Origin of the sequence: Streptomyces sp. NPDC102274 (genome assembly GCF_044766385.1) — a bacterium.
Lineage (GTDB): Bacteria > Actinomycetota > Actinomycetes > Streptomycetales > Streptomycetaceae > Streptomyces.
Genome location: NZ_JBIWLW010000005.1, coordinates 343,914 through 401,584, shown reverse-complemented (window position 1 = coordinate 401,584; position 57,671 = coordinate 343,914). Strand labels below are relative to the sequence as shown.

Here is a 57,671-nt window from a genome sequence, read left to right as displayed (position 1 = left end):
CCGCCTTCCGGCAGGTATTCGTTCTGGTACACGTCGACGGAGAACTGCGGCACGTTCGACTTGGAGAAGTTCGCCATCTGTATCGGCTCCTTGACGCTCCACACAGCAGAGACAAGTCAGTGAAAGGGGCAGTAAAAGGTCTTCAATTGATCAATAATCAGTCAGTTCAGGGGCATGTGTGATCGAGAGTGGGCAGAGCGGGACTCACGCCGAGTTGTAGGCGGATCCTGCCCCTTGGGGTGGCAGGGCGAACGGCAGCACCGCCACTGTTACGTTGTCGTGGCCCCCACCGTCGAGCGCGTGTCCGACCAGTACCTGGGCGGCGTGCAGCGGCCGTCGCGCCGCGTCGGCCGGCAGGGCCCTGGCCATCTCGTCGGCGCCCTCCGCGTAGTTCCACAGACCGTCCGTGCAGACCACCACCACACCGGGGCGGTCCGGCTTGAACGAGGCGGTGTGCGGCTCCAGTTCGTACGCGTCGGCGCCGAGCCAGCCGGTGATGGCGTGGGCGCGGGCGTCCGCGTACGCCTCCGTCTCGTTCATCAGACCCGCCGCGACCATCTGCGCGGCCCAGGAGTCGTCCTCGGTGAGCCGGGCGGGCGGGCCGCCGCGGTCGTCCGGGATCCAGTACGCCCGGCTGTCGCCGATCCAGCCGACGACCAGCAGACCGTTCGCGACCACCGCGCCGACGATGGTGCACGCGGGGGCGTTCTGATGGCGGTGCGGGTCGTGCTCCATGCCGCCGCCCGGGGACGTGGCGAGGGCGTTGACCGCCTCGGCCGCCGCCACGATCGCCTCGTGCATCGACTGCTGCGGATGCGTACCGCGCTCCAGCGCGGCCAGCAGGGACTCGTTCGCAGCCGCGGCCGCCGCGGCCGAGGCCTCGTCGGGGCGGGTCGCGGACGACACACCGTCGCAGACGACCGCGACGACGGCGGGGGAGCCGTCCGGCAGGGCGGCCGACGACACGGCGAACGCGTCCTCGTTGCGGTGATGACGCAGCCCGCGGTCGCTGACGGCCGCAACCGCGCCCAACTCCTGCTCCACATGGTCGCGTTCGCGCGGCTGGGCGTGTCCGCAGTTCTCGCAGTAGCCGTCCGTGTCGACCCGTCCGGCCCGGCAGGCGACACAGAGCTTGCCGCCGGACGGGAGCGCGGCGCCGGGGTCCGCGGTGCGCGGATCGGCGGCGTCCCGGTTCGGGCTCTCCTGACCGACGCTCTCCGGGCCGACGCTCTCCTGGCCCGTGCTCCCCGGATCCCGGCTCTCCCGGCCCGTGCTCTCCTGGTTCGCGTAGTCGCGCGCCGAGCTGTCCCGGACCACGGCCCCGGGCGCGGGCAGCTCGAAATCACCGGGATGGGCGGGCATCCGCGAGCCGCTCGACTCCAGGCCGAGCAGTTCTTCCGGCAGATGCAGCGGCGCCGGTGTACCCGAACTGTCGGTCCCGGTGACCGTGGGCCACTCGACCCCCGCCACCGGAGCGTCGGGCACCCGGGCATCGGGCTCCGTCGGTCCCACGCCGTTCATCACGAGGGTGGGCCTGTCGTCCGGGCGCGGCGGCACGGCCGACAGGTCGTAACCGCACGCGCCGCAGAACAGGTCGCCGGACTCCAGCGGCTCCTCGCAGCTGGGGCAGGTCGGCAGCTGCGCCGACTTGGGCTTCTGGGACATCAATCACACCCACGTCCGGGGGCGGAAACGGTTGGCCCGCTCCACCAGTTCGATCCTCTCCTCGCCGCGCTGAGCGAGCCGCGCGAGCACCCGGTAGGAGCGTTCCAGTCCGAAACGCAGCCCACGCTCGTCCAGTTCACTGCCGAGCAGTACGGCCCGCACCGGACGGGAGCCGGGACTACCGGAGAGTACCCAGTCAAGGGCCGTCCCCAGTACCTCTGTGGACAACTGCTCGCGCCGCACCGCGTCCAGACCGAACTGCTGGAGCGCGGACACCTGATGGGCGGCCGCCGTCAGATCGTCGATCAGCGGCCGCTCCCGGCCGGGACCGGCGGCCGTCGGCGCTCCGCGCTGCCGCAGTCTGGCCCGTACGGCCGCGACCCGCGCCGCCGTGTAGTGGATCGACGCCTCGGGCACGGACTCAAGGGACCGTACGGCACCGGCCCGGTCACCGGCGGCCAGCCGCACCCGGGCGAGACCGAACGCCGCGCTGACATAGCTCGGGTCGGTCATCCAGACGAGGCGGTAGTACTCGGTGGCGTTGTCCAGCTGACCGAGCACCTCGGCGCAGACGCCCAGCGCCAGCTTCGGGGCCGGCTCGCCGGGGAACGCGTCGTATATCGCGTCGAAGGAGAGCGCCGCGGTCTCGTGGTCGCCCGTGGAGAGCGAGGCGATGCCCCGGTACCAGACGGCCCGCCAGTCATCCGGACGCCGCTCCTCCAGGGCGGCCAACGATTCCGCGGCCGTGGCCAGTTCGCCCATCTCCAGCCGGGCGCGCAGCTCACGCAGTCCGCGCTCGACGGAGTCGGTGGGGGCGGCGGCCAGCGCGGTGATCAGCTCGGCGGGGGCCGAGGCCAGCAGACCGGCGAGGAATCCGGCGTTCGGGTCGTTCGGATCGACTCTCGGTACCGGCAGCGCCAGCGCGACCGCGCGGGTGTCGAGCGGCGCGAGCCGGGGCACGCCGGAGTCCGCGGGGCCCATGGGGTCCGCAGCGCCCGCGGTGCCCGCTCCAGGAGCCGCCGCGCCCGGAGCCGCCGCGCCCGGGGCCGCCTCGGCGCGGGGCGCCGGAAGGTACGGCGGGGCCGCCGGGGCGAGTCCACCGGCTCCGGGAGCGCCGGGCCGTGCGCCCGGCGCGGGGAGGGCGACCGCACCGGCCCCGGCGCCGGGCGGCAGGACGGGCGCGGCTCCCGTCCCGTCGCCGCCCGTGAGGGCCGGGGCCGCCCCCGCCGCTCCGGTACGCCGGCCGAACAGGCCGCCGCCCCGCGCCGGTTCGGGCCGCGCCCCCAGCCGTGAGACCTCCTCGGTCAGCTCCGCGAACAGCTCCGTGTCCGTGACCCGCAGCTCGGGACCGAACAGCGTCGACAGCGAGGGACGCGGACGCCCCGTCTGCAGCGCCACCACCTCCCGCAACACGCCCGTCAGCTGCTCCGCCATCTCCCGCGCCGACGAGAACCGGCGCGCCGGATCCGGGTCCGTCGCGCGGACCAGCAGCCGGTAGAAGGACTCGTACGTCCGGAAGACCTCGATGTTGTCCGGGTCGGGGAGCGAGTCCACGAACACGTTCGTGTAGCCCTGGAAATCGAAGGTCAGCACCGCCAGGGTGCGGGCGACCGTGTAGAGATCGGAGGCGACCGACGGGCCGGCCTCCGCGACCTCGGGCGCCTGGTAGCCGACGGTGCCGTAGATCGCCGACTCGTTGTCGTCCGCCCTGCGGACCGCGCCCATGTCGATGAGCTTGAGCTGATCCTCGGTCTGGATCGCGTTGTCGACCTTGAAGTCGCAGTAGAGCAGGTTGCGGCTGTGCAGATGGCCGAGCGCCTCCAGCGCCTCGATGCCGTACGCGCACGCCTGCTCCACCGGCAGCGGATCGCGCTTGTCCGCGGCGGTGCGCCGCTCGTTGGCGATCTCCTTGAGCGACTTGCCGCCGACGTACTCCATGACGATGTAGCCGTCCATGGAGCCGGTCCGCTGGTCGAGATGTTCCACGAAGTTGTAGATACGGACGATGTTGGAGTGCTCGATCTCCGCGAGGAAGCGGCGCTCGGAGATCGCCGCCTCCATGGCGTCCTGGTCGCCGGTGTCCAGCAGGCCCTTGAGCACCACCCAGCGGTTCGAGACCGCGCGGTCGATCGCGAGATAGACCCAGCCCAGACCGCCGTGGGCCAGACACCCCACCACCTCGTACTGGCCGTGCACGATATTGCCCTCGTGCAGCTTCGGCACGAACGAGTACGGGTGCCCGCACTTGGTGCAGAACCCTTCCGTACGCCCCGGCCTGTCCCCGCGCGCACGGCCCACCGGCGCACCGCAGTCCGAGCGCGAGCAGAACCGCTTGCGCTCGGGCACTTCCGGGTGCTTCATCACCGCGGAACGCGGGTCCGGGCGCGGCACGTCCGGTACGGAGACGAGGCCCGCGCCGAGACGGTTACGGCCCGACGCGGCCGTGGACGAGCCGGAGCTGCGTACCGACACCGACTGGGTCGACAGCCGCCCGGACAGGGTGCGCGAGAGGCGGCCCGAGACCGAGCGCCGGGACGTGGACGAGCGTGAGGAGCTCCGCGAGGAGCCGCCCCGCGCGGAGGAGCCGGACGAGGAGCGCGAGGACGCGCCACGGCCGGAGCCGCTGCTCCGTCCGGCGCTGGTGATGCCGGTGGGTGGCGAGGACAGTGAGCCGTTGGGCGAGACGACGGGTGCCAGACCGCAGGTGTCGCAGTACAGCTCACCGCCGCCCATGTCCTCGTACGAACCCTCGCAGCCGGGGCGCTGGCATGCGTTCGTCCCGCTCATCTGTCCCCCCGTTGACCCGCTGACATCTCTGTCGCGGCTCGCTCCGTCGGCCGTCCCCCGGCCGTCCACTGCTCGGCCGTCCAGTGCCCGGCCGTCCGTCCCGCCACCACGCACCGCACCGTCATGTGTCCCCCCTGCGGTCGGCGGGGCCGGGCCCGCGGGGGACCAGCACGTCCGCCGCCGCCCGCTGATAGCGCAGCACCGCCTCCTCGGCCACGCGCAGATCGCAGGGCGCGCTCCACAGCATCCGGCGCGCCGCGTCGTACCGCTCGATCAGCACCGGGTCCTCGGCCAGTCCGTGCCGGGCGACCTTCGCCTTGTACGCGTCGAGCCGGCCGCGCAGCTCCGCGCGGATCGCCAGCGGGGCCGTGACCGCGGTCAAGGACTCGCGGGCCCGCAGCAGTTCGTCCTCGGCGTCCCGCTCCAGCGACTCCAGGAGCGGCGAGAGCCGGTGCCACTGTGCGTGTCTGCGGTACTCGGCGGCGGTCGAGAGCCGTTCCTGAAGGGCCGTCGGCGGACCGCTCACCGCGGGCACCTCGGAGGCGGCGATCTTCGCCAGCACCTCGCCGCGTGCCGACCGGGCCTCGGTGAGCGTACGGTCCGCGCGCGACAGTACGTCCCGCAGCCGCATCAGCCGCTCCTCGGAGTCCTGGCGCACTCGCAGGACCGCCTCGATCTCGCGCCGTACGTCCTCCAGCGCGCGGGCGGCCCGGTCGTAGCGCTCGGTGTCGGGACGGCCGCCGCCCGGCGCCGAACTGCCGGGCGCGGGCCGCCAGAACGCCAGCGGATCGGAGATCACCTGATCGCGCAGCGTGCTCAGTTCCTGAGTGATCGACTCCAGGTCGTCACCGGCCGGATGCTCGCCGGGCCGTACGCCGACGGAGTGCGCCAGCGAGCGGGTACGCCGCAGCTCGGCGGAGAGCAGATCGATACGTGCGGGCAGCGCGGACCACACCGAGTCCGCGGCCACGACCATGTCCAGGGACGACGCGTACAGCTCGTTCATCCCGGCCACCAGCTCCGCGAGCGTGAAGCGCTCGGAGAGCTTCGCCGGGCCGGCGAGGGACGGGGGGCGCTGTCCGGCGGCGCCCGCGACCACGACACCGCGGCCGCGCAGCGTCTCCGTCAGCTCCAGCAGATCGTCGCGGTTGGGCCAGCGTCGTCGGGCGCGCGCCCCACGGGCCCCGTTCAGCGCCGCGGTGTAACTGTCGAAGTACGTCCACAGGAGCGTGATCGACAGTTCGGCGGCGGCCCAGCGGTCCTTCGTGACGCCGGTCAGCTCGGCTCCTTCGAGGAGTCTGCGGCCCGCGTGGTCCTGGAGGGCGAGCAGCGAGGTCTCGATCGCCTCGTACTCCGCTTCGAGTCGTGACAGGGCGCGGTCCACCTCGTCCCGGTCCATCACCGGTCCCGGTGGCCTCCCCGTCGAGTCGGGGAAGGAACCCGTGACGCCCATCGCTCACCTCTCCGCTCGTATCTTCAGCCCTGCCGGAACGTCGGCCGGCGCACCGTGTGTCCGTCGGTCGTCCGCCCCTGATCCTCGGCCGCTGGTCCCCGGCCCCTCGGCCTTCGTGCCCCTCGGCCTTCGGTCCCTCAGTCTCTGTACGTGGCCGTGGGCGGCTTCGTGATGCCCGGCAGCCCCGCCGACAGCCACTCCTTGTACGAGTTCATCCAGCGGCTGTCGGGCCCGCCCGTGCGGTACTCCTCCAGCACATGGTTCACCCGGCGCACCAGATCGTCGTTGCCGCGCTTGGCGGCGACACCGTAGTACTCCGGCTTGAGCGGCTTCCCGCGCAGCTCGACCGCCGGGTCCTGGGCCGCCTGGCCGGCCGCGAGGGCGTTGTCCGTCATCAGCGCGTCGACCTCGCCCAACTGGAGCCGGACCAGGCAGTCGAGCTGATTGGGCACCGTCAACTGGTCCTTGTCCGAAGGCTTCCCCTCGTTCTCGTCCTCGAATATCGCGCCGAACGGTTCACTCTTCAGTGTCTCGTTCGCGATCGAACCCTCGGCCGTGCAGACCCGCTTTCCGGCCAGCGATTCGTCGTACCCCGTGATGGTCGACCCCTTCGGAACCAGTATCTGCTGGCCCGTCTGGAAGTAGGCGGTGGAGAAGGAGACGTCCTTGAGCCGGTCGCAGGTGATCGTCATCGTCCGGACGACCAGGTCCACCGTGTCACCCATCAGCGCCTCTTCCCGCTGGTTGGTGGGGATGGTACGGAAGACGATGGCGTCCCGACTGCCCAGTATGTCCTCCGCTATGGCCTTCGCGAGATCGATGTCGAAGCCCTCCAGATCGCCGGTGTCCGGATTGCGGGCGCCCCAGCGGTAGCTGTTCTGGTCGACTCCGACGCGCAGCTTGCGGTCATCACCCGTACGATCCCTGATCGCCTTGACGCCGGGGGCGTTGTCGTCGTCGACGGGTCGGAGACTGGCCTCCGGGGACGGGCAGTCGTCGGCGTTCGCGGGCACGGCCGTGGCGGTGTGCTGCTCGGAGCGCTCTGTTTTCTCCGAGGTCGTATGGGTCAGCGGTAGCAGGGTGACCGCGGCTGTCAGCACACAGGCGCCCGCCATGGCCGAGACACCGCCCCAGCCGCGGAGCCCGCGGAACGGGCCGGGGCCGCGGAACCGGCGCGGCCTGTCCGTCGAGGTCATCCCTTCCCCTCTCACCGGTACTCCGAGAGCCTGCGGCCGATCCCCAGGATCGTGCCCACCGCGGCCACCAGCGCCAGCGCGCCGGCCCCGATCGCCAGACCGTTCAGCGCGCCGAGACCGTCCGAGGCGTAGGTGTCGAACTCCTTCTGCTTCAGCTCGATCGCCAGCTTCAGCGACGAGTCGACCCGGCGGAAGGACTCGCCGGTGGAGTCCTCCGTCCCGATCACCTTCGCCAGCGCGGTCTTGTAGTCACCAGTCTTGTCGGCCTTGCTGGCCAGGGCGTGGCGCCCGCGCCATTCGGAGACCGAGGCGATCGCGTCGTTCACCGGTGTACGGCCGTCGCTGTTGTCGGGAGCGAGCCCCTTGGCCTTGCCGAGCGCGACGCTGAGCTTGTCCATGCCCGTGGTGTAGTCCGTCTCGTACTTGTCCTTGTTGTCCTCGTTGAGGACGGCGCCCCTGGCGACCAGGATGAGGTTCTCATTCGCACGGGCCTTGAGCGAGTTGATCCGGGCGTCGTTGAGGACCTCCAGCGACGCCTGGCCGTGTGTCTTCGCGTTGTGCAGCTCCGAGCGCGCGACGGTCTGCGCGGCGGCCAGCCAGAGCAGCAGGACCGTGGAGGCTGCCGTGGCGGCGAGCAGGCCGTGGTTGAACACGCGGTTCGTCCGCAGATAGTTGCGCCGCTGGGCCCAGAAGAGACCGCCGAACGCCAGCACCCCCAGCGCCGTCGAGACGAACGGCCACAGCCGCGCGTCCTCGTTGTCCGTCGCGAGCCGGTCGGTCTCCGCCGCGTACAGCTTCTCGGCGGCGGGCAGCAGCTCGTTGCTCATCAGCTGGTTCGCGTACCGCAGATAGGCGCCGCCCAGCGGCAGCCCCTGCCGGTTGTAGGCGCGGGCCTGCTCGATCAGGCCGGTGTAGCGGGGCAGACCCTCGTTGAGCGTGGCGATCTGGCGGCCCGACTCGCTGGTGCCGTCCGTGTGTGTGGCGGCCGTGATCAGCAGGCCGGACGCCGTCGTGATGTCCGTGCGGTACGTCTTCTGCACATCGGGGGGCTCCGGCGCGCCCGCCAGGAAGCCGCTCGCCGCGGCCGTGTCCGCGTCGGCCAGCGAGCGGTAGATGTCCGCCGCGTCCACGCTCAGCGGCTGACTGCGGTTCACCACGTCATCGGCGGCGGTGAACCGGTCCGACGCCTCCCATGCCGTCACCGCCCCGAACGCCACGACGAGCAGGGCCAGGGCCGCGCCGATGATCCGCAGCCGGCCGGGCTCGGTCGTCGCGGCCGCGCGCACCCGCTCCGCGGTCTCGGCCCACGCCGCCCGGCGCGCGGGCGGCTGACCGGCCGGCGGAACCGACGGCGGCATCGGCGGCCGCGCGGGCGCGTGCGGCGGAGCCGACGGTGGCGCGGAGCGCACATTCGGCGGGTTTGTCACGTGACCTCCCCCTTGGTCATGGACGACGGCGGCCCGCCCCCTGCGGGTCGGGGGACAACTCCAGGTCAGCAGTATGGCCGCAGCCACTGACAACTACACCAGGATTGACTGGATCTTGTCCTTCCCGGGCCGACCGCGGCCGGTCGATCTTCCTGCCGTCTCCCCTCATGAATACGCCGGAGCCCCGTGAGCGGTTCCCGTTCACCGGGCTCCCGTACGCGTTCGGCCGCCCGGAGCCCGCCCGGAGCCCGCCCGGAGCCCGCCCGGAGCCCGCCCGGCAGCGGCCCGGGTCAGGCGTAGTGAGCCGCGAGCCTGGCGTGCGCCTCCGCGCTCGCCCCCACCTGGTCGAGACCGAGCAGCGCGGCGCCCAGCACCGGCGGCGCCGTCACCACACCGATGACCGCTTTGGGCGCCCTGGCCGCCAGCAGCTCCGCGATCCGGTCGTCGAGCTGGGGATGACGGGCCGCCAGGACACTCCCGCCCAGCAGCACCGGCACCTCCTCGTCGAGCAGCCCGAGCCTGCCGAGCGCCACCGCGGCCAGGACGACGACCTCCTCGGACAGCCGGTCGACCACGGAATGGGCCACCGCGTCGCCCGCCGCGCTCGTGGCGAAGAGCACCGGTGTCAGCTCATGCCTGCGGGCGAACGGGATATGGCCCAGATGCAGCGACTCGATCAGCTCGTACATCGAGCCGAGCCCGAAGTGGCCCGGCAGCGTCCGCACCAGCTCCGTCGGCTCGCCGCGGCCGTCCTCGGCCCGCGCCGCGAACCACAGGGCCTCCTCCGCGAGGCCGGAACCGCCGCCCCAGTCACCGGAGATCCGCCCGATCGCGGGGAACCGCGCGGTACGGCCGTCCGGCAGCATCCCCACACAGTTGATGCCCGCGCCACAGACGACGGCCACGCCCCGCGGCTCCGCGCCGCTCGGCAGACCGGCGCGCAGTATCGCGAAGGTGTCGTTGCGCACCTCCGTCGTACACCCCCAGCCGCGCGCCTGCACGGCCTCGGCCAACTCCCGCTCCTCGACCGGGAGATCGGCGTTGGCGAGACAGGCCGACACATGGCCGACGAGGTCGCGCTCCGGCAGCCCGGCCGCCGAGGCGGCCTCGGCGACCGTCACCGCCAGCGCGTCGACCGCCGTCTCGATCCCGACGACCGGCGGCTGGAAGCCGCCCCCGCGGGCCGTGCCGAGCACCGAGCCGTCGGCGCCGATCACGGCCACATCGGTCTTGCTGTTCCCGGCGTCGACGGCCAGGACGCTCGCGCGCCCCACCGTCTCGCCGGCAGTGCTCACCGCCACGCTCACGCCCACGCGAGATGCTCCCGGTTGTGGGCGATCAGCTGGTCGGTGAGCGCCTCGGCGTACTCGTACTGACCGATCAGCGGGTGCGAGAGCAGCGCCTTGAAGACCCGGTCCCGGCCGCCGCGCAGCGCGGCCTCCAGCGCCAGGTCCTCGTACGCCGTGACATTCGCGATCAGGCCCGCGTACAGCGGATCCAGCTCGGGCACCGGGAGCGGCACCGTGCCCGATGTGTCCACCCGTGCCTGGACCTCGATCACCGCGTCGTCCGCCAGGAACGGCAGCGTGCCGTTGTTGTACGTGTTCACCACCTGGACCGGGCTGCCGCCGCCGCGCAGCAGCGAAGCGGCCAGATCCACCGCCGCCTCCGAGTAGAAGGCGCCGCCGCGCTTGGACAGCAGCTCCGGCTTCTCGTCCAGCGTGGGGTCGCCGTACATCTCCAGCAGCTGCTTCTCCATCTCGGCCACCTCGGCGGCCCGGGACGGCTTGGTCCGCAGCTCCCGTACGACCTCGTCGTGCGCGTAGAAGTAGCGCAGATAGTACGAGGGCACGACCCCCAGCCGGTCCAGCACCGCGCGCGGCAGCCGCAGATCGGCCGCGAGCGAATCGCCGTGCTCCGCCAGCAGCTTGGGCAGCAGATCGGCGCCGTCGGGGCCGCCGAGCCGTACGCCACGCTCCCAGGTCAGATGGTTCAGCCCGACATGCTCCAGGTACACCTCGGAGGGCGCGACGTCCAGCAGCTTCGCGAACCTGCGCTGGAAACCGATCGCCACATTGCACAGCCCGACGGCCTTGTGGCCGGCCTGGAGCAGCGCCCGGGTCACGATCCCCACCGGGTTGGTGAAGTCGATGATCCACGCGTCGGGGTTGGCGCGCCGCACCCGCTCGGCGATGTCGAGGACCACCGGGACCGTACGCAGCGCCTTGGCGAGACCGCCCGCGCCCGTCGTCTCCTGCCCGATACAGCCGCACTCCAGCGGCCAGGTCTCGTCCTGGTTGCGCGCGGCCTGTCCGCCGACGCGCAGTTGGAGCAGCACCGCGTCTGCGCCGGCGACGCCCGCGTCCACGTCCGAGGTGGTGGTGATGCGGCCGGGATGGCCCTGCTTGGCGAAGATGCGCCGGGCCAGCCCCCCGACCAGCTCAAGACGGTCGGCCGCGGGGTCGACCAGTACGAGTTCCTCGATCGGCAGGGTGTCCCGCAACCGAGAGAATCCGTCGATGAGTTCGGGTGTGTAGGTCGATCCTCCGCCTACCACAGCGAGCTTCATGGTTCTCAGCCCTTCACTCCGGTCAGTGTGACTCCCTCGACGAACGCCTTCTGGGCGAAGAAGAACACGAGGATCACAGGGGCCATGACCAGTACGGTCGCGGCCATGGTCAGATTCCAGTCGGTATGGTGTGCGCCCTTGAAGGACTCCAGGCCGTAACTGAGCGTCCAGGCCGCCGGGTTCTCCGAGGCGTAGATCTGCGGGCCTAAGTAGTCGTTCCAGGCGTAGAAGAACTGGAACAGCGCGACGGCCGCGATCCCCGGCCTGGCCATCGGCAGGACGACCCTGATCAGGGTACGGAACTCGCCGCAGCCGTCGACCTTCGCCGCGTCCAGGTACTCATTGGGGATCGTCAGCAGGAACTGGCGCAGCAGGAAGATGGAGAACGCGTCACCGAACGCCATCGGGATGATCAGCGGCCAGAGCGAGCCCGACAGATCGAGCTGCTTCGCCCAGAACAGATACATCGGAATGATGATCACCTGGGGCGGCAGCATCATCATCGAGATGACGAGCATCAGCGACAGCTGCCGGCCGCGGAAGCGGAACTTCGCGAGCGCGTACGCCACCGGGATCGAGGAGAGCACCGACAGGACGGTGCCGAGCCCCGCGTACAGCAGGGTGTTCTTCCACCAGGTCAGAAAGCCGGGTGTGTCGAACACCTTCGCGTAGTTGCCCCACTCCCAGGAGTTGGGGGTCAGATCGCGGGTGAGCGCCTGATGGTCGCTCATCACCGAGGTCAGGAAGAGGAAGACGAACGGCAGCACGAAGAAGAGCGCGGCCGCGACCCCCAGCGAGTGCACGGCGATCCAGTGCAGCAGCGCCTTGCGGCGCGCGGTGCGGGCGGCGGGCGTACGGTCCGGCGCGTCGGGCGCGGTCGTCGCCGGCGAGCCGGCCCGGCCGAGGAGTTGTGTCATCTCAGTCACCCGATCCGATCAGTCCGCCGCGCCGCCGCATCAGCAGCGCCGTGAAGGCCATGGCCAGAGCGAACAGCACGAGCGCGACCACACACGCGGCGCCGTAGTCGAAGCGCTGGAAGCCCAGGTTGTAGACCAGCTGCGGCAGGGTCAGCGTGGACTTGTCCGGATACCCGGGCTCGAACTGCTGCCCTGAGCCGCCTATGACACCGGAGGCGACCTTGCCCGCGACCAGCGGCTGGGAGTAGTACTGCATCGCCGAGATGACGCCGGTGACCACGGCGAACATCACGATCGGCGAGATGTTCGGCAGGGTCACGTACCGGAAGCGGTGCCAGGCCGACGCGCCGTCCAGCTCGGCCGCCTCGTACTGCTCCTTCGGTACGTCGAGCAGCGCGGCCATGAAGATCACCATCAGGTCGCCGATGCCCCAGACGGCCAGCAGGGTGAGCGCGGGCTTGGACCAGCCGGGGTCGTTGAACCACCCGGGGGTCGGCAGGCCGAGGTCCCCGAGAATGGTGTTGACCGGCCCCGTACCCGGGTTGAGCAGGAAGACGAACGCGAGCGTCGCGGCGACCGGCGGCGCCAGATACGGCAGATAGAAGAGGGTGCGGAAGATCCCCGTACCCGTCTTGATCTTGGTGATCAGCATCCCGACGCCGAGTCCGAAGACCACCCGGCAGGTCACCATGATCACGACGAGCCAGAGGGTGTTGCGCAGGGACGGCCAGAACATCGGGTAGTCGTTGAAGACGTACGACCAGTTCCCCAGACCGTTCCAGACGGGCGAGTTGAAGCCGTCGTACTTCATGAAGGAGAAGTAGACGGTCGAGATCAGCGGATACGCGAAGAAGACAGTGAAGCCGATCAGCCAGGGCGACATGAACGCCGCCGTCCGAAGCGCCGACCTGCGGCGCTTCGAACGGAGCGTGTGCGTGGACATCGGTGGCTTCCCGGCCCGCTACTTGGCCTGCTCGATGTCGCGGTCGATCTGCTGGGCGGTCTTCTCCAGACCCGCCTGGAGATCCTTCACCTTGCCCTGCTCGTACTGGTATCCGAAGTCCTGGAGCGTCTGCTGGTACGTCGCGCCGTTGACGGCGGCCGGCGGGGTGTTGGACTTCGGGTGCTGCGCGATGTCGAGGAAGGTCTTGAAGCGCGGGTCGAACTTCAGGTTGGGCGACTTCAGCGCCTCCAGCGTCGACGGCACATTGCGGATGCCGTTCGCGAACTGGACGACCGCCTCGGTGTCGGTCGTCATGTACTTCACCAGCTCCCACGCGGCGTTCTGCTTCGTGCTCTGCGGGGCGATCCCCATGATCGTGCCGGAGAGGAAGCCCTTGCCGTAGCTGTCCGCCTCGTCGTCCGCCACCGGCATCGGCGCGACACCGATCTCGAACGGCACCTTGGCGTCCTCGGCCATGCCGAGCCGCCACTCGCCGTCCAGCTGCATGGCGACCTGGCCGGTGTGGAACGGGTGCTTGGCGCCCCACTCGTCGCCGAACGTGGAGCGGAACTTCTCCAGCTTCTCGTAGCCGCCGAGGTCCTCGACCAGCTTCTTCTGGTACGTGAACATCTTGGCGAAGGCCGGGTCCTTGGCGATGTTGGACTTGCCGTCCTTGTCGAAGTAGGCGTGGTCCCAGCTCGACATGTAGTGGTCGACGACCGTCTCGTAGCCGTGGTAGGTCGGCATCAGACCGACCTGCTCGTAGCTGTCGCCCTTGGTCTTCGTGAGCTTCTTGGCGACGGCGGCCAGCTCCGACATCGTCTTCGGCGGGGAGGTGATCCCGGCCTTCTCGAAGGCGTCCTTGTTGTAGTAGAGCCCGTACGCGTCGCTGAGCAGCGGCAGCGCGCAGCGCTTGCCCTCGAACCGCGTGTACTCCAGCAGCACCTTGGGGAAGGTCTTCTCCAGGTCCAGCTTGGACTTCTCGATGAACGGGTCCAGGTCGGCGAAGGCGCCCGACGAGCAGAACTTGCCGACGTTCGAGGTGGTGAAGGAGGACACCACATCCGGCCCCTTGGAACCGCCCGCGCGCAGCGCCTGGTTGAGCTTGTCGTCATTGATGTTGCCGACGACATTCACCGTGATGTTCGGATGAGCCTTCTCGAACCGGTCGATGTTCTCCTGGATGGCCTTCACCTCGGCGGGCGCGCTCCAGCCGTGCCAGAAGGTGATGGAGGTCTTGGCGTTCGGATCGTCGGAGGCGTCGGCGCCGGACTGTCCGGTGCACGAGGTCGCGAGAACGGATATCGCGGCCACCGCGACGGCGGAGACGGCGAGACGACGGTTTTTGAGCATGGCGGTACTCCCGGTGGTGGGTACGGGGGTCGGAAAGGGAGATACGGGGCTGTCGGGCGGCGGAAGGGATCGGGCGGTGATCAGCGGGCGGTGTCGAAGACCTCGTCGCGCGTGGTGGACAAGGCGCTCTCCAGCGCGCCCCGCAGTACGGGACGGTGCTGGACCTCACCGATGAGGAGCCGGGGGCGGGACGCGGCCAGTTCGGCCAGCTCCGCCTGGACGAGTGCGCGCAGCGGCTCACCGCCGGCGACGGTCACCCCGCCCGCGAGGACGATCAGCTCGGGGTCGAGAACGGCGGTCACCGAAGCGAGACCGGTGGCGAGCCGCTGGGCGTACAGCCGCAGCAGCTCGGCCAGCCGGCCGTCCTGCTCGTGCCCGGCGGCGGCCCGGGTCAGCAGCCCGGCCGCGACCTCGGCGTACGGCGTCTCCGGGGTGTCGATGCCGAGGGATCTCGCGAGTCGCGGCACGGACTGGGCGCCCGCCAGCTCCTGGAAACCGCCGCTGTTCGCCCGGACCACCTGGCGTACCAGCGGGGTGCCGGGCACCGGCAGGAAGCCGACCTCGCCGGCGCCGCCGGTGAAGCCGCGGTGCAACCGTCCGCCGATGAACAGGGCGGCGCCGAGACCCTCCTCGTTCCACAGCAGGACGAAGTCCTCGTCGCCGCGGGCCACCCCGAGGCGCTGCTCGGCGACCGCCGCGAGGTTCACGTCGTTCTCGTACCCGACGGGCATCGGCAGGGCCGCGGCCAGCTCGTCGAGCAGCGTGGTGGAGTGCCAGCCGGGCAGATGGGACGCGTACCGCAGCCGGCCGGTGGACGGATCGAACGCGCCGGGCGTACCGATCACCACCCGGTGCACGTCGGCGATGGCGAGACCGGCGGCCTTCACGGCCCCTTCCAGCGCGTCCCTGACCTGATGGACGACACTGTCGGCGCGGCGCCCCGGGGTGGGCAGTTCGAACTCCCCGACGGTCGTTCCGGTGATGTCGGCGACGGCGGCCAGGATCCGCCGCGGACTCACATCGAGCCCCGCGGCGTACGCGGCGCGCGCGTTGACCGCGTACAGCTGGGCGTTGGGCCCCGGCCGCCCCTCGGTGGTCCCGGTGGCGACGACCAGACCGGCGGCTTCGAGACGGGCGAGCAGCTGGGAGGCGGTCGGCTTCGAGAGGCCGGTGAGCTTGCCTATCCGGGTCCGCGAGAGCGGGCCGTGGGCCAGCAGCAGATCGAGCGCGGCCCGGTCGTTCATGGCCCGCAGCACACGCGGTGTCCCCGGTGACGGAGTGGGTGATCCGGTCACATCGGTCACGGACTCGACACCTGCCCTTCCCCTGCTCGCTCCCGACACTGTTAGGAAAGTTTCCTATCGGGTGCGAAGGAAAGTAGGCCGGAAGTCTCGAAGGCGTCAATACTCTCCGGCACAAGACGCCCCCGCGGCAACCAAAGCGTTACCTGCGGGGGCGGCGGGAAAGACGGGTGAGAAGGGACCGCGCTACTTCGCGAGATTCGGCGGCGGCGTGATCGGGGCCGCCGCCAGGGACTGCGGGGACGTCGGGCTCGCCAGCGCCGAGGGAGCGGAGACACCCGCCGCCGGGTCCGCCGTCGCGGTCTCCGCCGCCGGGAGGAGGCCGCCGACGATCTGGATGCCCGCCTCGTCGAACGCGCGCTTGATCCGCCAGCGCAGCTCTCGCTCCACACCCAGCGCCTGGCCCGGCATCGTCTTCGCCGAGAGCCGCACCGTCATCGAGTCCAGCAGGACGGCGTCCAGCCCCAGCACCTCGACCGGGCCCCACAGCCGCTCGTTCCACGGGTCGTCCTTGGCCATCTTCTCCGCGACCCCCGCGATGACCGTACGAACCCTCTCCAGGTCCTCCGTCGGCCGCACCATCACATCGACACCCGCCGTCGCCCAGCCCTGGCTGAGGTTGCCGATCCGCTTCACCTCACCGTTGCGCACGTACCAGATCTCGCCGTTCTCGCCCCGCAGCTTGGTGACCCGCAGACCGACCTCGATCACCTCGCCGGACGCCACCCCCGCGTCGATGGTGTCCCCGACGCCGTACTGGTCCTCCAGGATCATGAAGACCCCGGACAGGAAGTCCGTCACAAGATTGCGCGCACCGAACCCCAGCGCCACCCCCGCGACGCCCGCCGAGGCCAGCAGCGGGGCCAGATTGATATTGAGTGCGCCCAGCATCATCAGCGCCGCCGTACCCAGGATCAGGAACGACGTAACCGAACGGAGTACCGACCCGATCGCCTCCGAACGCTGCCGGCGCCGCTCCGCGTTCACCAGCAGCCCGCCGAGCGCGCTGCCCTCCACCGCCTGCACACTGCGGTTCATGCGGTCTATCAGCTTGGTCAGCGCCCGGCGGATCACATGACGCAGCACGAGCGCGATGACCAGGATCAGCACCATCCGCAGCCCGGTGCTCAGCCAGGTGGCCCAGTTCTCCTCCACCCAGCTGGCGGCGTCGTTCGCGCGGTTCGCGGCCTCGTCGAGGGTGACGGAGTCGGACGACGGACCGGCGGCCGGCAGGGCGGACCAGGACACGGCGGAAACCTCCAGGTATTGCCGGGGTGGACCAACCACACTAACGGGGCAGTCCGGCCGGGCCGCCGTCCCGGCGGCCGGAGAGACGCGCCTCACGTATGTCACCCACGGCCCGTCCAGGGCCCCTGCGCGGGCCTGTGCGCGGGCCAGGAGCCGTCATGTGGTCGTCATGTGGTCGAAAACACTCATAGCCCGTTACCTGGACGTGGTGGCGTTTCGACCAGGCATGAGGAGAGACTGAGAACAGATCGTCCCGGCGCGAGCCACGCGCCGCCGGCGTACAAGGAGGCATCCGTGCCGCATGTCCTGGTCCTCAACGCGTCGTACGAGCCGCTCGGCGTCGTACCGCTCCGCCGCGCGCTCGTCCTCGTCCTGGAGAACAAGGCACTCTGCCTCGAGGAATCCGGCGCCTTCATGCACAGCGAAACCCGCGTCATCCCGGCCCCCAGCGTCGTACGGCTGAAGCGCTTCGTACGGGTCCCCTACCGGGGGCCCGTTCCGCTGACCCGCCGTGCCCTCTTCGCCCGTGACGGCGGTCGCTGTATGTACTGCGGTGGCGTCGCAACCAGCGTCGACCACGTCATCCCGCGCAGCCGCGGCGGACAGCACCGGTGGGACAACGTGGTGGCGGCCTGCCGCCGCTGCAACCACGTCAAGGCGGACCGGCACCTACGGGAACTGGGCTGGCGCCTCAACCACCAGCCCGAGCCACCGTCGGGCCTGGCCTGGCGCATCATCGGCACGGGCCACCGCGACCCGCGCTGGATGCCGTACCTCCAGCCGTACGGCGCGGAAGACGCGGTGGCGCGCATCGACGCGCCGAGGGTTTCGTAGGGCTTGGTCCGCCTCCCTGGGGGCGCGGGAGGCGGGCCAGGGCTGGGGCCCCCCTTTTTTTGGGGGGCTCGGTTCGCCTCCGGGCGCTTTATGCCCCTGTCGACGGTCGACCGTGCTCGATTCCCTCGTACCTCGGGAACCTCCGCGCGCTCTCCCTTTCGACAGCGGCGAGCCCTTCGGCTCACTCGCCGCCGGAAAGACCCCACCCGGAACGGATCGGCACCCCACCCCAGCCGGCACCCCGAGCGTCAGACTGGGCGACCACCGGACCGCACTTGCCCACAACCCCCAGCCGTGCGGCGAGTGGGAGCCGACCGCCGGGGGGAGGGGGTCGGGGTCGCAGGAGGTGCGTGTCAGGACGTAAAGCGTCGCAGCTCGCGCGGAGCGCGGTGAGGATAGCAGTCCGGACACGGACCTCCGGAGGCCCCGGCCCCCGGCACACGACCACGCACCCGCACCCTCGCCGGACGGCGCCCCGCACCCTCGCCGGACGGCGCCCCGCACCCTCGCCGGACGGCGCCCCGCACCCTCGCCGGACGGCGCCCCGCACCCCCGCCACCACCCCTAGCCGGGAGGCGCCACCGCGTAGACCTCCGCCGAGAACAGCGAGTACCCGAACCGCGTCGCCCGTCCCTCCCCCTGCACCCGCACGAACCGCGCATCCCGCGCGTCCATCCCGAGCGTCTCCCGCCCGCCTCCGCCGTCCTCCACCACCGCCGCCGTCCACCACGTCCGCCCGTCCGCCGAGACCTGGATCCGGTAGCGGGTCGCGTAGGCCTCCTGCCAGTGCAGCACCACCCGGCCCACCCTGGCCGGCCGCGCCAGCTCCACCTGCCACCACGCGCCGTCCTCCGCGGGCGAGGACCACCGGCTGACGGGATCGCCGTCGATCGCGGCGGAGGCCGGGAAGTCGGGGGTCTCGTCCCCGGAGGACGAGGCCGTGCCCGTACGCGCCAGATCGGGGCCGCCGGTGACGGGCGAGGCACGCACCGTGAGCGTGCGCTCCTCGCCGGCGAAGGCGAGCGGCACCTCGTACGTACCCGCCGGGGTGCCCGCGGGGACACTCACCTTCACGGGAACGTTCGTACGGGAGCCGCGCGGCACCGTCGTCTGCTTGGGCACCGTCACCCGAATGCCGGAAGGCGGCTTCGCCGTGAGCGCGCCCCGCACCTCGCCGGGGCGCTGCGCGGCGAGGCGCGCCTCGACCGTCTCCGGCTCCCCGCCGATCTGGGCGTTCGCCTCGCCGCGCGGCAGGTCGAGGCTGGCCCGCGGCTCGTCGGCGAACCAGGGCACGACATGCCGTACGGACGGCACGGACCCGCCGGAACCTCCGGGCCCCCCGGGCCCGGCGCCCGCGCCGGCGCTCGCGTCCGCCCCGGGCCAGACGATCCGTACCGCGTCGACCCGCAGCCCGTTGAGCCCCTTCGCGTCCGACTCGGTCCAGCCGCTCGTCGAGAGCGGCCCCAGGGCGCGCCAGCCCTGGCCGGGGACCCGGGCCTCGATGGTCGCGCCGGCGCCCGTGCCGGGCTCGCTCATCGTGTTGACCGCCTCCAGGGGCCTGGCCCGCCCCAGCTCGACGGTGTAGGACCGCGAGTCCTGGGCGACGCCCCCGCCCGCTGCCTCCGCACCTCCCCTCGCGCGATCCGCTCCGGTCCAGACCGACGACTCCTTGGCCGCCCGCTCCAGGAACGGCCCCAGCACGCCCACGCCGACCGTCACCCGGCTCGCCTCCGCGGCCTCGCGCAGTGGCTCCAGATCCACCGAGGCCCGCCATGCCGCCGTGCCGTCGCCGCGGTCCTGGGCCTGGAGCATGTCGACGGCCAGTTCACCCGCGGTGCCGTACCGCGCGAGCTGGTCCAGCCAGGGCCGCACCTCGTCGTCCAGCCGCCCGTCGGCCGTCCCCGAGAGCCGCCGCGGAGCCTTCCGCATCGCCGTGAACGCGGCCCTCAGCTTGTTCGCCGCGGCGCTTCTGGCCGCCGCGTCCGTGGTCGTACGGGAGCGCCAGAACGCGTCCAGGAGCGGCTTCAGATACGCCGACTCCGCCGGGCTGAGGATCGACGAGGCGCCATTGCCCGCGAGCACGCCCAGCGCCTCACGGGCTCCCTCGTCCTCACCCGCGAGGTCGTCCATTGCGGCCCGCCAGGACTCCTGCGGCTTGTAGCCGCGCGGGTTCCAGGCGTAGTCGGCCGCCGTGAACAGCGGTATACGGGACACCGACGCCTGCTCCATCGCGTTGGCGAGCAGCGCGACGGAACCGGTCGCCACGGCGGGCTCCCGGCCGGTGTACGGGCCGAGGAAGAGCCTGCCCTGCTCGTAGTCGTTGACCGGGTAGTTGTCCATGGTGACCAGCGGGTGCCGGAACGCCGCGCGCGCGCCCATCAGTTCCCGGCCGGTGATCGTGCGCGGCACGACCCCGACGCCCGTCCACGCCACCCGCACCCGCGCGTCGAGCGCGCCGGCGAGCGCGGTGCGGTAGTCCGTGGCGCCGTCCTGGTAGTACTCGGTCGGCATGACCGTGAGCGGTTCGGCGCCGCCGTACCGGTCCGCCAGATGCCCGGCCACCGCGTTCGCGATCCGGGACTGTGCCTCGGCAGCGGCGCCCGGTCCCGAGCCGAAGGTCTCCGCGTCCTGGTCGCAGTGCCACTCGGTGTAGCTGACGTCCTGGAACTGGAGCTGGAACGCGCGCACACCCAGCGCCCACATCGCGTCGATCTTGCGGGTGAGCGCCTTGAGGTCGGCGTCCGAGGTCATGCACATCGACTGCGCGGGGGAGACGGCCCAGGCGAGCGTCACATGATTGCGCCGGGCGCGTTCCGCCAGCTCCCGGAAGTCCGCGCGCTGCGCCACCGGATAGGGATCGCGCCAGCGCGCCTGGCGGTACGGGTCGTCGCCCGGCGCGTAGAGGTACCGGTTCTGCTTGGTGCGCCCCATGAAGTCGAGCTGTGCCAGCCGCTGCCGGTGGTCCCAGGGCTGCCCGTAGAACCCTTCCACCGTGCCGCGTACGGCGGTGCCGGGCCAGTCGCGTACGACCACGCCGGGTACAGCCGGCCGGTCCGCGGCCTGACGCACGATCAGCTGGCGCAGGGTCTGGGCGGCGTGGAAGAGGCCGTCCTCGCCGACGCCGTCCAGAGCGACCGTCCCGCGGCCCGCGACGGTGCCCACGGCGATCCGGTAGCCGCCGGAGGGAAGGTCGGCGCGCTCGGGCGCGCGCAGGGCGCGCAGTGCGTTCTGCGCGCCGCTGCCCCCGGCGAGTATCAGGGGCCCGCGGCCGGCGGGCGGCGCTCCCGAGTACGCGGCGGCCGAGATGGTGTGGACGGTACGCACGCCGGCCGCGCGCAGCAGATCCCCCAGCGCCTCTATGGCGTACGTGTCGGCTCCCGCGCCGGCGACGACGGTCACCTCGTCCCCGAGCGTGACCGCGCTCCCCGCCGCCCTGATCGTCTGGGGCCGCGGCCAGACCGCGGGCACCGCCGCCTCGCCCTCGCGGTCGGGGGTGGTGGCCGCCGGAGATCCGGGATCCTGTGGGGCGGCGAGAGCGCTCGGCGCGGCGCCGAGCAGTCCACCGATCACGGCGACCGCGACGGCGGTCGCGGTCCGCTTTCTGCGCCCGAGCTGCATGCCCTGTCCCCTCATGCCGACTGGTTTCGCTTCCTGGCACGGCCAACGTCCCGCCGGAGTCCCCGATCGGACAGGCCCCAGGCGTCGAGCGGCACCGAGCCCACCACCCCGTGGTGAAGGTGTCAATGCGCGTGGCCGTTGTGTCGCAAATGCCCGTTTGTGATAGGCAGGACCTTCAACTGCCGCACGGGGAACGGATCGTGACTCGACACACGTTTACGGGGCGTACACGTCTGCGGCTCCGCCCGCTGGGTAGGGCTGCTGTGACCTGTTCCCTGTTCCTTGGAGGCGCCGTCGTGGCCGCATCCGCACAGCTCCTGCTCTCCGCCCTCTCCAAACAGGCGGAGCCCGCCCCGCTGACCAGCGAGCCCCCGCTCGGCGGCGTCGGTGCGGGACCCCTGACCAGCGAGCCGCCGCTCGCCGACGCGGCACCCCTCACCAGCGAGCCCCCGCTCGCCGGCACCGCCCCGCTGACCAGCGAGCCGACCGCCCCGGGTACGGCGGGTGGCACGGAGTCCCCGGGAGTCTGACCTTCTGAACGGAGTGCGTATGGGTCTGGCCAGGCTCGCCGAGCTGCACGGTGTCGCCACCGCGTACTCACCTTCCCCGGGCGCCACCGCCCCGGTCCCCGCCGACACCGTGATCGCGGTTCTCGCCGCGCTGGGTGTCGACGCGTCCACGCCCGAGGCGGTGGACGACGCGCTGAGCGACGCCGAGTCCGCCGAGGCCAGGCGGCTGCTGCCCGCGACGCTGGTGCTGTGGACCACCCGGGACGGCGCCCCGGGCGCGTCCCCCGCCCCCCTGCACGACCCGGCCCCGCCGCCCCCCGAGCTGCCGTCCGCCCTGACCGCGCTTCCACCGGGCTCGGTGCTCCGGGTGGAGACGGAGGAGGGCGAGTCGGTGGAGCTGCCGCACTCCGCCCCCGAGGAGCCCGCCGCCTGGGCGAGGCTCCCGCTCGGGGTGCACCGGCTCGCAGTCGAGGCGCCCGACGGGCGTACGGCCTGGGTGGTGCTGATCGTCGCGCCCGCTCTGGTGCCGCAGCCGCCCGCCCGTACCCACGGCTTCCTGGTGCAGCTCTACTCCCTGCTCTCCGCCCGCTCCTGGGGCATGGGCGACCTGGGGGACCTCGCCGAGCTGGCCGGCTGGTCGGGCCGGACCCTGGGGGCCGGCTTCGTCCAGATCAATCCGCTGCACGCCGCCGTACCGGGCGATCCGACCGACCCCTCCCCGTACCGCCCCTCCTCGCGCCGCTTCCCGGACCCCGTGCATCTGCGGATCGAGGACGTCCCGGAGTACGCCTATGTGCGCGGCCCCGACCGCGCGCGTCTCGACGCGCTGGTGGAACGGGCCGCGGCCCTGCGGGAGTCCGTCCTCGACAAGACCCCGGGCAAAGGCGCGCTGATCGACCGCGACGCCGTGTGGGCGCTCAAGCGCGCGGCCCTGGACATCCTCGACAGCGTTCCGCTCGGCCCCGGGCGGCGCGCCGCCTACTGGGACTTCCTGGCCGCGCAGGGCCGCGCCCTGGAGGACCACGCCACCTGGTACGCCCTCGCCGAGGTGCACGGCCCGGAGTGGCACGACTGGCCGGAGGCGCTGCGGGATCCGCGCTCCGCCGAGACGGCCGCGGCCCGCCGGGAGCTGCTCGACCGGATCGACTACCACTGTCGGCTGGCCTGGCTCACGGACGAGCAGCTGGCGGCCGCGTCACAGGCCGCCGGGGACGCGGGGATGGCCGTCGGGATCGTCCATGACCTCGCCGTAGGAGTGCATCCGGGCGGCGCCGACGCGTGGGCCCAGCAGGACGCCTTCGCCGCGGGCATCTCGATCGGCGCGCCGCCCGACGCCTTCAACGCGCGCGGCCAGGACTGGGGTCTGCCGCCGTGGCGCCCCGATGTGCTGGCCGCGTCCGGGTACGCCCCCTTCCGCGGGCTGCTCCAGGGCCTGCTCCGGCACGCCGGAGCGCTGCGGATCGACCATGTGATGGGGCTGTTCCGGCTCTGGTGGGTACCCCGGGGCCAGGACCCCACCCGGGGAACGTATGTCCGTTACGACGCCGAGGCGATGCTCGCGGTCCTCGCCCTGGAGGCGCACCGCGCGGGCGCCGTCGTCATAGGGGAGGACCTGGGCACGGTCGAGCCCGGCGTACGCGAGGCGCTCCGGCGGCGCGGGGTGCTCGGCACGTCCGTGCTCTGGTTCGAGCGCGACTGGGAGGGTACGGGACGGCCGCTGCCGCCCGAGAGCTGGCGCGAGGGCTGTGTGGCCACCGTCACCACCCACGATCTGCCGCCCACGGCGGCCCGGCTCACCGGTGAGTACGCGGAGCTGCGCCACCGGCTCGGCCTGCTCACCCGCCCGCTGGAGCAGGAGCGGGCGGAGGAGCAGGCGGAGATCGCGGAGTGGCTGGGCTCCCTCGCGCGCCTGGGACTGCTGCCCGGGGGCGCCGGGGACGAGGAGGAGGAGATCCGCGCCTTCTACCGCTTTCTCACGCTCACACCGGCGCGGATGATCGGCGTCTGGCTGCCGGACGCGGTCGGCGACCGCAGGCCGCAGAACCTGCCGGGCACCTGGAACCAGTACCCCAACTGGCGGCTGCCGGTGGCCGACGCCGAGGGCCGCGCGCTGAGCCTGGAGGAACTGGCCGCCTCGCCCCGGCTGCACGGACTGATGGAGGCCCTGCGCCCCCGGTGAGGTGCCGTACGGCACCCCGGGCGCGCGGCCCGCGGACGGGTTCGCTACGTTTGCACCGTGGACAAGAAGAACGCTCTGCGCGCCGGCGCCCTGGCGACCGGTACGACGCTGATGATGCTGCTCATGTCGTCCCCGGCGCTCGCGCTGACCCGGGACGACGGCGACGACCCGGGTCCGGGCCTGAGTGTGGGCGAGACCCTCGGCCTGTTCGTGGCCGCGCCGCTGGTGATCTTCGGCATCATCGCCGGTCTGGTGATCGTGCTCGACAAGTCGCGCAAGCAGGCCTGACCCACCGGGACTTTCTGGGCGTCGCCCGGCACCTCGCGTGCCGGGCGACGTTTCTGTGCGTGCCTGTGCCGCCGTGCAGCCCATACCGCCGGAATGCCGAGCCGCCCCGCTGACCGGCCGACCTCCGACGGAGACGGGCGGGCCGGGGAACGGCCCACCAGGCCCGCCCCGACCCGCCCGCCCCGGCACACCTACGCGACGGCGGCCGCCGCGTCCGCCTCCTGCGCCCTCAGCGCGCGCTCGACGCCCGACCTCGACTCCGAGATCAGCCGGTGCAGCGCCGCGTTCGGGCTCGCCGAGGCGAGCCAGGCGTCCGTCGCGTCCAGCGTGGAGCGGGAGACCTGGAGCGCCGGGTACAGACCGACGGCGATCTGCTGGGCCATCTCGTGCGAGCGCGACTCCCAGACCTTTCCGACCACCGCGAAGAACTTCTCCGTGTACGGGGCCAGCAGCTCACGCTGATCGGTCTGGACGAAGCCGCTGATCACCGCCTCCTGGAGGGCGTTGGGCAGCTTGTCGCCCTCCACCACCGACGCCCACGCCTCCGCCTTGGCCTCGGCCAGCGGACGCGCCGAACGGGCCGCGGCCGCGTGGCGTTCGCCCGCCGCCGTCCGGTCGCGGTCGTACTCCGCCGAGATCTCCTCCTCGTCGTGCAGCCCCACCGCCGCGAGCCGCTGGACGAACGCCCAGCGCAGCTCGGTGTCGACGGCCAGGCCCTCGATCGTCTCCGTGCCGTCGAGCAGGCCCTGCAACAGGTCGAGCTGCTGCGGCGTACGCGCCGTCGCGGCGAACGCGCGTGCCCACGCCAGCTGGTGGTCGCTGCCCGGCTCGGACGCCCGCAGATGTGCCAGCGTGGCGTCCGTCCACCGGGTCAGCCCCGCCTCGCGCCACGCGGGCGCCGCGTACAGGTCGAGCGCCAGCTTCACCTGGCGGTGCAGCGACTGCACCACCCCGATGTCCGACTCCTTGGTGATACCCGAGAGCACCAGCTCCAGATAGTCGCGCGTGGCCAGCTCGCCGTCGCGCGTCATGTCCCAGGCCGACGCCCAGCACAGCGCGCGCGGCAGCGACTCCTCGAAGTCGCCGAGGTGTTCGGTGACGACCCGCAGCGACTCCTCGTCGAGACGGACCTTCGCGTACGACAGGTCGTCGTCGTTGAGCAGGATGACGGCCGGACGCGGCGTGACCGCCGGGAACGGCACCTCCGTGCGCTCGCCCTCCACGTCCAGCTCGATCCGGCTCGTACGGACCAGCTTGCCGTTCCCGTCCAGGTCGTAGCAGCCGATCGCGATCCGGTGCGGACGCAGCACACCACGCGGCGGAGCCGCATCATCCGACACAGCACCCTTGGCCCCGGCCGGCAGCGCCGGGGCCTCCTGCCGTACGGCGAGCGAGGTCACATGGCCCGAGGCGTCCAGCTCGATCTCCGGGCGCAGGACATTGATGCCGGCCGTCTCCAGCCACGCCGTCGACCAGGTCTTCAGATCGCGCCCGGAGGTCTCCTCCAGCGCGCCCAGCAGATCGGACAGCCGGGTGTTCCCGAACGCGTGCGCCTTGAAGTACGCCTGCACGCCGCTGAAGAACTCGTCCTGGCCGACATACGCGACCAGCTGCTTCAGCACGGACGCGCCCTTGGCGTAGGTGATGCCGTCGAAGTTGACCAGCACGTCGTCCAGATCACGGATGTCCGCCATGATCGGGTGCGTGGAGGGCAGCTGGTCCTGCCGGTAGGCCCAGGTCTTCATGGAGTTGGCGAACGTGGTCCAGGAATGCGGCCACTTCGAGCCCGGCGCGTACGCCTGGCAGGCGATCGAGGTGTATGTGGCGAACGACTCGTTCAGCCACAGATCGTTCCACCACTCCATGGTGACCAGATCGCCGAACCACATGTGCGCCAGCTCGTGCAGGATCGTCTCGGCCCGCGTCTCGTACGCCGCGTCCGTCACCTTCGAACGGAAGACGTACTGGTCGCGGATGGTCACCGCGCCCGCGTTCTCCATCGCGCCCGCGTTGAACTCCGGCACGAACAGCTGGTCGTACTTGGCGAAGGGGTAGTCGTAGGCGAACTTCTCCTGGAACCAGTCGAAGCCCTGCCGCGTGACCTCGAAGATCGCGTCCGAGTCCAGGTACTCGGCGAGCGAGGGCCGGCAGTAGATGCCCAGCGGCACGGACTGCCCGTCCTTCTCGTACGAGCTGTGCACCGAGTGGTACGGACCGACGATCAGCGCGGTGATGTACGACGAGACGCGCGGCGTCGGCTCGAAGACCCAGATGTGGTCCCTGGGCTCCGGTGTCGGCGAGTTGGAGACGACGGTCCAGCCCTCGGGCGCCTTCACGGTGAACTGGAAGGTCGCCTTCAGGTCGGGCTGCTCGAACGAGGCGAACACGCGCCGCGCGTCCGGCACCTCGAACTGGGTGTACAGATACGCCTGTTCGTCGACCGGGTCGACGAAGCGGTGCAGCCCCTCGCCGGTGTTCGTGTAGGCGCAGTCCGCGACGACCGTCAGCTCATTGGGGCCCTCGTGCAGATGCGTCAGCGCGATCCGCGAGTCCCGGAAGACGGCGGCGACGTCCAGGGAGGTGCCGTTCAGCACGACTTCGTGCACCGCGGGCGCCACCAGATCGATGAAGGTCTCCGCCCCGGCCTCCGCGCTCCGGAAGCGCACCGTGGTCACGGACCGGTAGGTGCCGCCCTCCTGTGCGCCGCTGAGATCGAGATCGATCCCGTACGAGTCCACGGTGAGGAGGCGTGCGCGCCGCTGCGCCTCTTCGCGGGTCAGATTTGTGCCAGGCACCCGGGTCATCTCCTCGGTATGTGACGTTTTCCGACATCCTTCCATGCGCGCGAAGAGCTCTCCGGCGCCGGGAGGCCGGATCACCCGCTCCCGGTGACCGCCCGGCCGAAGGCCCGTACCCGCTCCGTCTCGCCGTCCCGGTGCCACACCATCCCCAGCACCGAATCCGGCACGCCCTCGACCGGTACGAAGACGACGTCCCGGCGGCCGTGATAATCCGCCGTCGGCCGGCACAGCAGCATCGCGCCCCGGTCGGCGGCCACCAGCGTCAGCCCCTCCTGGAGCGTGCGCACCGCCGGCCCGACGGCGGCCGAGGGCGCGTGCGCCTCCCGCCAGTAGGCCGGGGCCGGCGGGCCCGCCGGGATCAGCGGCGCCGTCGCGATCTCCGCCGCCGCCAGCGACGCGCGGTCCGCGAACGGATGGCGTACGGACACGGCGATCGTCTGCCGTTCCCTGGAGAACACCGGACCGAGCACGAGATCGGGCTCGGCGACCGGCAGCAGCACGATCGCCGTATCGACCTCCCCGCGCCGCACCGCCCCGAAGGGATCGGCGAACGGGATCTCCACGATCTCCGTCACACACGCCGGATGCAGCTCCTGGAACCGGGCGATCGCCCGCATCAGCCGCGCGTCCGCCGTGCCCTGGAAGCCGATCCGCAGCCGCCCGCCGACCCCGCGCGCCTCGGCCCGCGCCTCCTCGACCGTCGAGCGCAGCGCCTCGTACGCGGGCCGCAGCCCGACGAGAAACCGTTCGCCGAGCGGGGTGAGCCGCACCCGCCGGCTCGTACGCTCGACGAGCCGGGCGCCGATCCGGTCCTCCAGCGAGCGCAGAAGCTGGCTGACCCGGCTCTGCGAGACATACATCCGCTCGCCCGCGCGGCCGAAATGCAGCTCCTCGGCCAGCACGAGAAAGCACTCCAGCTCGCGGATCTCCACACCCGGCACCGCGCCACCCCCGTATCGATGAGCCGCATCGACGGGCCCTGTCGATAAGCCCGGCTCATACAAGGATGAGACCTTCGGCGTTGTTCCCCCGCGCCGTCCGGCGAAGGCTGGTCCCCATGAAACAGGCCACCCAACAGCCCCGGGAACGGCGCGCGTTGCCGCCGTCCGTCCTCGCGCTCGCCGCCGCCACCTTCTGCGTCGTCACGACGGAGATGCTGCCGGTGGGGCTGCTCACCTCCCTCGGCGAGGGGCTGCGCGTCTCCGACGGTACGACGGGGCTCACCGTCACCCTGCCCGGCGTCGTGGCCGCGCTCGCCGCGCCCCTGCTGCCCGTCGCCGTACGCCGCGCGGACCGCGGGACCGTGCTCTGCGCCCTGCTCGTCCTGCTCGCCGCCGCCAATCTGCTCTCCGCGCTCGCGCCCGCCTTCGGGGTGCTGCTGGTGGCGCGGGCCCTGGTCGGGGCCTGCATCGGGGGAGTCTGGGCGGTCGCGGCGGGGCTCGCCGTACGGCTCGTACGGCAGGAGTCCGCGGGCCGTGCCACCGCCGTGATCTTCAGCGGGATCGCCGTGGCGTCCGTGCTCGGCGTACCGGCCGGGACGCTGATGGGCGCGGTGGCGGGCTGGCGCTGGGCGTTCGCCGCGATGGCGCTGCTCGCGCTGGCGGTCGCGGCGCTGCTCGGCGCACTGCTGCCGCCGCTGCCCGCCGGGGAGGCCGTACGCCTGCGCGAGGTCTTCGGGCTGGTCCGCACCCCGGCGGTACGAACCGGGCTGCTGGTGGTCGCGCTGCTGGTGACCGGGCACTTCGCCGCGTACACCTATGTGCGCCCTGCACTTGAGAGGGTGCCGGGGCTCGGCTCCGGGCTGATCAGCGGGGCGCTGCTGGTCTACGGGGTGGCGGGCATCGCCGGCAATTTCCTCGGTGGCGCGGCAGCCGCCCGCGATCCGCGCCGGTCGCTGCTCGCCATCTCGGCGGTGCTGTCCGGGGCGGTCCTGCTGAGCGTCCCCGCGGGCGGCTCGCTGCCCGCCGCCGTGGCGCTGCTCGTGGTGTGGGGCCTGGCGTACGGCGGAGTGTCGGTCAGCGCGCAGAACTGGCTGATGGCCGCCACACCGGGGCGCGGGGAGGCCGGCTCCGCGCTCTTCGCCGGGGTGTTCAACGCGGCGATCGCGCTGGGCGCGCTGCTCGGCGGCCGGGCGGCCGACCGCTTCGAGGTCGCCGGGGCGCTCTGGGTCGGCGGCGCGCTGGCCGCGTTGGCGCTGGGGGCGGTCATGGCGGCGGGGCGGGATCCCCGTACGGTCCGTACGCCTCGTACGGACCGCATGTAAGGAACCCGCCCCGCTCCGCCTGCCCGCCGGTGCGGGCGGACCGCTCAGCCCTGGCGCGAGCGGACCGCTCAGCCCTTGAGCTCGGCCGCGACCAGCTCCGCGATCTGGACGGCGTTGAGCGCCGCGCCCTTGCGCAGATTGTCGTTGGAGAGGAACAGCGCCAGACCGTTCTCCACGGTCTCGTCGTTCCGGATCCGGCCCACGTACGAGGCGTCCTTGCCGGCCGCCTGGAGCGGCGTCGGGATCTCGGACAGCTCCACCCCCGGCGCGTCCTTCAGCAGCTCATAGGCGCGCTCCACGCTGATCGGGCGGGTGAAGCGGGCGTTGACCTGGAGGGAGTGGCCGGTGAAGACCGGCACCCGGACACAGGTCCCGGAGACCTTCAGCTCCGGGATCTCCAGGATCTTGCGGGACTCGTTGCGGAGCTTCTGCTCCTCGTCGGTCTCGAAGGAGCCGTCGTCCACGAGGGAGCCCGCGAGCGGGACCACATTGAAGGCGATGGGGCGCCGGTAGACGCCGGGCTCGGGGAAGTCGACGGCCTCCCCGTCGTGGGTGAGCCGGTCGGCCTCGGCGATGACCTTCTGCGCCTGGCCGTGCAGCTCGGCCACACCGGAGAGGCCGGAGCCGGACACGGCCTGGTAGGTGGTGGCGACCAGTGCGGTCAGCCCGGCCTCGGCGTGCAGCGGACGCAGCACGGGCATGGCGGCCATCGTGGTGCAGTTCGGGTTGGCGATGATGCCCTTGGGACGGTTCTTGATCGCGTGCGCGTTGACCTCGGAGACGACCAGCGGGACCTCGGGGTGGCGCCGCCAGGCGGAGGAGTTGTCGATCACGACGGCGCCCTGGCCGGCGACCTTCTCCGCGAGCGCCTTCGAGGTGGCGCCCCCGGCGGAGAAGAGCACGATGTCGAGCCCGGAGTAATCGGCGGTGGACGCGTCCTCGACCGTGATCGCCGCGCCCTGCCACTCGATGACGGACCCCGCGGACCGCGCGGAGGCGAAGAGCCGCAGCTCGCTGGCCGGGAAGCTCCGCTCGGCCAGAACCCTGCGCATGACTGTGCCGACCTGACCGGTGGCTCCGACGATTCCGACCTTCACTGGGGCTCCTTCACTCGCGACTGTCCCGGGCACATGTCCCGCTTCATCATGCGTCTGTCCCGGGGCGGCTTGTCCAATCCATTGTCCAGGGGGCGGACGGGACGAGCGGACAGGACAGGCGGACAGGACAGGCGGACAGGACAGACGGAGAGGACAGACGGACGAGCAAGGGGACAGGAGAGGCGGACAGAAAGGGCGGGCGCCCGTACGGACACCCGCCCCCTGATACTGCCTCTCAGCTTCTTACGTTACGTCCGGTTACGGGGTAACGCTCTCGATGATCACGCTGCCGGTGCCCGCGGCCGTGCCGCGCGCGTTGAGCAGCTGGACGTCACCGAAGAACTGCCGCCCCGCCGGAGCCGCGCTGTTCACCAGCACCTCGGCCTCGACCTGCCCCGAGGCGCCGCTGGCGAGCTTGACAGCACCGTCCGCCTTGACCGAGCCGAGCGAGGCCGAGTAGTACACGTCGCGGTAGTCGTACGCCGTGGACCCGGCCGGGACCGCGTAGCCGTCGACGACGATCGTGTACGTACCGGCCGCCGGGTTGACCAGGCTGACGGACTCCACCGAGCCGGCCGTCGTGGACTGGCCGAGGGCCCGACCGTCCTTCTCGACAAAGAGGTCGAGGTCGGCCCCCGTGTCGGCCGCGCCGCCGATCGCCACGTCGAGCCGCTCGACGCCCTCACCGATGGTGACGGTCGTCTCCTGCTGCTCGCCGTCCGCGATCGTCGGACGGGAGACCTTCGCCGAGCCCAGCGAGCCGCCGTCGAGCGTGCCGTCGATGGCGGCGTAGCCGTTGGTGACCGTCCAGGACACCGGGGCCGGGGTGCCGATCTTCGCCTCGGGGATCGTGGTGACCGCCGGGTCGAAGACCGTGCCCATCAGCGTCGCGTCCAGCGTGTACCGGTTGTCGAGCAGCGGCGACGTACGGCGCGACTCGACCTCGATCTCCCAGACACCGGGCTGCGGGTCCTGGTACGAACGCACGTCCGGGCGGCAGGTGTTGGCCGGATTCGGGTAGTTCGGGTAGCAGAAGATTGTCGAGCTGTCCTCCATCTGCACGCCGTACGGGCTGATGGCGATGAACCGGGTCTGGCTGTCCTTGGCGAGTCCGCCGAGCGCCACCTCCAGGGTCTTCGCGCCCGCCGGCACCGTCACGAAGTACGACTTCGACGCGTTGCGCTGCACCGAGCCCGACGCCGAGAACGCGTACGCGGGCTTGGCCAGCTCCTTCGAGACGACCACGGTGGTGAGGACCTGCTTGTCCACACCCTCCGTACGACGGTCGTCGATCTCCAGGATCGCGCTGTGCACCCCGGCGGAACCGGGCCTGGCCTGCACGGTCACGGTCACCGGCTGGTTCAGCGGCAGCTTGACCCGGTCGCTGCCGAGCAGCCGGAAGGTCTTGTCGTCGTACTTCCACGTCAGCCGGTGCTCCAGCGCGCCCTTGGCGCCGGTGGTCCGGGTGAGGGTGATGTCGTACGTCCGGCTCGCGCCGGCCTTCAGGCCGCCCTCGCGGTCGTAGACACCGGTGCCGAAGCCCGGGGTCGGCAGGAACTGGTCGAGGGCCGTGTCGACCGGGGCCTTGACCGTGTACTCGTGGGCGGTGGCGCCGTTCTCGATGGACCTCCACGCGCGCACGACGTCGATCAGACCGGCGCCCTGCTCATGTGCCTGGAGGCCGGGGATCTTGGTGGCGCTGCTGGTGAGCGCCGTCCGCAGCGTGGCGGGGGTGAGGCTGATCCGCTTCTGCTTGGCGGCGGAGAGCAGCAGCGCGCTCGCGCCCGTGGCCTGCGGGGAGGCCATCGAGGTGCCCTGGAGCATGGAGTAGCCGGGCGGCAGCTGGTAGCCCGCCTCGGCGACCGGACCGCCGGCGGCCCAGGTCTGGGTGCTGTTGATGGCCGCGCCCGGAGCGGTGAGGGTCGGCGTGAAGCCGCCGTCCTCGCGGGGGCCGCGGGCCGAGAACGGCAGCAGGGCGTACTTCGTCGTCACACCGGAGCCGTAGTTGGCGGCCCAGGTCTCCTTGGAGATCGACGCGGCGACCGAGATGACCTTGTCGGCCAGGGCCGGGTCACTGATGGTGTTGGTGCCGGGGCCGTCGTTGCCGGCCGAGATCACGATCTGCACGCCGTACGTGTCGATGAGCCGTGTGTACAGCCGGGCACGGGCGTTGTTGCCGTCGTTGAGCGGCGGCAGACCGCCGATCGACATATTGACGATGTCCACACCGCGGTTGGCGACGAGGTCGATCATGCCCTCGGTCAGCGCGACGCTGGTGCAGCCGCCGCTCCAGGAGCAGGCGCGCGAGGACACCAGCTTGGCGCCGGGGGCGGCGCCGTCCATCGCGCCGCCGAAGAGACCGTTGGCGGCGGTGATCCCGGCGACGTGCGTGCCGTGCGCGCCCTCGATGACACCGATGTTGACGAAGTCGGACTTCGCGCCCGCCGCGTCGTAGACGACGTCCTTGCGGATCTCGACCACGAACGGGATGCGCTCGACCACCGGGGTGGCCGGATTGTCCTTGCCGAAGTAGCCGACCTGGAAACCGTCCTTGTACGGCTTCATGGCGGCGTCGTTGGTGAAGTCGGCGTCGTTGTTCAGGTCGACGCGTACGGTCCCCTTGGCCGGGTCGTAGAGCACGCCCCAGGTGTCGGTGGTGTCACCGTCACGGTTGAGGTCGCCCGCCATCTCGCCGCCCAGGGTGGCGTCCTCGCGGAACACGCGGTACTTGTACGAGCCTGCCGGGGCCTGCCACGTACGGCCGTCGGCCGTGAAGGACGGACCCGACACCGCGGTGTCCATCCGGCGCCAGGTGCCGTCGTTGTCGGACACCGGGTCCGTGGCCGTCACCCAGTCGACGATCTTGCGCTCGCCGGTGGTGGTCTTCTGGAGCGCGGGGTGGCCCAGGTCGACACCCGAGTCCAGGATGCCGATGGTGACACCGCGGCCGTCGGCCTTCGGGTTCTTCTTGACGAAGTCCACCGCACCGGTCTCGAAGGACGGGTTGTACGGGTTCTTCGCCGGGGTCCTGCTGCTCGGCGCCGGGTACTTCTCGGCGGCCGAACCGGTCGCGCCCTTCGCGGCCTTCGCCGTGTCCGCGGCGGGCGTCGGGTCGTCCAGCGCGATCTCCTGGTTGAGATCGATGCCGTGGACGGAGGAGAGCTTCTGGGCCGCCCTGATCGCGGCGTCCGCCTTGGCGGTGGGGAGCGTGGCCCGTACGTAGCCGAGCGTGTCGTACGTCTTGTCGACCACGGCGCCCGCGACGGCGTCCAGTTGACCGGCGACCTGCTCGGTCGCCCCCGGTGCGGTGGCGACCATCATCGTGATGTTCTTCTCGCCCTTGGCCTTCGCCTTGGCGAGCAGATCGGCGTCGGCCGCCCCGAGCTTGTCGGAAGCGTCGGAACCGGAGGACGACTTGACGGGTGCGGCCGGGTCATCGGTGCCCGTCGCGGAGAAGGCGGGCACCGCGCCGGTGGCTATCAGCGCGGCCACCAGACCGGCGGCCGCCGCGACCCTGGCCACGCGTCTCGGCCCGGATATGGAGCTCTCGGATTCGGAGGTCATCAGCATCCCTGTGTCGTGAAAGAGACAGTCCGGAATTCGGTACCGGATGACCGCTCAGCTTTACCTAAGTGACAGGGTTTTGTGGAGGGTTGTCAGGGGCGAGTTTCGGTCATGGCGGACACCCGCCAGCGCGGCGTGTGCGCCACCGAGGACCAATGGGGCGAAACCCACGCCGGTGCCGATGTCGATGCCGGTGCCGGTGCCGGTGCCGATGCCCGACGTCGATGCCCGATGCCGGGGGCGGGCGGCGGTTCCGGTTGCCGCGTGCCGGTGCCCGCGCCGCGGCCGGTCCCGGCACGCCCGCCCCCGCCGCGCTCATCTCGGCAGGATGACCACCTGTGCGGCCGGATCCCGGTCGTTCGCCGCCATCAGGGCCGTACGGACCACCGTCGCCTGCTGATCCGGCGCCTCCCGCAGCTTCCTGGGCGTGAGATGGACGACCGTGATCCCGAGCCGCTCCAGATGCTCGCGCTTGCGGACGGCCGCCGACCACTGTTCGTCCTCGTCGTCCGTCCGGTCGGCGGTCCGGCCGCCCGGCCTCGGCGCCCGGGTGTCCAGCTCGACGGCGACCGCCTGATCCGGCCAGTAGGCGTCCACGCCGCCCAGATACGGTCCGCCGGGCAGCCGCAGATCCACGTTCCACAGCGGCTCCTGGAGCCCGTACACCCGCACCAGTTCGTACAGCCGGCCCTCGGCCAGCGTCCGCCCCTCGGCGAGCAGGGAGTCCACCGCGTCCACCACATGCTGCCGCGCCAGCAGCCCGGACTGGTTCAGCTCCCGTACCACCAGGGCCGGTTCGCAGTGCCCGGCGCGGACCGCCTCGGTCAGCAGCGCGACGACGGCGTCCGCGTCGGACAGCTCCGCCACCGCGTCGGCCAGCGCCCGCCCCACGGGCGCCACCGGCATCCCGTCGACCCGCTCGGGCCGCGGCAGGGAGTGGGCCCGGATCAACCGGGCGTACCCCGTGGACCGCAGCCGCCGGGTGCGCGGTACGAGCACATCGATCCGGTCCAGCGAGAGCAGCGGGGGAGTGGACGAGAATCCGTACAGCGCCAGCGCCGCCAGCCCCGTGATCATCACCGCGCCGTACGGGGACACCGACGTCGCGGACGACGACGCGGACGACGCGGACGACGCGGAGGTGGCGGACGGCGAGAGCCGGCCGGGCTGGGCCGGCACCCCCCGGGAGCTCTCCGCGCTCGGCCGCCCCGCGTACAGCAGTACCGCCCGGAGCCGCTCATCGGCGGTCGGCGGCCCGGCGTGCAACAGGAAGACCCCCGGCAGCGGTTGCTGCCAGGGGCCGCCGGGCCGGCACTGAGCGGTGGCCCGGCCACCCGGGACACCGCGCTCACGCAGCTGCGCGAGCGAGAGCACACGACTCCGCACATCATCGGAGAGGTGGCCGAGGGGGCGGGGGGAGACCGGGGTGTTGTTGTTCATGTCCCGGTGTCTCCCCCTACTCTGGCGTCCCTCTAACCCCCGTTACCCGTTTGTCGGCAAAACCGGACAAGATCGTCCTAAAGTAAGGGCGTTCGACTGCCGATCAGAGGCCCGCCCGCAGGCCCCGGAGCCGGACGCCGAACGAGCCGTCCGGCGCCGGACACTTCGTCACCTCGTCACCTCGTCAACGGGCCGCCGCCGTGTCGCACTCCTGACCGCGCAGCGCGCGCGCCAGATCGTCCGTCGCCTCCAGCACCAGCCTGCGCAGGGCGGGGGCCGCGTCCTGGTGCGTGTCCAGCCAGGCCGTCGCCGCGTCCAGGGTCCGGCGGTCTCCCTGGAGCCCCGGGAACAGCCCGCGCACCACATGCATGGCGATCTGGATCGAGCGCTCGGCCCACACCCGCTCGATCACCTCGAAGTACTTCGCGGCGTACGGCGCGAGCAGCTCCCGCTGGCTCGGCCGGGAGAAACCGGCGATCGTCGCCTCGACCAGCGCGTTCGACAGCGCGTCGGACTCGACGACCTGCGCCCATGCCTGCGCCTTGACGGCGGCCGACGGCCGGGCCGCCAGACAGCGCACCTGGTGGCGCTTGCCCGACGCCGTGTCGTCCCGGGCCAGTTCGGCGTCGATGACGGACTCGTCCGCCCGCCCGTGGGCGGCCAGCGGCCCCAGGAAGGCCCAGCGCAGCTCCTGGTCGACATCGAGACCGTCGATCTTCGCCGTACCGTCCAACAGCCCGCGCAGCAGCCGGAGATTGGTGTCCGAAGCGGCGACGGCGGCGAAGAAACGGGCCCAGGTCAGCTGGTGCTCGCTGCCCGGCTCGGACAGCCGCAGCTCGCGCAGCGCGCCCTCGGCCAGCAGCCGCCCGCCCTCCTCGCGCCACGCCGGCGCCGCGTAGTGCGTGAGTGCCGACTCGGCCCAGGCGTGCAGCATCTGGAGCACGCCGATGCTCGTCTCGCGGCCCGCGTGGGTGAGCACCAGTCCGATGAAGTCCCGGGCCGGCATGAGCGCGTCGCGCGTGAGGTTCCAGAGCGCGGACCAGCACAGGGCGCGGGCGAGCGGGTCGGTGAGGTCCCCGAGATGCGCGCGCAGGGTGTCCAGCGAGCCCGCGTCGAAGCGGATCTTGCAGTACGTCAGATCGTCGTCATTGACGAGGATCAGCTCCGGCCGCTCCGCGCCCGCCAGTTCGCCGACGACCGTACGCGGCCCGGCCACATCCGTCTCGGTACGGGCGAACCGTACGAGCTTGCCGTCCGGCGTACGCCGGTAGAGCCCGATGGCCACCCGGTGCGGCCGCAGCTCCGGATGCGACTCCGCCGCGTCCTGCACCACGGCCAGCTCGGTGATCCGCCCCTCGGCGTTGAAGATCACCTGCGGGGTGAGGGAGTTGAGCCCGGCCGTTTCCAGCCACGACCGGGACCAGCCCGCCATGTCGCGCCCGGACGTCTCCTCCAGTACGGAGAGCAGATCGGCCAGGCGCGTGTTGCCGTACGCGTTCCGCTTGAAGTAGCGCCGGGCGCCCTCCATGAACGCGTCCTGGCCGACATACGCCACCAGTTGCTTCAGCACCGACGCGCCCTTGGCGTACGTGATGCCGTCGAAGTTCAGCTTGGCGTCCTCCAGATCACGGATGTCGGCCGTGATCGGATGGGTGGACGGCTGCTGGTCCGCGCGGTAGGCCCATGCCTTGCGGTTGTTGGCGAAGGTCGTCCATCCGTTGGTGAAGCGGGTCGCCTCCACTTGCGCGAACGAGCCCATGAAGTCCGCGAACGACTCCTTCAGCCACAGGTCGTCCCACCAGCGCATGGTCACCAGATCGCCGAACCACATGTGCGCCATCTCGTGCAGGGTGGTGTTCGCCCGGCGCTCGTACGACGCCTGGGTCACGTGGCCGCGGAAGATGTACTCCTCGCGGAACGTCACCAGACCGGGGTTCTCCATCGCGCCGAGGTTGTACTCGGGCACGAACGCCTGGTCGTACTTCCCGAACGGGTACGGGTAGTCGAAGTGGTCGTGGAAGAAGTCCAGGCCCTGCTTGGTGATCAGGAAGACATCGTCCGCGTCGAAATGCCGGGCGAGCCCCTTGCGGCACATCGCGCCGAGCGGGATCTCCAGGACCGTGCCGTCGTCGAACGTACGGCGGTACGAATCGGTCACATAGTGGTACGGACCGGCCAGAACCGTCGTGATGTATGTCGAGATCGGCTTCGTCTCCGCGAAGTGCCAGACACCGTCGGTGAGCGTGCCCTCGCCATTGCTCCACGCGGTCCAGCCCTCGGGCGCGGTCACCCGGAAGAGGTACGGGGCCTTGAGGTCGGGCTGCTCGAAGTTGGCGAAGACCCGGCGCGCGTCGGCCGGCTCGTACTGCGTGTAGAGATAGACCTCGCCGTCCTCCGGGTCGACGAAGCGGTGCATGCCCTCGCCGGTGCGGCTGTACGCGCACCGCGCGTCCACCACCAGTACGTTCTCCGCCAGCAGGCCGTCCAGCGCGATCCGCGAGCCGTCGAAGACGGCGGCCGGGTCCAGCTCCGTCCCGTTGAGCGTCACGGCGGTCACGCTCGGGGCGATCAGATCGGCGAACGTGCCGGCCCCTGGTTCGGCGCAGCGGAACCGGATCGTCGTCACGGAGCGGAAGGTCCGCGGTGGTGTGTCCGCGCCCGGCATGTCCGTGCTCGGTGGCTCCGCGCCCGGTTCGCCCGAGCCCGGTTCACCCGAGCCCGGGACCCCGCCGACCGCCGAGCGCAGGTCGAGGTCCACCTCGTACCTGTCTACGGTCAGCAGGCCGGCCCGCTCGCGGGCCTCTTCGCGGGACAGGTTCTCACCAGGCACGTTCACTCCTTTGTGGCTCGCCTTCGTGGCTCGTCCGAAACAGCAACGATCGTCGCACGCGCCACCGACGTGCGGCATACGGGAATGCTCCCGGCGGGCCGGGGCGTTCTCGACATGACGTGCGTTCGCAGCCGTTCTTGAGGAGAGACATGTCCGAGAAGACCCCCGTCGACTTCTGGTTCGATCCGCTGTGCCCCTGGGCCTGGATGACCTCCCGCTGGGTCCTCGAAGTACAGAAGGTCCGCGATATCGAGGTCCGCTGGCACGTGATGAGCCTGGCCGTCCTCAATGAGGACAAGGACATCCCCGCGGAGTACCGCGAGGGCCTCGCGAAGGCATGGGCCCCGGTCCGTGTGGTCGTCGCCGCTCAGCAGAAGCACGGTGACAAGGTCGTGGGACCGCTGTACACCGCGCTCGGCACCCGCTTCCACAACCAGGGCGAGGGCGCGACCCGCGAGGCGATCGTCGCCGCGCTGGACGATGCCGGTCTGCCCGCCGATCTGATCGATTACGCCGATTCCGACACGTACGACAAGGAGCTCCGCGCCTCCCACAAGGAGGGCATAGACAAGGTCGGCCAGGAGGTCGGTACGCCGGTCATCGCCGTCCCCGGCGCGGACGGCGAGCAGATCGCCTTCTTCGGCCCGGTCGTCACCCCGGCCCCCAAGGGCGAGGAGGCCGCGAAGCTCTGGGACGGCACGCTGATGGTGGCGTCGATCCCGGGCTTCTACGAGATCAAGAGGACGCGTACCCAGGGACCGATTTTCGACTGACCGGGATCTGCCCGATGTCACAGAAGGACCCCCGTGAGTCACGTCCTCGCGGGGGTCCTTCCTCATTCCGCCCGCACGTGAAAGGTGAGAAGACGATCACGAGCAGGACGTGTACGGCCCGGGGCGGGGGCCCGCCGGGTCTACGGGGCGAGCAGCAGGTTGTGGGCGCGCTCCTTGGCGGACGCGTAACGCTTCGCCACGTCCTGCCAGTTGACGACACGCCACATGGCCTCGATGAAGTCCACCTTCTGGTTCTTGTACTGGAGGTAGAAGGCGTGCTCCCAGGCGTCGAAGACCAGGACGGGTACCGAGCCCTGGCCGACGTTGCCCTGGTGGTCATAGACCTGCTCGACGATCAGCCGGCCGCTGACCGGCTCGTACGCGAGCACGCCCCAGCCCGAGCCCTGGGTGGTCGCGGCGGCCTTGGTCAGCTGGGACTTGAAGCCCGCGAAGGAGCCGAAGGACTTGGCGATCGCGTCCGCCAGCTCGCCGACGCCGTCCGCGGCGAGCGGCTCGCCGCCCCCGTCACCGGTCATGTTGTGCCAGTAGATGGAGTGGAGGATATGGCCGGAGAGATGGAACGCGAGGCTCTTCTCCAGCCCGTTGATCGCTCCCCAGGACTCCTTGTCGCGCGCCTCCGCGAGCTGTTCGAGCGTGTCGTTGGCGCCCTTGACGTAGGCCGCGTGGTGCTTGTCGTGGTGCAGCTCGATGATCTGCGGATTGATGACCGGTTCGAGCGCCGCGTAGTCGTACGGAAGTTCAGGAAGCGTGTATACCGCCATGGTCAAACCCTCCGGCCTCTTATTGCGCATCTTATGCAAGTGCACGCTAACAGCAACATGGTCGGGTGCCGATCAGGCGATGGTCCTAAGTCCTGTCCGGTCGGTCTTCGTGGGCCCGCGGCGTCTGGTGCAGGGGGTACCCCCGTGCCGTTCAGGCCAAGGGGGAGCATCGCAAGGCGGAGGATCGGCGTTGTGGATGGCCCGGCCGTACGAGGACGATCCGACAACGCGGCGAGGTGCCGTGCCAGGCGTCGCGGGCCCACGAAGACCGACCGGACAGGACCTAGGTCTTCCCTGCCGCCGCCGTTGCCGGGGCGGCACTTTGTGCCACCTCCGACAACGCGCTGACGTCCCCTTTGTGGGCGACTGACGGTGAAAGGGCGCGGGGCGGTCGGCTACCGTCGGGCTGTTCGATGCCTGATGCCCGAAGCCCGTAACCCGACGTCGGAAACCCGACGCCCCATGACCGCGGAGACCCCATGAGCACTGCTGCCGCAGCCCCCCGTACCGGAGCGGTCCTCGCCGATCTGCTCCCCGCCACCCGCACCCGGGACATCGCCCTGGTCGTCGGGGGAGCGGTGCTCACCGGAGTGGCGGCGCAGATAGCCGTCCCGGTCCCCGGCTCTCCCGTGCCGGTCACCGGCCAGACCTTCGCCGCGCTGCTCGTCGGCACCGCCCTGGGCGCCCGCCGCGGTTTCCTCTCCCTCGCGCTCTACGCCGTGGTCGGCATGGCCGGGATGCCGTGGTTCGCGGAGGGCCGCTCGGGTCTGAGCTTCGCCTCCTTCGGCTATGTCCTCGGCATGCTGCTCGCCGCCACGGTGGTGGGCGCGCTGGCCCGCCGCGGCGGCGACCGTTCCGTACCGCGTGCGGCCGGGACGATGGTGCTCGGCTCGGTGCTCATCTACGCGGTGGGCGTGCCCTACCTCGCGCTGTACACCGGGATGTCACTGAGTGCCGCCGTCAGCGCCGGTCTGGTGCCCTTCCTGCTCGGGGACGCGCTCAAGGCGGCCCTGGCGATGGGCGCGCTGCCCGCCGCGTGGAAGCTCATCGGCCACCGCGGCTGACGTCACCCGAGCACCGAACCCGAGCGCGACGCGCCGGTCACGCGCGGAGGTAGGTGAGGACGGCGAGGACGCGGCGGTGCCCCTGGCCGTCGAGGTGGAGTTCGAGTTTCTGCAGGATGCCGCTGACGTGTTTGTTCACCGCCGCTTCGGTGACGTACAGCTCGCGGGCGATCTCGGTGTTGGCGTGGCCCTCGGCCATGAGGGCGAGGACTTCGCGTTCCCGTGGGGTGAGCCGTCGCAAGGGGTCGTGGCGGCGGTTCAGGAGCTGGCGTACCACCTCGGGGTCCACGACCGTCGCACCGGCGGCGACGTGGGTGACCGCGTCGACGAACTCGGTGACGGCGCTCACGCGGTCCTTGAGGAGATAGCCGATGCCGCTGTCGCTGCCGAGGTCGAGCAGGTGGGCGGCGTAGGACTGCTCGATGTACTGGCTGAGGACCAGGACAGGCAGGGTGGGGCGCTCGCGGCGCAGAGCGATGGCGGCGCGCAGGCCGTCGTCGGTGTTGTCCGGTGGCATGCGGACGTCGGTGACGACGATGTCGGGGTCGAGCTCCCGGACCGCGGTGAGCAGGGCGTCCGCGTCGCCGACGGCGGCGAGCACCTGATGGCCGAAGCGGCTGAGCACGCCGACCAGCCCGTCCCGCATGAGCGGGGAGTCCTCGGCGAGTACGACGGTCAGTGGCATGGCAGTTCCACGTGCAGGAGTGTAGGTCCGCCCCGCGGGCTGGAGATACGGAGTCTGCCGTCCGCGGCGGCGAGGCGGTCGGCGAGGCCGATCAGGCCGGTGCCCGCCTCCGGGTCGGCGCCTCCGATGCCGTTGTCGCTGATGGACAGGGTGAGGACGCCGGTGTGCAGCCGGGCGTGCACCCGGGCCCGAGTCGCGTGACTGTGTTTGGTGGCGTTGGTCAGGGCTTCGGCGATCACGAAGTACGCCGTGGTCTCCACGGAGACGGGCACACGGCGGGGAAGGCGTATGTCGGCCGTGACGGGCAGGACGGAGCGGGTGGCGAGGTTCTCGACCGCCGCTGTCAGACCGTGGTCGGTGAGGGCCTTGGGGTGGACGCCGCGACTCAGCTCGCGCAACTCGTCAACGGCGAGGGTGACTTGTTCCTGGGCGTTGACGAGCTGCCCGGCCAGGGAGGAGCCCGGCTCGGCGTCGAGGCGGGCCAGACCGAGCATCACATTGAGCGAGACGAGCCGCTGCTGCGCTCCGTCGTGCAGGTCCCGCTCGATCCGGCGTCGCTCCGCGTCGAAGGCGTCGACCAGACGTGCCCTGGAGGCTCGTACGTCGGTCAGCCGGCGTCCCAGTTCGCTGTCGCGGGGCGCCAGCATGAGACGCGTGACCGCCGCCCTCGCACCGGCCCAGGCGGTGATGGTGTACGGCGCCGCGGGCAGCAGGCACAGGCCGACGATCAGCAATGGCCAGGCACCGGGATCGTCGAGCGGCGACACCATCACCAGCACGGGGACGGCCAGGGCGAAACCCAGGACGAGGGCATCCATCCACCACAGAGCGGTCAACGACACCGCGGTGAAGCCGAGCTCGCGCCAGGTCGCCGGCTCGCGCAGCCGCGTGTACAGCCATCCGCGCAGCCCCGCCCGTTCGGGGGCCTGGTGGGGGTCAGGCACCGGGTCCAGGTCCACGAGGCGCAGGCGCCACCGCTCGAAGCGGGTGACGACGATGCCGGACAGCGCGACGCCGAGCAGGAGCACCGCCCCCACGGCCACGACCAGCGAAACGATCCCCGCGACCAGCGTGATCACCAGGACGGTCGTGGTGACGGCGCCGAAGACGACCCCGGACAGCAGATAGGCGAACGCCCGCCAGGGCCAGCCGGAGCCGAGCATTTTCAGCGGGGTCTGGGCCAGGGCCTGCCACGCGGTTCGGTGTCGCACGCGCCGACCGTACCGGGGCGGGGATCCCGAAGCGGTAGTGCCGGCACTACCTTTGGACTCGCGTGTACGCCAATGCGCCGACGGGGGCCGGACCGGTGCACTGGGCCCCATGAAGATGTTCACCGTCCCCGCCGCCCCCACCATCCGTACCGGAGCCCGTCGCGGACTGGCCGCCCTGGTGGCCGGGCTCTGCGTCGCGGCCACGTTGTCCGCCGCCCCTCCCGCGTCCGCCGCGAAACCCGCCGCCGCCCTGGGTCCGCTTGCCATCGACCGTTACGTACGGGACTACATGGAGCAGACGGGTCTGCCGGGCGCGGTGGTCGCCGTCACCAAAGGCGACCGGGTTGTGCACACCGCCGGTTACGGGCACGCCGCGTCCGGGCAGGCCATGACCGCGCGGACGCGCGTACCGGTGGCGTCGCTGTCGAAGTCCATGACCGCGCTCGCCGTCATGCGGCTCGTCGAGGCGGGCAAGGTCGACCTGGACCAGCCCGCGCACCGTTACCTGCCCGAGTTCACCATGGCCGACCGGCGCGCCGAAGAGATCACCGTCCGGCAGCTGCTGACCCAGACCTCCGGCATGGCCGACTCCGCCTACCCCGATCTGACGCGCGCCCAACCGCGGACTCTCAAGGAGGCGGTCGCCGCGATGCGCGAGGCGCACCTGGCCGCCGCGCCGGGCACCAGGAACAGCTACCACAACCCCAACTACTTCGTCGCGGCCCGCCTGGTCGAGGTCGTCAGCGGACAGCCCTTCGCCGACTACCTGTCCGCGGAGATCTTCCAGCCGCTGCGCATGACGCACACCACCTCCGTCGACACCACCGACGACATGCCCGATCGCGCCCGCGGCTACGTCCGCGCGTACGGCTCGGTGTTCTCCCGTTCCCACCCCCGCTGGTTCGCCGCCGGCGGCCACGGTGTCGTCACCACGGCCGACGACCTCTCGCAGTGGCTGATAGCCCAGAACAACCAGGGCGTGTCCGCCGACGGCCGACGCGTCGCCACCGCACGCACCATCGATCTCACGCACACTCCGCCCACGTCACCGCGGGACAGCGACTACGCGATGGGCTGGTGGGAGAACACGCGGGACAGCGAACCCAGGGAGATCCAGCACACCGGCCAGCTCCTGACCCACAACTCGATCGCCACCCTGCTGCCCGACAGCGGGATCGGCATCGCGGTCGTCACCAACACCGGCATGATCTCCGGAGACGACGCGCCTCAGATCTCGCAGGGCCTCGTCGACCTCGCCCGGGGCGAGAACCCCGAGGTGGCCAAGCCGTTCTCCATGACGGCTGATTGGGTCCTCGCGGCCCTCACCCTGCTGGCGACGGGCCTCGGTATCCGTGGCGTCCTTCGAGCCCGCCGATGGGCTCGGCGCACCGCACGGCAACCGTGGCGGCGAGTGACGCGGATGCTGCCGTACACATTTCCCCTCCTCTTCCTCACGCAACTCGCCTTTCTCTTCGGCCTGTTGATGAACCGCAGGGGAACCCTGGCACAGGTCACCCACGTCTGGGCCGCCTTTGTCGTCTGCGCGGCTGTGACCGCCCTCGCCTCGACCACCGTGATCGCCGCACGGGGACTCGCGGCCTTCCGCCTCCACCGCCGCGCCCGACACGAGGACGGCGGCCGGCGAGAAGCCCCGCGGGTGAGCGGGGATCCGGACACCCGGGTGACTTCCGCCGGCCGCTCGTCCTGACGTCCCGGAGGCAGTGCGGAACGGGACGGGACGGTTCACCCCCGGCCGTCGGCCTCCGCCGCCTTCTCCCGCCGCCCACGCGCCTCCTTGACCAGCGCGATCGCCACCACGAGCGCCGCCACCAGCAGCGAAAGCAGCACCTGCTCGCGCGCCGTGTCGTCGGTGAGCATGTAGACCAGCACGAACGAGATCATCGCGATCGTCGCCCAGGTCAGATACGGGAAGAGCCACATCCGTACGACCAGCTTCTCCGGCTCCTCGCGCAGGATCATCCCGCGCATCCTCAGCTGCGTGAAGCAGATGACCAGCCAGACGAACAGCGCCACCGCGCCCGACGAGTTGAGCAGGAACGCGAAGACCGAGTCGGGCCACTGGTAGTTGAAGAAGACGGCGACGAACCCGAAGAGGACGGAGGACAGGATCGCGGCCGTGGGGACACCGCGCGCGTTCGTCCGGGCGAACGCCTTGGGCGCGTCCCCGCGCAGGCCGAGCGAGAAGGCCATCCGGGACGCCGTGTAGAGACCGGAGTTCAGACAGGACAGGACGGCCGTCAGCACGATGAAGTCCATCACCTGCCCGGCGTGCGGGATCCCGATCGAGTTCAGCGCCGCGACGTACGAGCCGTCCTTGACGATCGACGGATCGTCCCAGGGCAGCAGCGTCAGCACGACGAAGATGGACCCCAGATAGAAGACGGCGATCCGCCAGATCACGCTGTTGGTCGCCCTGGCGACGGCCCGCTGCGGGTTCGAGGACTCGCCGGCCGCGAGCGTGACGATCTCGCTGCCCATGAAGGAGAAGACGACCATCAGCACACCGGTCAGGATCGCGCCGGGCCCCTTGGGCAGGAATCCGCCGCTGTCCGTGAGATGCGCGAAACCCGCGCCCGGATTGTCGGACCCCGGCAGCAGCCCGAAGACGGCGAGCAGACCGACGACGACGAACGCCCCGATCGCCACGACCTTGATACCGGCGAACCAGAACTCGAACTCACCGTACGAGGCCACCGACGCGAGGTTCGTGGCGGTCAGTACGACCATCACGATCAGCGCCCACGCCCACTGCGGCACGGCCGGTATCCAGCCCTCCAGGATCTGGGCGCCCGCGGTCGCCTCGACCGCCAGCACCACCACCCAGAAGAACCAGTAGAGCCAGCCGATGGAGAACCCGGCCCAGCGGCCGAGCGCCTGGTCCGCGTAGGCGGAGAAGGATCCGGAGCTGGGCCGCGCCGCGGCCATCTCACCGAGCATGCGCATGACGAGTACGACCATCAGGCCGACCAGCGCGTACGACAGCAGGATGCCGGGTCCCGCGGCGGCGATACCGGAAGCGGAGCCGACGAACAGCCCCGCCCCGATCACTCCGCCGATCGCGATCATGGACAGATGGCGGTTTTTGAGACCGGCTTGCAGGCCGTCGGAGGACTGCGGATTCCCAGGCTCGCTGGGAGCTCCGCCTTCCTTCGTGGGGGACGGCAGGGAAGTCATGCGGCAATCCTTACGTCTACGGTCCACTCAAGTGATGAGTCCCGGCATTCAAGCGTCCGAACCCCCGAAGACGGAAGTGCCTATCCTGTTTCTTTGCCCGGGGCGGACACCGGGGTTACCGGAATATTGATCACGCTGACCGCTACCCAGCGGAGCGCGAGGCACACCCCGCGTGCCACACTTCGGTCATGCGCGTGTATCTCGGTTCCGACCATGCCGGCTACGAACTCAAGAACCACCTCGTCGAGTGGCTCACGGCCCACGGCCACGACCCCGTCGACTGCGGACCCCACATCTATGACGCCGAGGACGACTATCCGCCGTTCTGCCTGCGCGCCGCGGAGCGCACGGTGGCGGACCCGGGCAGCCTCGGTGTGGTGATCGGCGGCTCCGGAAACGGCGAGCAGATCGCCGCGAACAAGGTCAAGGGCGTCCGCGCCGTCCTCGCCTGGAGCGAGGAGACCGCGGCTCTCGGGCGCGAGCACAACGACGCCAACGTCATCTCCGTCGGCGGCCGGATGCACACGCAGGACGAGGCGACGAAGTTCGTCGAGATCTTCCTCGCCACCCCGTACTCGGGCCTGGAGCGTCACGCGCGCCGTATCAAGATGCTCACCGACTACGAGTCGACCCACGAGCTGCCGCCCGTCCCGGCCCACCACCCGCGCCAGGACTAGGCCGTGTCTGACAAATTCCGCCTGGCTCACGGCGTCTGGCACGCGCGCTCGCCGCGTTGTCGGGCTCGTCCACGTAGCTCCGCTACGAGGACGACCCTCCGCCTTGCGATCGCACGCACCAGACGCCGTGAGCCCCGCCCTCCGGGCGGACGGCGCTATTTATCAGACACGCCCTAGGGCCTGTCTTCAAAGTCCCGTCTGCCCGGCGGCGGCCGCCTTTCGGGCTGACGGCGCTACTTTGAAGACGCGCCCTAGGTGTTCTGTCCGGCCTGACATCGAGGACCTGTCACAGAGGAGACCCCGTGCCCGAGGGGCATACGATCCACCGGCTCGCCGAGGACCATCTCGACCGCTTCGGCGGCCGGCCGGCCCGGGTCAGCAGCCCGCAGGGCAAGTTCTCCGACAGCGCGGCGCTCCTCGACGGCCGGGTCCTCGACGCCGTCGACGCCCACGGCAAGCATCTCTTCCTCGGCTTCGGCGACCTGGGCTGGGTCCATATCCACCTCGGTCTGTTCGGCAAGGTCGGCTTCGGCGACGCGCCCGCCCCGCCGCCCACGGACACGGTCAGGCTGCGGCTCGCCTCCGACATCGCGTACATGGATCTGCGCGGCCCCACCACCTGCACCCTGATCACCGCCCCCGAGAAGGAGGCGATACACGACCGCCTCGGCCCGGACCCGCTGCGCCGCGCGGACGACGGCGAGAAGGCGTGGGCGCGGATCTCCCGGTCCCGTACGACCCTCGCCGCCCTGCTCATGGACCAGAAGGTGATCGCGGGCGTCGGCAATGTCTACCGCGCCGAAGTCCTCTTCCGGCACGGCATCGACCCGTACCGCGCGGGCAAGGACGTCACCCGCCGCGAATGGGACGCGATCTGGGCGGATCTGGTGGCGCTGATGCGGGAGGGGGTACGGAACAACCGGATCGACACCGTCCGTCCCGAGCACACCCCCGAGGCGATGGGCCGCCCGCCGCGCGTCGACGATCACGGCGGCGAGGTGTACGTCTACCGCAGGGCACGGATGCCCTGCCTGCTGTGCGGCGACGAGATCCGCACCGCGACCCTCGCGGCCCGTAACCTGTTCTGGTGTCCGGGCTGCCAGCAGCGCTGAACGCCGGTTCCTCCCGCTCCGCCGGCTCAGAACCCGTGGGGCAGCCAGGGCGCGATCTCCGACGAGAACGCGGCGGACGCCTCGCCCAGCGCTCCGGTCCGTGTCTCCCGTATCCGCCCGGCGCGTGCCAGCGCGGCCAGGGACACGCCGCCCAGATACGCGGCCCCCAACTCGTTGACGGACAGCACCAGATCGGCCTGATCGACGGTGCGCTCGCAGGACGCGCCCTTGGGGTCGCCGGACAGCCGCCAACGCCCCTCGTTCCAGGGGCAGAACGCGTCCGTCACCTCCATCACCACATCCACCGGCGTCCGGTACGTACGGGCCTCCAGCGCGGCCCCGACCTCCACCGGCCGCAGATACAGCGAGTCCCGCAGCCCTGTCCGGCACCGCCGGATGTCGGAGACCAGATACTGGAACGGGTCGTCCGCGGGCCGGTTGCCCGCCCGGACCGCCGACGTCAGATCGATCGAGAAGAGAAAGTCCCAGAGCGACGCGTACGCGACCGGGTCCAGGGCGTACAGATCCCGCAGCTCGATCGTGCCCTTGGGGCCCGACGCGTCCCACTCCGGCTTGTTGTGGAAGAGCGTGAACCCCACCACCTCGCCGTCCCGCTCCGCCAGCACGCACTGGAGCGCCGACATACCGTCCCTCGCCTTCCCGGCGTCGACGACCGGATGCCGCTCCCAGCCCGGCCGGCGGGCGAGCATCCCCGGCCGCCCCGCGACCTCCGCGGCGTACACCGCCTCGCACGCATCGCGTACAGCCGGGTCGTCCGGTTTCACCCGACGAAGACGTACATCGTCCGATCGTCCGGGAATCGTGATCCGTACCCGGGAGGTGTCGATCTCCGCCGAGAGCTGCTCGGTCGCGACGCCGTATCCGTACCGTCCGTAGATCACCGGCTCGGAGGCCGTCAACACGGCGAGCGGTTCGCCCCACGACCTGACGTCATCGAGTTGGCGCCGCATCATCGACGTCAGCACCCCGCGCCGGCGGTGCGTCGCCGCCACGCTCACCATCGTCACGCCCGCCGCGGGGACCTGGGCACCGCCCGGCACCGAGAGCCGGAAGCTGAACGCCCCCGCCGTGCCCACGCACTCATCGCCGTCCCAGACCCCGATCGAGCGGTCGAACTCGGTGAGATCCCGCATCAGCCGGGTCTCCCCGATAGTCTCCGGGACACCGCCGAACGCGAGCTCCAACGCCCCGTACCAGGTGTCCCATTCGGCCGGTTCCAGTACCCGTAGATCCATCGTCATATGCCATCAGTACCAGGGGTACGACAACGAGGCGACCCGATTTCGAACGCAATGTCACAGGGGTCCCCCTGCACGCCGGGCGGACGGATCGATAGGGTCCACAACAATGGCCGGTGTCGCGGGAGCGGAATCGTACTCGGCCCGGATGCGCAGGAAGCTGCACCGGGTCCGCAACGGCGTGCGCAAATCCGGGGTCGACTACTTCCGCGGCGACGGCTCCGACTGGATCGCCCTCGTCGGTCTGCTGCTCACCATCCCGGCCATCACGCTCACCACGATCGCCGTCCCCGTCTGGTGCGCGCCCTCCGCGCTCGTCCTCCCGATCGTGGCCGGCGGGCTGCTGCTGCGGCCCGCGAGCCTGCTCAGCCTGTACGCGGCCGCGGCCGCCGCGCTGATCGTCGAGTCGATGGTCCTCGGCCCGTACCCGGGGGGTCCGGCGCGGGTCACCCCGGGCACGGTGCTCGTGGTCGCCGCCTGCGGGCTCTTCGGACTGCTGATCGCCCAGTTCAGGGCGCGGGTCGGGGTGCCCTGGCGGCGCGGCGGGACGATGCTCTTCGACCTGCGCGAACGGATCAGGGTGCAGAGCGCCCTGCCCCGGCTGCCCAAGGGCTGGCACCGCGAGATGGCGCTGCGCCCGGCCGGCGGCCAGTCCTTCTCCGGCGACTTCGTGGTGGCCGCCCGTACGAACGGCGGTCGCACGCTCGAAGTCGTCCTGACCGATGTCTCCGGCAAGGGCATGGACGCGGGCTCCCGCGCCCTGCTGCTCTCAGGCGCCTTCGGCGGACTCCTCGGCTCGCTCCCGCCGCACAGTTTCCTCCCGGCCGCCAACGGCTATCTCCTCCGGCAGGACTGGGACGAGGGGTTCGCCACCTCCATCCATCTCGTCCTCGATCTGGACTCGGGCGACTTCGAACTGCTCTCGGCGGGCCATCTGCCCGCCCTCCAACTGCACGCGGGCAGTGGCCGCTGGGAGGAGAAGTCGGGCGAGGGCCCGCTGCTCGGGGTGTACGACGGGGCGCAGTTCGACCCGGTCAAGGGCTCACTGCGCCCCGGCGACGTGCTGATGCTCTTCACGGACGGTCTGGTCGAGGCCCCGGGACGCGATCTGGGCGAGGGCATCGACCGCCTCACGGGCGAGGCCGACCGCTATGTCGTCCCGGGCTTCGAGGGCGCGGCCTGGCATCTGATCGAGGCGGTCGCGAAGGACGTGAACGACGACCGCGCGCTGCTGCTGATCTGCCGCGAGGCATGACCGCCGGCCGGCACCGACCCGCGGACAGAACTCCCCTCCGCCGTTACGGGCGGAGGGGAGCGCGGTGGGTGTCGCGGGCCGTCGCGGGTGGGGGTAAAGGCATGGGAGTCAGCTCGTCACCGGTGCGCCTCTGTCGCCCGAATCCTTGACGTACGGGGGCTCGTTCGCCTCGGGCCCGCTGCCGTCGCCGCCGCTCCCGCCACCTGGCAGGATCCGGGCCAGCCAGTGCGACCTGCCCGCCGCCAGCGGACCGAGGACCGCGAGGACCAGGACATATCCGGCGATGAACGGAGCGAGCCGGCTGTCGAGGCTCGCTCCCGCCGCCATCGTGGCGAGGATCAGCGCGAACTCGCCCCGGGCCAGCAGCGTCGTCGAGATGTTCGCCGCCGGCCGGGCACCGAAACCGAAGACCCTGGCCGCCGTCAGCCCCGCCGCGACATTCATCACCAGGGTCACCGCCACGGCGACGAGTACGGGCCAGAGCACGGTCGGCAGATCGCCCGGGTTGATCGACAGCCCGAAGGCGAAGAAGAAGATCGCGCCGAACGCGTCCCGCAGCGGATGGACGAGCTTGCGGATCCGGGGGCCCGAGGTGATGCCACCGAGCATCAGACCGACCATGAACGCGCCGATGGCGTCCGCGACTCCGAACCACTCGGAGACGCCGGCCACGAAGACCGCCGCGCCGAGGAAGGAGATGACGAGCAGTTCGTCGTCCTTGGTGTTCATGAGCCGGCCGACGACCTTCGTACCGAACCGGGCGGCGAGCGCGAGCAACAGCAGGAAGCCGAACGCCTTCCCGCCGTCCATCACGGCGGCCGAGGCGTTGTCCGCACCCGACAGGATGGGCTGGAGCGCGGCGAGATAGAGGGCCAGGAAGATGTCCTCGACCACGATGATGCCGAGGATCGGTTTGGTCTCCGGGTTACCGATCCGGCCCATGTCGACCAGGACCTTGGTGACGATCGCGGACGAGGAGATACCGAGCACACCGGCGAGCACCAGCGCCTCCGACGTGCCCCAGCCGAGCGCGAAGCCGAAGCCGAGACCGGCGCCCACGTTCAGCGCGAGATACGCGCCGCCGGCGAGGGCCATCTTCCGGCCGCCCGCCCTGAGGTCGTCCAGATGGAATTCCAGACCGAGATAGAAGAGCAGCAGGACCAGCCCGAGGGCGGAGAGCATCTCCAGCTCGTGCGGGTCCATGACCAGCACGATGCCGGGGGTGTGCGGGCCGAGCAGGATCCCGGCGAGGATGAACAGGGGAATGGTGGGCAGCTCGATACGGCTGCCCAGACGGGCGAGTACGGCGGCGGCGAGGAAGGCGCCGCCCATGGCTATGAGGGTCTCTGCGTGTCCGATGGGACCGTTCCTCCATCAAGTCAAAGAAGCGTCAAGAAATCGTCAATAATTAGTTTACCAAACGGTTTACTGCGCAACTGTGGCCCCGGGAACGGGACCGGACCGGATGGGTGAACCGCGGAGGTACTCGGTGACGCCGCGCGGCAGCCGTCGTACCGGAGGCGTGCACAGCGGCGTCACCGCGGCGGCGGCTCGAAGACCACGCACGGCACCGCGACCCCGGTCACCAGGCGCCTGATCTGGTGCGGGCGTGCGGTGAAACTCCGGGAGAAGCAGCCGGAGATGAGGATGAAGGCCGGCATGTGGAAGGCATGGACGAGCAGATGGAGCGCGCGCGTCGCCCGGCTCGGCACTGGCGTGTCGGCCACCTCACGCGCGGGCGGGCCGGGCGCGGCGCGGTCGCGCGGAACCCGGCGCGCGGGGGGTGCGATTGGCGCTATCGCGTATGTCACTGATTCGTCACCGGCCAACATCCGCACGGAGGTTGATGGCACGATGGTCGGAGCGGGGGTGTGGCGTGCGCACTCCCCGGGGCTGGGCCAGGCGGACCGACCGAGGGTGTGATCAGTATGGCCATTTCGCTGTCTGTGGTGGTTCTGTTGGCGGTCATCCTCGTGGTGCTCATCCGCGGTGGCTCACTCAAGGCCGGCCCCGCGATAGTCGCGATCCTGTTCGGCTTCTTCCTTGCCTCCACCAACATCGCTCCGTCGGTGAACAGGTTCATGAACTCGATAGCCGAAACGATCAACCAGATCAGCTTCTGACGCTGTCTGCGGCGGACCGAAGCGGGAGTCGAAACGAGGAGAGCCGGTCTCCGTGTCGTACGGAAACCGGCTCTGACTCGTATGTTCCTGCTGGTCCTGCTCAAGAGCGGGCGACGGGAATCGAACCCGCGTAGCTAGTTTGGAAGACTAGGGCTCTACCATTGAGCTACGCCCGCACGCGTCGTGCCGCAGGTCATGCGGCCTCGGCACGGACCACATCGTAGCGGGTCCGGGGCGCTCGTCGCACACCGGTAAAGCGGCGGTCAAGGCACCGGTCGAAGCGGTCGGCCGCATGCTCGCGGGCATGTACCCTACGTGTCGCACCGACGGGGTGTGGCGCAGCTTGGTAGCGCGTCCGCTTTGGGAGCGGAAGGTCGTCGGTTCGAATCCGGCCACCCCGACCATTTTTCAAGATCGAATCGCAAGATCACATTGTGGGGCTCTTCCCGCTTGCGGTTACTATGCAAGCTGCGTGCCCGTGTGTCTGAAGAGTCTCTGAGGAACCGGGCCGATCCGCTGGATCGCGCCGCACCGCGGGGACCGGCAGAACCCAAGAATCAGCCACCAAGGAGACCGAACCGTGAAGAGCGCCGTGGAGACCCTGAACCCGACCCGGGTTCGGCTCACTGTCGAGGTGCCCTTCGAGGAGCTCAAGGACAGCCTCGACGCGGCGTACAAGAAGATCAACCAGCAGGTCACGGTGAAGGGCTTCCGCAAGGGCAAGATCCCGGCCCGCGTCATCGACCAGCGGTTCGGGCGTGGTGCTGTGCTGGAGGAGGCCGTCAACGACGCCCTCCCGAAGTTCTACACCGACGCGGTCAACGAGGGTGAGCTCAATGTCCTCGGCCAGCCCGAGGTCGACATCACCGAGCTCAAGGACGGCGAGCTGCTGGCCTTCACCGCCGAGGTGGACGTCCGCCCGGTCATCGAGATCCCGGACTACTCCGGTATCGAGGTCACCGTCGACTCCATCGAAGTCAGCGACGAGGACGTCGACAAGTCGGTCGAGCAGCTGCGCGACCGCTTCGCGTCCACCAACCCGGTCGAGCGCGCCGCCGCCGAGGGCGATGTCGTGACCGTCGACCTGGAGGCCAAGGTCGACGGTGAGGTCCTGCCCGACGGTGTGGCCACCGGCGTGCAGTACACCATCGGCTCCGGCGAGCTGCTCGACGGCATCGACGAGGCCGTCACCGGCCTGGAGGCCGGCGGCGAGGCCACCTTCACCTCCGAGCTGAAGGGCGGCGCCGCCGAGGGCAAGGCCGCCGAGGTCACCGTCAAGGTGTCCCAGGTCGCCGCTCGTGAGCTGCCCGAGCTGGACGACGAGTTCGCGCAGATGGCGAGCGAGTTCGACACGCTCGACGAGCTGAAGGCGGACAGCCGCAAGCGCCTGGAGAGCAGCAAGCAGTACGACCAGGCCACCCAGGCCCAGGAGCGCGTCCTCGACGAGCTGCTGAAGCTGGCCGAGGTGCCGATCCCCGAGAAGCTGCTCGCGGAGGAGATCAACACCCGCAAGCACAATCTGGAGCACCACCAGCTCGGTCAGATGGGCCTCGACCTCGCGAAGTACCTGGAGATCCAGGGCAAGACCGAGGAAGAGTTCGACGCCGAGACCAAGGAGCAGGCGGAGAAGGGCATCAAGACCCAGTTCATCCTCGATGAGCTGGTCAACAAGGAGAAGCTGAACGTCAACCAGGAGGAGCTCACCGAGCACCTCATGCGGCGCGCGCAGTCCTCCGGCATGTCCCCCGACCAGTTCGCCCAGGCGGTCGTCGAGGGTGGCCAGGTGCCGATGCTGGTCGGCGAGGTCGCCCGCGGCAAGGCGCTCGCCGTGGTCGTCGAGGCCGCGAAGGTGACCGACACGAACGGTGAGATCGTCGACCTGAACGACGAGGACGAGGACGAGACGGTCGAGGCCGCCGACTCCACCGAAGCCGTCGAGGCTTCCGACTCCACCGAAGCCGTCGAGGCCGAGGAGAAGGCCGACAAGAACGAGGCCTGAGCCGTCTCGCTCTGAACGACAGGACGGGCCCCGGACGCACCACGCGACCGGGGCCCGTCCTATCCGCCCCGAAGCCCTACGGGACCCGCTGGTCGCCGACTGCGCCAGGGGTGGCACGGGGGGCCGCGAGAGGACCAACAGGCCCGCTCAGGGCCGTACGGAGCCTCAACTGCCTTGCGCTCCCAGCGAACAGCCCCGGAAGCAGGATGGCCCGCGCCGACCAGCGCGTTAGGGTCCATGAATACGAGGGCAGGGGAGTCTCCCGTCCCCGGTAAGAAGACGCTGAGACGGCCGCAGCCGTCAGAGACGAGCAGGTGTATACGTGACGAATCTGATGCCTTACGCCGCCGGTGAGCCGTCCCTCGGTGGTGGCCTCGGCGACCAGGTCTACAGCCGGCTGCTCGGAGAGCGGATCATCTTCCTCGGCCAGCAGGTCGACGACGACATCGCCAACAAGATCACGGCGCAGCTCCTCCTCCTCGCGGCCGAACCCGAGAAGGACATCTACCTCTACATCAACAGCCCCGGTGGCTCGGTGACAGCCGGTATGGCCGTCTACGACACCATGCAGTACATCCCGAACGACGTGGTCACCATCGGTATGGGCCTCGCCGCTTCGATGGGTCAGTTCCTGCTGACCGGTGGCACCGCGGGCAAGCGCTTCGCGCTGCCGCACACCGACATCCTCATGCACCAGGGCTCCGCGGGCCTCGGCGGCACCGCCTCCGACATCAAGATCCAGGCCGAGCAGCTGCTCCGTACGAAGAAGCGCATGGCCGAGATCACCGCGCGCCACACCGGCCAGACGGAAGAGGCGATCATCCGCGACGGTGACCGCGACCGCTGGTTCACCGCCGAGGAGGCCAAGGCCTACGGCATCATCGACGAGATCATCTCCGCTGCTTCGGGTGTTCCGGGCGGCGGCGGTACCGGGGCCTGAGATCACCAGCCCCGTCCAGCCGGCCCAGCCCACCGAACGCCACAGGATGGTGAACACCCACATGAACAACTACTCCGCGAGCGGCCTCTACACCGGCCCGCAGGTGGACAACCGTTACGTCGTCCCGCGCTTCGTGGAGCGCACGTCGCAGGGCGTGCGCGAGTACGACCCGTACGCGAAGCTCTTCGAGGAGCGCGTGATCTTCCTCGGGGTGCAGATCGACGACGCCTCCGCCAACGACGTCATGGCGCAGCTGCTCTGCCTGGAGTCGATGGACCCGGACCGCGACATCTCGATCTACATCAACAGCCCCGGCGGCTCGATGACGGCGCTCACCGCCATCTACGACACGATGCAGTTCGTGAAGCCGGACATCCAGACCGTGTGCATGGGCCAGGCCGCCTCCGCCGCCGCCGTGCTGCTCGCCGCCGGCACCGCCGGCAAGCGGCTGGCGCTGCCGAACGCGCGCGTGCTCATCCACCAGCCGTCCAGCCAGACCGGCCGGGAGCAGCTCTCCGACCTGGAGATCGCGGCCAACGAGATCCTGCGGATGCGCGCCCAGCTCGAAGAGATGCTGGCGAAGCACTCGACGACGCCGATCGAGAAGGTCCGCGACGACATCGAGCGTGACAAGATCCTGACCGCGGAGGACGCGCTCGCGTACGGACTGGTCGACCAGATCGTCTCGACCCGCAAGACCACGGCCGCTGCGGCCGCCTGACACACCCGGCGCCCTCGGCGCGGTCCCACGACCACGTGTGAACCGCGCCAAGGGGGGCCCGAACGGGGGCCCGGGCAAGGTACCGTCGGATATGAGGCACAGGAGCCGCTGAACCAGGCTGCTCCCAGGCGAAGGGGAAGCACCTCGTGGCACGCATCGGTGATGGCGGCGACCTGCTCAAGTGCTCGTTCTGCGGGAAGAGCCAGAAGCAGGTGAAGAAGCTCATCGCGGGTCCCGGTGTCTACATCTGCGACGAGTGCATCGACCTCTGCAACGAGATCATCGAGGAGGAGCTCGCGGAGACCTCCGAGGTGCGATGGGAGGAACTGCCCAAGCCGCGCGAGATCTACGAGTTCCTCGAGGGGTACGTCGTCGGGCAGGAGCCCGCGAAGAAGGCGCTCTCCGTGGCGGTCTACAACCACTACAAGCGCGTTCAGGCCGGCGAGAACGGCGGGGTGTCCGGGCGCGAGGACGCGATCGAACTCGCCAAGTCCAACATCCTCCTGCTGGGCCCGACCGGCTCCGGCAAGACCCTTCTCGCCCAGACGCTGGCCCGCATGCTGAACGTGCCGTTCGCGATCGCCGACGCCACCGCGCTCACCGAGGCCGGGTATGTGGGTGAGGACGTCGAGAACATTCTGCTGAAGCTGATCCAGGCGGCCGACTACGACGTCAAGAAGGCCGAGACCGGGATCATCTACATCGACGAGATCGACAAGGTCGCCCGCAAGAGCGAGAACCCGTCGATCACCCGCGATGTCTCCGGCGAGGGCGTCCAGCAGGCCCTGCTGAAGATCCTGGAAGGCACCACCGCGTCCGTACCGCCCCAGGGCGGCCGGAAACACCCGCACCAGGAGTTCATCCAGATCGACACGACGAACGTGCTCTTCATCGTGGGCGGCGCCTTCGCCGGCCTGGAGAAGATCATCGAGTCGCGCGCGGGAGCGAAGGGCATCGGCTTCGGTGCGACGATCCGCTCGAAGCGCGAGATCGAGGCGAGCGACCAGTTCCAGGAGGTCATGCCGGAGGACCTGGTGAAGTTCGGGATGATCCCGGAGTTCATCGGCCGCCTGCCGGTCCTCACCTCCGTACACAACCTGGACCGCGAGGCCCTTCTCCAGATCCTCGTCGAGCCGCGCAACGCACTGGTCAAGCAGTACCAGCGGCTCTTCGAACTCGACGGTGTGGAGCTGGACTTCGACCGCCCGTCCCTGGAGGCCATCGCCGACCAGGCGATCCTGCGCGGCACCGGCGCGCGCGGTCTGCGCGCCATCCTCGAAGAGGTGCTCCAGTCGGTGATGTACGAGGTGCCGTCCCGCAAGGACGTCGCCCGGGTCGTCATCACGGCGGAGGTCGTCCGCGACAACGTGAACCCGACGCTGGTCCCGCGCGAGCCGCGCATCGTGAAGAACGACGGCCGCCACGAGAAGTCGGCGTAACCGCCGGCGTAACGGTCCGCGTACGCACAACAGAGGGGCGGGGGGGGCCCCGCCCCCCCCCCCCCGCGCCCCCCCCCCCCGCGGGGGGGGGGGGGGGGGCGTTGTGTCGGTGCCCCCGCGGGGGCGCTGGGGGGCCGCGGCGGGGGCGCCGGGG

Annotated in this window: 43 protein-coding genes and 2 tRNA genes (1 of these 45 only partly in view); 17 read left to right on the top strand and 28 right to left on the bottom strand. The window is 70.8% G+C overall.

What is annotated here, in order from left to right; all coding sequences use genetic code 11:
- The 13 genes from ACIRQP_RS10305 to ACIRQP_RS10245 all read right to left on the bottom strand — a co-directional run.
- Window positions 1-77, bottom strand: the beginning of a protein-coding gene (locus ACIRQP_RS10305; RefSeq protein ID WP_403886308.1) for a VWA domain-containing protein. 1,282 nt of this gene lie to the left of the window's left edge; only the first 77 of its 1,359 coding nucleotides appear in the window; its start codon is at window positions 75-77; its stop codon lies beyond the left edge, outside the window.
- A gap of 127 nt (window positions 78-204) precedes the next feature.
- Window positions 205-1,665, bottom strand: a complete 1,461-nt coding sequence (locus tag ACIRQP_RS10300; RefSeq protein ID WP_403886305.1) for a PP2C family serine/threonine-protein phosphatase — start codon at window positions 1,663-1,665, stop codon at window positions 205-207.
- Window positions 1,666-1,668: 3 nt separating this feature from the next.
- Entirely contained in the window at window positions 1,669-4,452 is a 2,784-nt protein-coding gene (locus ACIRQP_RS10295; protein ID WP_403886302.1) for a tetratricopeptide repeat protein, read from the bottom strand.
- A gap of 121 nt (window positions 4,453-4,573) precedes the next feature.
- The gene (locus tag ACIRQP_RS10290) at window positions 4,574-5,905 is read right to left on the bottom strand and encodes a hypothetical protein (protein WP_403886299.1); all 1,332 of its coding nucleotides are present in this window, start codon (window positions 5,903-5,905) and stop codon (window positions 4,574-4,576) included.
- 137 nt (window positions 5,906-6,042) lie between these two features.
- The gene (locus ACIRQP_RS10285) at window positions 6,043-7,101 is read right to left on the bottom strand and encodes a glutamate ABC transporter substrate-binding protein (protein WP_403886295.1); all 1,059 of its coding nucleotides are present in this window, start codon (window positions 7,099-7,101) and stop codon (window positions 6,043-6,045) included.
- Window positions 7,102-7,112: 11 nt separating this feature from the next.
- Window positions 7,113-8,528: a hypothetical protein gene (locus ACIRQP_RS10280; RefSeq protein ID WP_403886292.1), complete on the bottom strand. Its 1,416-nt coding sequence runs from the start codon at window positions 8,526-8,528 to the stop codon at window positions 7,113-7,115.
- A 290-nt stretch (window positions 8,529-8,818) separates the two neighbouring features.
- Window positions 8,819-9,823, bottom strand: coding sequence for an N-acetylglucosamine kinase (locus tag ACIRQP_RS10275; protein ID WP_403886289.1), 1,005 nt, complete (start codon window positions 9,821-9,823; stop codon window positions 8,819-8,821).
- A gap of 8 nt (window positions 9,824-9,831) precedes the next feature.
- The gene (locus ACIRQP_RS10270; RefSeq protein WP_403886286.1) at window positions 9,832-11,097 is read right to left on the bottom strand and encodes a 6-phospho-beta-glucosidase; all 1,266 of its coding nucleotides are present in this window, start codon (window positions 11,095-11,097) and stop codon (window positions 9,832-9,834) included.
- Window positions 11,098-11,102: 5 nt separating this feature from the next.
- Complete coding sequence (locus ACIRQP_RS10265; protein ID WP_403886283.1) at window positions 11,103-12,014, bottom strand: carbohydrate ABC transporter permease; 912 nt, start codon at window positions 12,012-12,014, stop codon at window positions 11,103-11,105.
- 1 nt (window position 12,015) lies between these two features.
- On the bottom strand, window positions 12,016-12,957 hold the full coding sequence (locus tag ACIRQP_RS10260) for a carbohydrate ABC transporter permease (protein WP_403886280.1): 942 nt from the start codon (window positions 12,955-12,957) through the stop codon (window positions 12,016-12,018).
- An 18-nt stretch (window positions 12,958-12,975) separates the two neighbouring features.
- Entirely contained in the window at window positions 12,976-14,310 is a 1,335-nt protein-coding gene (locus ACIRQP_RS10255) for an ABC transporter substrate-binding protein (protein ID WP_403886277.1), read from the bottom strand.
- A gap of 80 nt (window positions 14,311-14,390) precedes the next feature.
- Complete coding sequence (locus ACIRQP_RS10250) at window positions 14,391-15,554, bottom strand: ROK family protein (protein ID WP_403886386.1); 1,164 nt, start codon at window positions 15,552-15,554, stop codon at window positions 14,391-14,393.
- Window positions 15,555-15,797: 243 nt separating this feature from the next.
- Window positions 15,798-16,859 (bottom strand): mechanosensitive ion channel family protein, encoded by a 1,062-nt coding sequence (locus ACIRQP_RS10245; RefSeq protein ID WP_403886274.1) that lies wholly within the window; start codon window positions 16,857-16,859, stop codon window positions 15,798-15,800.
- A gap of 294 nt (window positions 16,860-17,153) precedes the next feature.
- Here ACIRQP_RS10245 and ACIRQP_RS10240 point away from each other — a divergent pair, with 294 nt between their 5' ends.
- Window positions 17,154-17,693, top strand: a complete 540-nt coding sequence (locus ACIRQP_RS10240; RefSeq protein ID WP_403886272.1) for an HNH endonuclease — start codon at window positions 17,154-17,156, stop codon at window positions 17,691-17,693.
- Between the two features lie 564 nt (window positions 17,694-18,257).
- Here ACIRQP_RS10240 and ACIRQP_RS10235 read toward each other — a convergent pair.
- On the bottom strand, window positions 18,258-21,311 hold the full coding sequence (locus tag ACIRQP_RS10235) for a beta-N-acetylglucosaminidase domain-containing protein (RefSeq protein WP_403886269.1): 3,054 nt from the start codon (window positions 21,309-21,311) through the stop codon (window positions 18,258-18,260).
- Window positions 21,312-21,607: 296 nt separating this feature from the next.
- On the opposite strand from ACIRQP_RS10235, the gene ACIRQP_RS10230 reads away from it, so the two are divergent.
- Genes ACIRQP_RS10230 through ACIRQP_RS10220 form a run of 3 tightly spaced genes read left to right on the top strand, consistent with a single transcriptional unit; the run spans window position 21,608 to window position 24,287 of the window.
- Window positions 21,608-21,841 carry a hypothetical protein gene (locus ACIRQP_RS10230; protein WP_403886266.1) on the top strand — a complete coding sequence of 78 codons (234 nt, stop codon included), beginning with the start codon at window positions 21,608-21,610 and terminating at the stop codon, window positions 21,839-21,841.
- 19 nt (window positions 21,842-21,860) lie between these two features.
- A complete protein-coding gene (gene malQ / locus ACIRQP_RS10225) occupies window positions 21,861-23,999 on the top strand; it encodes a 4-alpha-glucanotransferase (RefSeq protein ID WP_403886264.1) in 2,139 nt (712 codons plus the stop codon).
- 57 nt (window positions 24,000-24,056) lie between these two features.
- A complete protein-coding gene (locus ACIRQP_RS10220; RefSeq protein ID WP_249949384.1) occupies window positions 24,057-24,287 on the top strand; it encodes a hypothetical protein in 231 nt (76 codons plus the stop codon).
- A gap of 191 nt (window positions 24,288-24,478) precedes the next feature.
- On the opposite strand, the gene pepN (ACIRQP_RS10215) is transcribed toward ACIRQP_RS10220, so the two are convergent.
- Window positions 24,479-27,082, bottom strand: a complete 2,604-nt coding sequence (pepN, locus tag ACIRQP_RS10215; protein WP_403886261.1) for an aminopeptidase N — start codon at window positions 27,080-27,082, stop codon at window positions 24,479-24,481.
- Between the two features lie 80 nt (window positions 27,083-27,162).
- The gene (locus ACIRQP_RS10210; RefSeq protein ID WP_403886258.1) at window positions 27,163-28,029 is read right to left on the bottom strand and encodes a LysR family transcriptional regulator; all 867 of its coding nucleotides are present in this window, start codon (window positions 28,027-28,029) and stop codon (window positions 27,163-27,165) included.
- A 116-nt stretch (window positions 28,030-28,145) separates the two neighbouring features.
- Here ACIRQP_RS10210 and ACIRQP_RS10205 point away from each other — a divergent pair, with 116 nt between their 5' ends.
- A complete protein-coding gene (locus ACIRQP_RS10205; RefSeq protein ID WP_403886255.1) occupies window positions 28,146-29,351 on the top strand; it encodes an MFS transporter in 1,206 nt (401 codons plus the stop codon).
- Window positions 29,352-29,419: 68 nt separating this feature from the next.
- On the opposite strand, the gene ACIRQP_RS10200 is transcribed toward ACIRQP_RS10205, so the two are convergent.
- The 4 genes from ACIRQP_RS10200 to pepN (ACIRQP_RS10185) all read right to left on the bottom strand — a co-directional run bounded on the left by ACIRQP_RS10200 (window position 29,420) and on the right by pepN (ACIRQP_RS10185) (window position 38,282).
- Window positions 29,420-30,448, bottom strand: coding sequence for an aspartate-semialdehyde dehydrogenase (locus tag ACIRQP_RS10200; RefSeq protein WP_403886252.1), 1,029 nt, complete (start codon window positions 30,446-30,448; stop codon window positions 29,420-29,422).
- A gap of 258 nt (window positions 30,449-30,706) precedes the next feature.
- Window positions 30,707-34,018, bottom strand: coding sequence for a S8 family serine peptidase (locus ACIRQP_RS10195; RefSeq protein ID WP_403886249.1), 3,312 nt, complete (start codon window positions 34,016-34,018; stop codon window positions 30,707-30,709).
- A gap of 309 nt (window positions 34,019-34,327) precedes the next feature.
- On the bottom strand, window positions 34,328-35,452 hold the full coding sequence (locus tag ACIRQP_RS10190) for a hypothetical protein (protein ID WP_403886246.1): 1,125 nt from the start codon (window positions 35,450-35,452) through the stop codon (window positions 34,328-34,330).
- Between the two features lie 184 nt (window positions 35,453-35,636).
- A complete protein-coding gene (pepN, locus tag ACIRQP_RS10185) occupies window positions 35,637-38,282 on the bottom strand; it encodes an aminopeptidase N (RefSeq protein ID WP_403886243.1) in 2,646 nt (881 codons plus the stop codon).
- A gap of 149 nt (window positions 38,283-38,431) precedes the next feature.
- On the opposite strand from pepN (ACIRQP_RS10185), the gene ACIRQP_RS10180 reads away from it, so the two are divergent.
- The gene (locus ACIRQP_RS10180) at window positions 38,432-39,055 is read left to right on the top strand and encodes a DsbA family protein (protein WP_403886240.1); all 624 of its coding nucleotides are present in this window, start codon (window positions 38,432-38,434) and stop codon (window positions 39,053-39,055) included.
- 140 nt (window positions 39,056-39,195) lie between these two features.
- On the opposite strand, the gene ACIRQP_RS10175 is transcribed toward ACIRQP_RS10180, so the two are convergent.
- A complete protein-coding gene (locus tag ACIRQP_RS10175) occupies window positions 39,196-39,837 on the bottom strand; it encodes a superoxide dismutase (RefSeq protein ID WP_403886237.1) in 642 nt (213 codons plus the stop codon).
- Between the two features lie 479 nt (window positions 39,838-40,316).
- Between ACIRQP_RS10175 and ACIRQP_RS10170 the strand changes: the two genes are divergently transcribed.
- Window positions 40,317-40,901, top strand: a complete 585-nt coding sequence (locus ACIRQP_RS10170; RefSeq protein WP_403886234.1) for a biotin transporter BioY — start codon at window positions 40,317-40,319, stop codon at window positions 40,899-40,901.
- 37 nt (window positions 40,902-40,938) lie between these two features.
- Here the strand turns inward: ACIRQP_RS10170 and ACIRQP_RS10165 are convergent, their stop codons facing one another.
- Together ACIRQP_RS10165 and ACIRQP_RS10160 are read right to left on the bottom strand one after the other, a co-directional pair.
- Window positions 40,939-41,586 (bottom strand): response regulator, encoded by a 648-nt coding sequence (locus tag ACIRQP_RS10165; protein ID WP_403886231.1) that lies wholly within the window; start codon window positions 41,584-41,586, stop codon window positions 40,939-40,941.
- A complete protein-coding gene (locus tag ACIRQP_RS10160; RefSeq protein ID WP_403886228.1) occupies window positions 41,577-42,797 on the bottom strand; it encodes a sensor histidine kinase in 1,221 nt (406 codons plus the stop codon). The genes ACIRQP_RS10165 and ACIRQP_RS10160 overlap by 10 nt, the downstream gene beginning before the upstream one ends.
- A 109-nt stretch (window positions 42,798-42,906) precedes the next feature.
- On the opposite strand from ACIRQP_RS10160, the gene ACIRQP_RS10155 reads away from it, so the two are divergent.
- Complete coding sequence (locus tag ACIRQP_RS10155; RefSeq protein ID WP_403886225.1) at window positions 42,907-44,505, top strand: serine hydrolase domain-containing protein; 1,599 nt, start codon at window positions 42,907-42,909, stop codon at window positions 44,503-44,505.
- A 35-nt stretch (window positions 44,506-44,540) separates the two neighbouring features.
- On the opposite strand, the gene ACIRQP_RS10150 is transcribed toward ACIRQP_RS10155, so the two are convergent.
- Window positions 44,541-45,992: an amino acid permease gene (locus tag ACIRQP_RS10150; protein ID WP_403886223.1), complete on the bottom strand. Its 1,452-nt coding sequence runs from the start codon at window positions 45,990-45,992 to the stop codon at window positions 44,541-44,543.
- Window positions 45,993-46,180: 188 nt separating this feature from the next.
- Between ACIRQP_RS10150 and ACIRQP_RS10145 the strand changes: the two genes are divergently transcribed.
- Window positions 46,181-46,669 carry a ribose-5-phosphate isomerase gene (locus tag ACIRQP_RS10145; protein WP_403886220.1) on the top strand — a complete coding sequence of 163 codons (489 nt, stop codon included), beginning with the start codon at window positions 46,181-46,183 and terminating at the stop codon, window positions 46,667-46,669.
- A 302-nt stretch (window positions 46,670-46,971) separates the two neighbouring features.
- Window positions 46,972-47,781: an Fpg/Nei family DNA glycosylase gene (locus tag ACIRQP_RS10140; RefSeq protein ID WP_403886218.1), complete on the top strand. Its 810-nt coding sequence runs from the start codon at window positions 46,972-46,974 to the stop codon at window positions 47,779-47,781.
- A gap of 26 nt (window positions 47,782-47,807) precedes the next feature.
- Here the strand turns inward: ACIRQP_RS10140 and ACIRQP_RS10135 are convergent, their stop codons facing one another.
- Window positions 47,808-49,043 (bottom strand): GNAT family N-acetyltransferase, encoded by a 1,236-nt coding sequence (locus tag ACIRQP_RS10135; protein ID WP_403886216.1) that lies wholly within the window; start codon window positions 49,041-49,043, stop codon window positions 47,808-47,810.
- Window positions 49,044-49,149: 106 nt separating this feature from the next.
- On the opposite strand from ACIRQP_RS10135, the gene ACIRQP_RS10130 reads away from it, so the two are divergent.
- Complete coding sequence (locus ACIRQP_RS10130; RefSeq protein WP_403886213.1) at window positions 49,150-50,295, top strand: PP2C family protein-serine/threonine phosphatase; 1,146 nt, start codon at window positions 49,150-49,152, stop codon at window positions 50,293-50,295.
- 108 nt (window positions 50,296-50,403) lie between these two features.
- Here ACIRQP_RS10130 and ACIRQP_RS10125 read toward each other — a convergent pair whose 3' ends face one another.
- Complete coding sequence (locus ACIRQP_RS10125) at window positions 50,404-51,627, bottom strand: cation:proton antiporter (RefSeq protein WP_403886210.1); 1,224 nt, start codon at window positions 51,625-51,627, stop codon at window positions 50,404-50,406.
- A gap of 203 nt (window positions 51,628-51,830) precedes the next feature.
- Window positions 51,831-52,022 (bottom strand): hypothetical protein, encoded by a 192-nt coding sequence (locus ACIRQP_RS10120; RefSeq protein ID WP_403886207.1) that lies wholly within the window; start codon window positions 52,020-52,022, stop codon window positions 51,831-51,833.
- Window positions 52,023-52,223: 201 nt separating this feature from the next.
- Between ACIRQP_RS10120 and ACIRQP_RS10115 the strand changes: the two genes are divergently transcribed.
- Window positions 52,224-52,418 carry a hypothetical protein gene (locus ACIRQP_RS10115; protein ID WP_403886204.1) on the top strand — a complete coding sequence of 65 codons (195 nt, stop codon included), beginning with the start codon at window positions 52,224-52,226 and terminating at the stop codon, window positions 52,416-52,418.
- A gap of 105 nt (window positions 52,419-52,523) precedes the next feature.
- Here the strand turns inward: ACIRQP_RS10115 and ACIRQP_RS10110 are convergent.
- Window positions 52,524-52,594, bottom strand: a tRNA-Gly gene (locus tag ACIRQP_RS10110).
- A gap of 151 nt (window positions 52,595-52,745) precedes the next feature.
- Between ACIRQP_RS10110 and ACIRQP_RS10105 the strand changes: the two genes are divergently transcribed.
- From ACIRQP_RS10105 to clpX, 5 genes are all read left to right on the top strand, one after another.
- Window positions 52,746-52,822, top strand: a tRNA-Pro gene (locus ACIRQP_RS10105).
- A gap of 176 nt (window positions 52,823-52,998) precedes the next feature.
- Window positions 52,999-54,417, top strand: a complete 1,419-nt coding sequence (gene tig, locus ACIRQP_RS10100) for a trigger factor (RefSeq protein ID WP_403886201.1) — start codon at window positions 52,999-53,001, stop codon at window positions 54,415-54,417.
- 334 nt (window positions 54,418-54,751) lie between these two features.
- The gene (locus tag ACIRQP_RS10095) at window positions 54,752-55,357 is read left to right on the top strand and encodes an ATP-dependent Clp protease proteolytic subunit (protein WP_030352383.1); all 606 of its coding nucleotides are present in this window, start codon (window positions 54,752-54,754) and stop codon (window positions 55,355-55,357) included.
- A gap of 46 nt (window positions 55,358-55,403) precedes the next feature.
- Window positions 55,404-56,078: an ATP-dependent Clp protease proteolytic subunit gene (locus ACIRQP_RS10090; RefSeq protein ID WP_030352382.1), complete on the top strand. Its 675-nt coding sequence runs from the start codon at window positions 55,404-55,406 to the stop codon at window positions 56,076-56,078.
- A 146-nt stretch (window positions 56,079-56,224) separates the two neighbouring features.
- Window positions 56,225-57,517 (top strand): ATP-dependent Clp protease ATP-binding subunit ClpX, encoded by a 1,293-nt coding sequence (gene clpX / locus ACIRQP_RS10085; RefSeq protein ID WP_129771118.1) that lies wholly within the window; start codon window positions 56,225-56,227, stop codon window positions 57,515-57,517.
- Window positions 57,518-57,671 lie beyond the last annotated feature (154 nt).

What these genes read in the sequence shown, in the direction of transcription:
- ACIRQP_RS10300 (WP_403886305.1), bottom strand. Translation starts at nt 1,665, where the DNA reads ATGTCCCAGAAGCCCAAGTCGGCGCAGCTGCCGACCTGCCCCAGCTGC.
- ACIRQP_RS10295 (WP_403886302.1), bottom strand. Translation starts at nt 4,452, where the DNA reads ATGAGCGGGACGAACGCATGCCAGCGCCCCGGCTGCGAGGGTTCGTAC.
- ACIRQP_RS10290 (WP_403886299.1), bottom strand. Translation starts at nt 5,905, where the DNA reads ATGGGCGTCACGGGTTCCTTCCCCGACTCGACGGGGAGGCCACCGGGA.
- ACIRQP_RS10285 (WP_403886295.1), bottom strand. Translation starts at nt 7,101, where the DNA reads ATGACCTCGACGGACAGGCCGCGCCGGTTCCGCGGCCCCGGCCCGTTC.
- ACIRQP_RS10270 (WP_403886286.1), bottom strand. Translation starts at nt 11,097, where the DNA reads ATGAAGCTCGCTGTGGTAGGCGGAGGATCGACCTACACACCCGAACTC.
- ACIRQP_RS10265 (WP_403886283.1), bottom strand. Translation starts at nt 12,014, where the DNA reads ATGACACAACTCCTCGGCCGGGCCGGCTCGCCGGCGACGACCGCGCCC.
- ACIRQP_RS10260 (WP_403886280.1), bottom strand. Translation starts at nt 12,957, where the DNA reads ATGTCCACGCACACGCTCCGTTCGAAGCGCCGCAGGTCGGCGCTTCGG.
- ACIRQP_RS10255 (WP_403886277.1), bottom strand. Translation starts at nt 14,310, where the DNA reads ATGCTCAAAAACCGTCGTCTCGCCGTCTCCGCCGTCGCGGTGGCCGCG.
- ACIRQP_RS10250 (WP_403886386.1), bottom strand. Translation starts at nt 15,554, where the DNA reads ATGAACGACCGGGCCGCGCTCGATCTGCTGCTGGCCCACGGCCCGCTC.
- ACIRQP_RS10235 (WP_403886269.1), bottom strand. Translation starts at nt 21,311, where the DNA reads ATGCAGCTCGGGCGCAGAAAGCGGACCGCGACCGCCGTCGCGGTCGCC.
- malQ (WP_403886264.1), top strand. Translation starts at nt 21,861, where the DNA reads ATGGGTCTGGCCAGGCTCGCCGAGCTGCACGGTGTCGCCACCGCGTAC.
- ACIRQP_RS10205 (WP_403886255.1), top strand. Translation starts at nt 28,146, where the DNA reads ATGAAACAGGCCACCCAACAGCCCCGGGAACGGCGCGCGTTGCCGCCG.
- ACIRQP_RS10195 (WP_403886249.1), bottom strand. Translation starts at nt 34,018, where the DNA reads ATGCTGATGACCTCCGAATCCGAGAGCTCCATATCCGGGCCGAGACGC.
- ACIRQP_RS10190 (WP_403886246.1), bottom strand. Translation starts at nt 35,452, where the DNA reads ATGAACAACAACACCCCGGTCTCCCCCCGCCCCCTCGGCCACCTCTCC.
- ACIRQP_RS10180 (WP_403886240.1), top strand. Translation starts at nt 38,432, where the DNA reads ATGTCCGAGAAGACCCCCGTCGACTTCTGGTTCGATCCGCTGTGCCCC.
- ACIRQP_RS10175 (WP_403886237.1), bottom strand. Translation starts at nt 39,837, where the DNA reads ATGGCGGTATACACGCTTCCTGAACTTCCGTACGACTACGCGGCGCTC.
- ACIRQP_RS10170 (WP_403886234.1), top strand. Translation starts at nt 40,317, where the DNA reads ATGAGCACTGCTGCCGCAGCCCCCCGTACCGGAGCGGTCCTCGCCGAT.
- ACIRQP_RS10165 (WP_403886231.1), bottom strand. Translation starts at nt 41,586, where the DNA reads ATGCCACTGACCGTCGTACTCGCCGAGGACTCCCCGCTCATGCGGGAC.
- ACIRQP_RS10155 (WP_403886225.1), top strand. Translation starts at nt 42,907, where the DNA reads ATGAAGATGTTCACCGTCCCCGCCGCCCCCACCATCCGTACCGGAGCC.
- ACIRQP_RS10150 (WP_403886223.1), bottom strand. Translation starts at nt 45,992, where the DNA reads ATGACTTCCCTGCCGTCCCCCACGAAGGAAGGCGGAGCTCCCAGCGAG.
- ACIRQP_RS10145 (WP_403886220.1), top strand. Translation starts at nt 46,181, where the DNA reads ATGCGCGTGTATCTCGGTTCCGACCATGCCGGCTACGAACTCAAGAAC.
- ACIRQP_RS10135 (WP_403886216.1), bottom strand. Translation starts at nt 49,043, where the DNA reads ATGACGATGGATCTACGGGTACTGGAACCGGCCGAATGGGACACCTGG.
- ACIRQP_RS10130 (WP_403886213.1), top strand. Translation starts at nt 49,150, where the DNA reads ATGGCCGGTGTCGCGGGAGCGGAATCGTACTCGGCCCGGATGCGCAGG.
- ACIRQP_RS10125 (WP_403886210.1), bottom strand. Translation starts at nt 51,627, where the DNA reads ATGGGCGGCGCCTTCCTCGCCGCCGCCGTACTCGCCCGTCTGGGCAGC.
- ACIRQP_RS10115 (WP_403886204.1), top strand. Translation starts at nt 52,224, where the DNA reads ATGGCCATTTCGCTGTCTGTGGTGGTTCTGTTGGCGGTCATCCTCGTG.
- ACIRQP_RS10095 (WP_030352383.1), top strand. Translation starts at nt 54,752, where the DNA reads ATGCCTTACGCCGCCGGTGAGCCGTCCCTCGGTGGTGGCCTCGGCGAC.
- ACIRQP_RS10090 (WP_030352382.1), top strand. Translation starts at nt 55,404, where the DNA reads ATGGTGAACACCCACATGAACAACTACTCCGCGAGCGGCCTCTACACC.